Origin of the sequence: Sphingobacterium sp. UBA7855 (genome assembly GCA_002500745.1) — a bacterium.
Lineage (GTDB): Bacteria > Bacteroidota > Bacteroidia > Sphingobacteriales > Sphingobacteriaceae > Sphingobacterium.
In genome coordinates this window covers 57,672-115,342 of record DLST01000002.1, presented here as the reverse complement: position 1 = coordinate 115,342, position 57,671 = coordinate 57,672, and the positions used below count along the sequence as shown (strand labels likewise).

General features: G+C 45.1%; 46 protein-coding genes and 1 pseudogene (2 of these 47 cut by a window edge). 14 read left to right on the top strand and 33 right to left on the bottom strand.

From position 1 onward, the window contains the following. The 14 genes from B2107_RS01510 to B2107_RS01445 form a co-directional block, all read right to left on the bottom strand. A protein-coding gene (locus B2107_RS01510; RefSeq protein ID WP_293952499.1) for an OmpA family protein crosses the window boundary here: on the bottom strand, positions 1 to 712 show its 5' portion. It extends 2,075 nt beyond the left edge of the window; 712 of the gene's 2,787 nt are visible here — the first part of the coding sequence; it begins with the start codon at positions 710 to 712; its stop codon lies beyond the left edge, outside the window. Positions 713 to 715: 3 nt separating this feature from the next. Further along, positions 716 to 1,189, bottom strand: a complete 474-nt coding sequence (locus B2107_RS01505) for a DUF4280 domain-containing protein (protein ID WP_293952497.1) — start codon at positions 1,187 to 1,189, stop codon at positions 716 to 718. Positions 1,190 to 1,192: 3 nt separating this feature from the next. Continuing rightward, on the bottom strand, positions 1,193 to 2,209 hold the full coding sequence (locus B2107_RS01500) for a hypothetical protein (RefSeq protein WP_293952495.1): 1,017 nt from the start codon (positions 2,207 to 2,209) through the stop codon (positions 1,193 to 1,195). 21 nt (positions 2,210 to 2,230) lie between these two features. Next, a complete protein-coding gene (locus tag B2107_RS01495) occupies positions 2,231 to 2,407 on the bottom strand; it encodes a hypothetical protein (protein WP_293888702.1) in 177 nt (58 codons plus the stop codon). A 41-nt stretch (positions 2,408 to 2,448) separates the two neighbouring features. Continuing rightward, positions 2,449 to 3,783, bottom strand: a complete 1,335-nt coding sequence (locus B2107_RS01490) for a T6SS phospholipase effector Tle1-like catalytic domain-containing protein (RefSeq protein WP_293952493.1) — start codon at positions 3,781 to 3,783, stop codon at positions 2,449 to 2,451. Between the two features lie 5 nt (positions 3,784 to 3,788). After that, a complete protein-coding gene (locus B2107_RS01485) occupies positions 3,789 to 4,751 on the bottom strand; it encodes a DUF2931 family protein (RefSeq protein WP_293952491.1) in 963 nt (320 codons plus the stop codon). A gap of 87 nt (positions 4,752 to 4,838) precedes the next feature. Then, complete coding sequence (locus B2107_RS01480) at positions 4,839 to 6,710, bottom strand: type VI secretion system Vgr family protein (protein ID WP_293952489.1); 1,872 nt, start codon at positions 6,708 to 6,710, stop codon at positions 4,839 to 4,841. An 85-nt stretch (positions 6,711 to 6,795) separates the two neighbouring features. After that, a complete protein-coding gene (gene tssD, locus B2107_RS01475) occupies positions 6,796 to 7,191 on the bottom strand; it encodes a type VI secretion system tube protein TssD (protein ID WP_209579760.1) in 396 nt (131 codons plus the stop codon). An 82-nt stretch (positions 7,192 to 7,273) separates the two neighbouring features. Continuing rightward, the gene (gene tssD, locus B2107_RS01470) at positions 7,274 to 7,669 is read right to left on the bottom strand and encodes a type VI secretion system tube protein TssD (protein WP_120257239.1); all 396 of its coding nucleotides are present in this window, start codon (positions 7,667 to 7,669) and stop codon (positions 7,274 to 7,276) included. Between the two features lie 387 nt (positions 7,670 to 8,056). Further along, positions 8,057 to 9,973, bottom strand: coding sequence for a TlpA disulfide reductase family protein (locus B2107_RS01465; protein WP_293952487.1), 1,917 nt, complete (start codon positions 9,971 to 9,973; stop codon positions 8,057 to 8,059). Beyond that, the gene (locus tag B2107_RS01460; RefSeq protein ID WP_293952485.1) at positions 9,966 to 11,330 is read right to left on the bottom strand and encodes a RagB/SusD family nutrient uptake outer membrane protein; all 1,365 of its coding nucleotides are present in this window, start codon (positions 11,328 to 11,330) and stop codon (positions 9,966 to 9,968) included. The genes B2107_RS01465 and B2107_RS01460 overlap by 8 nt, the downstream gene beginning before the upstream one ends. Before the next feature lie 26 nt (positions 11,331 to 11,356). Further along, on the bottom strand, positions 11,357 to 14,602 hold the full coding sequence (locus B2107_RS01455) for a TonB-dependent receptor (protein WP_293952484.1): 3,246 nt from the start codon (positions 14,600 to 14,602) through the stop codon (positions 11,357 to 11,359). A gap of 39 nt (positions 14,603 to 14,641) precedes the next feature. Beyond that, complete coding sequence (locus tag B2107_RS01450; RefSeq protein WP_293952482.1) at positions 14,642 to 15,694, bottom strand: FecR family protein; 1,053 nt, start codon at positions 15,692 to 15,694, stop codon at positions 14,642 to 14,644. Positions 15,695 to 15,738: 44 nt separating this feature from the next. Next, a complete protein-coding gene (locus B2107_RS01445; RefSeq protein ID WP_293952480.1) occupies positions 15,739 to 16,266 on the bottom strand; it encodes an RNA polymerase sigma-70 factor in 528 nt (175 codons plus the stop codon). Between the two features lie 388 nt (positions 16,267 to 16,654). On the opposite strand from B2107_RS01445, the gene B2107_RS01440 reads away from it, so the two are divergent. The 12 genes from B2107_RS01440 (at position 16,655) to B2107_RS01385 (ending at position 37,131) form a co-directional block, all read left to right on the top strand. Then, positions 16,655 to 17,755, top strand: coding sequence for a zinc-dependent alcohol dehydrogenase (locus B2107_RS01440; protein WP_293952478.1), 1,101 nt, complete (start codon positions 16,655 to 16,657; stop codon positions 17,753 to 17,755). An 11-nt stretch (positions 17,756 to 17,766) separates the two neighbouring features. Next, on the top strand, positions 17,767 to 18,294 hold the full coding sequence (locus B2107_RS01435) for a hypothetical protein (RefSeq protein WP_293952476.1): 528 nt from the start codon (positions 17,767 to 17,769) through the stop codon (positions 18,292 to 18,294). A gap of 145 nt (positions 18,295 to 18,439) precedes the next feature. Next, entirely contained in the window at positions 18,440 to 19,114 is a 675-nt protein-coding gene (locus B2107_RS01430; RefSeq protein WP_293952474.1) for an RNA polymerase sigma-70 factor, read from the top strand. 87 nt (positions 19,115 to 19,201) lie between these two features. Further along, the gene (locus tag B2107_RS01425) at positions 19,202 to 20,428 is read left to right on the top strand and encodes a FecR family protein (protein ID WP_293952472.1); all 1,227 of its coding nucleotides are present in this window, start codon (positions 19,202 to 19,204) and stop codon (positions 20,426 to 20,428) included. Between the two features lie 249 nt (positions 20,429 to 20,677). Continuing rightward, complete coding sequence (locus B2107_RS01420; protein WP_293952470.1) at positions 20,678 to 24,211, top strand: SusC/RagA family TonB-linked outer membrane protein; 3,534 nt, start codon at positions 20,678 to 20,680, stop codon at positions 24,209 to 24,211. An 11-nt stretch (positions 24,212 to 24,222) separates the two neighbouring features. Further along, on the top strand, positions 24,223 to 25,602 hold the full coding sequence (locus B2107_RS01415; RefSeq protein ID WP_293952468.1) for a RagB/SusD family nutrient uptake outer membrane protein: 1,380 nt from the start codon (positions 24,223 to 24,225) through the stop codon (positions 25,600 to 25,602). Between the two features lie 127 nt (positions 25,603 to 25,729). Continuing rightward, the gene (locus tag B2107_RS01410) at positions 25,730 to 26,674 is read left to right on the top strand and encodes an ABC transporter ATP-binding protein (protein WP_293952466.1); all 945 of its coding nucleotides are present in this window, start codon (positions 25,730 to 25,732) and stop codon (positions 26,672 to 26,674) included. A 12-nt stretch (positions 26,675 to 26,686) separates the two neighbouring features. Beyond that, positions 26,687 to 28,984: a Gldg family protein gene (locus B2107_RS01405; protein WP_293952464.1), complete on the top strand. Its 2,298-nt coding sequence runs from the start codon at positions 26,687 to 26,689 to the stop codon at positions 28,982 to 28,984. A 2-nt stretch (positions 28,985 to 28,986) separates the two neighbouring features. Next, on the top strand, positions 28,987 to 30,324 hold the full coding sequence (locus B2107_RS01400; protein WP_293952462.1) for a MutS-related protein: 1,338 nt from the start codon (positions 28,987 to 28,989) through the stop codon (positions 30,322 to 30,324). After that, on the top strand, positions 30,321 to 31,664 hold the full coding sequence (locus B2107_RS01395) for a MutS-related protein (protein WP_293952460.1): 1,344 nt from the start codon (positions 30,321 to 30,323) through the stop codon (positions 31,662 to 31,664). The genes B2107_RS01400 and B2107_RS01395 overlap by 4 nt, the downstream gene beginning before the upstream one ends. 6 nt (positions 31,665 to 31,670) lie before the next feature. Further along, positions 31,671 to 34,502: a M16 family metallopeptidase gene (locus B2107_RS01390; RefSeq protein ID WP_293952459.1), complete on the top strand. Its 2,832-nt coding sequence runs from the start codon at positions 31,671 to 31,673 to the stop codon at positions 34,500 to 34,502. Between the two features lie 121 nt (positions 34,503 to 34,623). Continuing rightward, positions 34,624 to 37,131, top strand: a complete 2,508-nt coding sequence (locus tag B2107_RS01385) for an ABC transporter permease (protein ID WP_293952457.1) — start codon at positions 34,624 to 34,626, stop codon at positions 37,129 to 37,131. A 143-nt stretch (positions 37,132 to 37,274) separates the two neighbouring features. On the opposite strand, the gene B2107_RS01380 is transcribed toward B2107_RS01385, so the two are convergent. The 16 genes and pseudogenes from B2107_RS01380 to B2107_RS01305 all read right to left on the bottom strand — a co-directional run bounded on the left by B2107_RS01380 (position 37,275) and on the right by B2107_RS01305 (position 53,645). Continuing rightward, the gene (locus B2107_RS01380) at positions 37,275 to 38,141 is read right to left on the bottom strand and encodes a hypothetical protein (protein ID WP_293952455.1); all 867 of its coding nucleotides are present in this window, start codon (positions 38,139 to 38,141) and stop codon (positions 37,275 to 37,277) included. 332 nt (positions 38,142 to 38,473) lie between these two features. Beyond that, positions 38,474 to 39,304 (bottom strand): metallophosphoesterase family protein, encoded by an 831-nt coding sequence (locus tag B2107_RS01375; RefSeq protein ID WP_293952453.1) that lies wholly within the window; start codon positions 39,302 to 39,304, stop codon positions 38,474 to 38,476. After that, positions 39,304 to 40,578 (bottom strand): annotated as a pseudogene (locus B2107_RS01370) (RagB/SusD family nutrient uptake outer membrane protein). Before B2107_RS01370 ends, B2107_RS01375 begins: the two are co-directional and overlap by 1 nt. Positions 40,579 to 41,112: 534 nt before the next feature. Further along, complete coding sequence (locus B2107_RS01365) at positions 41,113 to 42,090, bottom strand: hypothetical protein (RefSeq protein ID WP_293952451.1); 978 nt, start codon at positions 42,088 to 42,090, stop codon at positions 41,113 to 41,115. Then, the gene (locus B2107_RS01360; RefSeq protein ID WP_293952449.1) at positions 42,062 to 44,404 is read right to left on the bottom strand and encodes a SusC/RagA family TonB-linked outer membrane protein; all 2,343 of its coding nucleotides are present in this window, start codon (positions 44,402 to 44,404) and stop codon (positions 42,062 to 42,064) included. Before B2107_RS01360 ends, B2107_RS01365 begins: the two co-directional genes overlap by 29 nt. Before the next feature lie 79 nt (positions 44,405 to 44,483). Continuing rightward, positions 44,484 to 45,524 (bottom strand): FecR family protein, encoded by a 1,041-nt coding sequence (locus B2107_RS01355; RefSeq protein WP_293952447.1) that lies wholly within the window; start codon positions 45,522 to 45,524, stop codon positions 44,484 to 44,486. Between the two features lie 106 nt (positions 45,525 to 45,630). Then, entirely contained in the window at positions 45,631 to 46,230 is a 600-nt protein-coding gene (locus tag B2107_RS01350; RefSeq protein WP_293952445.1) for an RNA polymerase sigma factor, read from the bottom strand. A 187-nt stretch (positions 46,231 to 46,417) separates the two neighbouring features. After that, positions 46,418 to 46,591 carry a hypothetical protein gene (locus B2107_RS01345; protein WP_209575173.1) on the bottom strand — a complete coding sequence of 58 codons (174 nt, stop codon included), beginning with the start codon at positions 46,589 to 46,591 and terminating at the stop codon, positions 46,418 to 46,420. Beyond that, entirely contained in the window at positions 46,578 to 46,844 is a 267-nt protein-coding gene (locus B2107_RS01340; RefSeq protein ID WP_293952442.1) for a hypothetical protein, read from the bottom strand. The genes B2107_RS01345 and B2107_RS01340 overlap by 14 nt, the downstream gene beginning before the upstream one ends. Positions 46,845 to 47,074: 230 nt before the next feature. Beyond that, positions 47,075 to 47,479 (bottom strand): DUF5675 family protein, encoded by a 405-nt coding sequence (locus tag B2107_RS01335; protein WP_293952440.1) that lies wholly within the window; start codon positions 47,477 to 47,479, stop codon positions 47,075 to 47,077. Then, the gene (locus tag B2107_RS01330) at positions 47,476 to 48,009 is read right to left on the bottom strand and encodes a DUF6266 family protein (RefSeq protein ID WP_293952439.1); all 534 of its coding nucleotides are present in this window, start codon (positions 48,007 to 48,009) and stop codon (positions 47,476 to 47,478) included. The genes B2107_RS01335 and B2107_RS01330 overlap by 4 nt, the downstream gene beginning before the upstream one ends. 49 nt (positions 48,010 to 48,058) lie before the next feature. Beyond that, the gene (locus B2107_RS01325) at positions 48,059 to 48,703 is read right to left on the bottom strand and encodes a DUF6266 family protein (protein WP_293952437.1); all 645 of its coding nucleotides are present in this window, start codon (positions 48,701 to 48,703) and stop codon (positions 48,059 to 48,061) included. A 135-nt stretch (positions 48,704 to 48,838) separates the two neighbouring features. Then, complete coding sequence (locus B2107_RS01320; RefSeq protein WP_293952435.1) at positions 48,839 to 49,348, bottom strand: DinB family protein; 510 nt, start codon at positions 49,346 to 49,348, stop codon at positions 48,839 to 48,841. A gap of 155 nt (positions 49,349 to 49,503) precedes the next feature. Next, positions 49,504 to 51,093 (bottom strand): MFS transporter, encoded by a 1,590-nt coding sequence (locus B2107_RS01315; RefSeq protein WP_293952433.1) that lies wholly within the window; start codon positions 51,091 to 51,093, stop codon positions 49,504 to 49,506. Beyond that, positions 51,093 to 52,142, bottom strand: coding sequence for an HlyD family secretion protein (locus B2107_RS01310; protein WP_293952432.1), 1,050 nt, complete (start codon positions 52,140 to 52,142; stop codon positions 51,093 to 51,095). Before B2107_RS01310 ends, B2107_RS01315 begins: the two co-directional genes overlap by 1 nt. Positions 52,143 to 52,151: 9 nt before the next feature. Further along, positions 52,152 to 53,645: a TolC family protein gene (locus tag B2107_RS01305; RefSeq protein WP_293952430.1), complete on the bottom strand. Its 1,494-nt coding sequence runs from the start codon at positions 53,643 to 53,645 to the stop codon at positions 52,152 to 52,154. A gap of 92 nt (positions 53,646 to 53,737) precedes the next feature. On the opposite strand from B2107_RS01305, the gene B2107_RS01300 reads away from it, so the two are divergent. After that, entirely contained in the window at positions 53,738 to 54,523 is a 786-nt protein-coding gene (locus B2107_RS01300; RefSeq protein ID WP_293952428.1) for an AraC family transcriptional regulator, read from the top strand. Between the two features lie 281 nt (positions 54,524 to 54,804). Here the strand turns inward: B2107_RS01300 and B2107_RS01295 are convergent, their stop codons facing one another. Together B2107_RS01295 and B2107_RS01290 are read right to left on the bottom strand one after the other, a co-directional pair. Next, on the bottom strand, positions 54,805 to 55,119 hold the full coding sequence (locus B2107_RS01295; RefSeq protein WP_293952426.1) for a MerR family transcriptional regulator: 315 nt from the start codon (positions 55,117 to 55,119) through the stop codon (positions 54,805 to 54,807). Between the two features lie 46 nt (positions 55,120 to 55,165). After that, positions 55,166 to 55,861 carry a LytR/AlgR family response regulator transcription factor gene (locus B2107_RS01290; protein WP_293952848.1) on the bottom strand — a complete coding sequence of 232 codons (696 nt, stop codon included), beginning with the start codon at positions 55,859 to 55,861 and terminating at the stop codon, positions 55,166 to 55,168. 653 nt (positions 55,862 to 56,514) lie between these two features. Here B2107_RS01290 and B2107_RS01285 point away from each other — a divergent pair. Then, complete coding sequence (locus B2107_RS01285; RefSeq protein WP_293952424.1) at positions 56,515 to 57,060, top strand: hypothetical protein; 546 nt, start codon at positions 56,515 to 56,517, stop codon at positions 57,058 to 57,060. On the opposite strand, the gene B2107_RS01280 is transcribed toward B2107_RS01285, so the two are convergent. Continuing rightward, positions 57,014 to 57,671, bottom strand: the 3' end of a protein-coding gene (locus tag B2107_RS01280; RefSeq protein ID WP_293952422.1) for a TonB-dependent receptor plug domain-containing protein. It continues 1,769 nt past the right edge of the window; 658 of the gene's 2,427 nt are visible here — the last part of the coding sequence; the start codon falls outside the window, past its right edge; the stop codon is at positions 57,014 to 57,016. The genes B2107_RS01285 and B2107_RS01280 overlap by 47 nt on opposite strands.

Here is a 57,671-nt window from a genome sequence, read left to right as displayed (position 1 = left end):
TTAATCCCGTGTCGGCAATATAAGCTTTAGTCACAGGATGCACTACCCTAACGTAGAACTCCTCTACTGCTGCTTTATCCTTCATAGTCCTTCCCCACGAATAGGTATTTGGGATTTTAAGGTTAATTTCACCGTTAATTACCTGGCAGTAATAAATCTTACGGGTCACCTCATCATCCTTTGGAAGAAGACCAAATGCCGATCGCAAGCGTCTAAAAACACGAACCTCGACATTGTTATAGCCATTAAGCCCCTCCGTAAAAAGACGCAGCCATACCAGTTCACCGTATGAGAAATGATAGGTTTTGCGTACATCCTCTCCGCCTTCAAGCTTTGTCCAACGGCTATCCACAATACGTGCCGGAGTTTCTCCGCGCAAACTTAATCCAGCCTTCCCATCAAAGTTTCCAGTCCAGGATGCTTCCACATAGAAGGTATAAGGTCCACATAGTTTTCGGGAAATTCGAAAACCATACCTATAATTCCATCCCAGAGTCTTTTGATAGGCTATCTTTCCTTCTTTATTTTGTACAGCCCATCTCAAGTCCTTTTTCTTATCCGCTTCAGTCGTATCTGGATACCACTCCCCGACCTGAAACCATACATATTCCCCTGGACCAATCACGAGTAAGGAATTCGGGACAGATCCTCTTTTCCCATTGTAAACAGGTCCCTCGCCCGACCACTTTATTTTCTTAACACCCTTTGCCATAATCTATCGTGTTGAGACATCAATACCGTCAAAAGCTTCTTTCTCATCGATCATATTTGCCATCGGATTTAGCTGGCTTTGCACTTCCCTTGAACTATTGTTCCGGTTTCTTTGCGATGGCTCTGCCTGCTGACCGTGGTGAATAATCCGGATACAGTCTGGTCCACCTGTCGGGCAGGTAGCTTTGCTATCCTCTAACAAAACTTTTCCGCCGTTAGACAAGATCGTCTCAGGATAAAACCCAGACCAACTTTGCACTGTTGCACTACAAGGTTTATTATTCATTTTCGAACATGAGCCAAACATGTTCTTTTCAAATGTAGTTCCCGTATCTTTTGTCGTAGCAATTCGCTTTTTACTTCCTTGACTATCATTTGCAAAATCTTTATCATTAGTGAGCACCTTTAACTTATCAGGTGCAGTACCAAAGTTGCACATACATTGCGCTCCTTGGACAACTACATGTTTTTCTGCCATCTTTTAAAGATTAAATAGTTTCGCCCATACATTCTTTTGTTCGTTCGCATCCCTTAAATTAGCAGTATCTTGTTTTTTTGTCGAAGTCGTATCGATGTTATCATGTCTATCTTTCGTGACCGTATAATCGTGAACAAAATCTTCACCATCTTGGGCTAGGTAAAATATCTTCATACCTACGGTCCTCCGAGAGCCTTCCACGCTTGCATCCCAATTTCCGTCTACTCCCAATAAGGCACATGTCTGAGGATGAAAAATATAAAGCGCCTCGCTACTTCCCGTACCTTCTACGCCAAAATCTTCATTCAGTTCGAGTAGACCATGTTGCATTAGCTCAATAGCGCCAAAGTGGTTCAGCTCAGGCATAATTTTCTCAACGACCTGGTACCCCATGGCAGGCGTAGGAAGGTTTGGAAAAAATTGCAGTCGATCTTTGGATCCATTCGCGGACTGCTGATAAAAAGGCTGAAAGAAAACGTTTAGCAACCAATCTGTTCGACTCAGAGCAGAAAATATGTTATGCTCTACCAATAAAAGATTATCCATTTTCTGTAGGTATTCTTCAAAAAAATCCCCATAAAAATAATTTCGTAGTCTTTCTTTTACTTCAGGCCACCGCTGTCGAATAGTTTCTGCATTTGCAACCCCATGTAACTCGCCGGATGGAGCAACAGAAAGATGCAGCGGGTAAAACACTTTGCCAGCTTCGAACGCCAGTTTGTCGGCTATAAGATCTGGTACAATTTCATTGATATAAACATCACTCGTTCGATCTAAAGCGAATACGAAATTACCTTCACTTCCATTGTTAAGCCGCCTAACGCTGCATGTATATTTTAATTCTGTTTCATTGCCCTCTCTTCCGAAAGTTAACCTCACTCCATAATTTAATGTGAGCCCTATCCGCCAGTTTAAAGACGATAATATCGTTGTCGATAGCGGTTTATTCGTGTTAACCTTAGGCGTGTTGGTAGCGGTCTGCCCTTCCTGAAAAAAAATACTTCCGTTCTTATTAAACATACACTTTAAAAAACATCACATTTAAACTTCTTTATTTCCTCTTCCATGTACCACTTTATTACTCGCTAATATCAAATTTCCTTCACGCGCTTCCGCATTGAGCTTATCAGCAAGCTTCTGTACCTTCCCAGTAACCTGTAAGTTATATTTTGCTTGCACATTTATTTTAATATTCGTTGCTTGTTTTAAAATTGCCATATTACCTCCTCTACCGGATTTCAAAAAATGATATAACGTTTCTATTTTAACTCCACCCGTTGCCAGTTGTTATTTGGATCCATTCCGATACCCTCTCTACGCGCCGATCGATGAAAATAACCATAACGTAGCGCTTTTAGTTCATTCAAATTAGCACTTGTTAACTGTTTGCCACCGTACGGATAAGCTGCGCCGTTAAAGACATAAGCACTCAATTTGGACTTTGTGCTCTGCAGTACCGCATGTCCGCTGATCGAATATTTAGCCTCCATTTTGCCGCGGTCCAACGCGGCATTGTTGTCTTTACCAAACTGTCCCATAAAATGTAGCGGTATAAAGCTATATTCTTTGTGAACCATACGTTTCTCACCCCGCAATGCCCAGTACCAGCCATCGGTAATAGTCAATTCACCGGGCTTATACCAACCGTCGGAAATCAATCGATCGCGCAGCCGCTCCAATGTACCTTTTAACATGGCCGTCTCAATTTCCTGTTTAATTTCTGGCCCACTCAGGTAGCTTCCCCCGATATCGGAGTGCACACCGGGCAGATCCTTTTCAATCCCTTTCGGCGTACGCGTAAGCGAGAAGTTCTCCCGCATCTCATCGCGGGCCGTAAAATGCACCACATGATGTGCCTTTCCGAGTGTATTGAGATTGAGTTCGGCGATATCGTTAGAAAAACGCGGTATCGGAAGTTCAGAATACGAAGCAACGGTATCAAAGATGCCGAGGAAATTAACAACTACAAGAGCAGGATTTAAGTTAATACCTTTAAGCTTCAACGCATAGCCAAGGTGCCCTCCTGCGGGCATTTCCTCGCGGGCAGGCATATTATCACCGTCGTAATAAGCCGTTATGCCCTCGGCCTCTACCTTTCGGCCCTTATAGGCTGCCTTGCCGATCTCGTAGACAAAATTGCGGGCTGCCGCCGCACCGCGGCTAAAGCCGTACACATTAAAAATAATCTGCCGAAGCACTTTACCCGCATTTGCCTCAAACTCTCTTTTGATGATATCAGCAGATTGTTCACATCCTTTACGCACCTTAAAACGGATACCCGTAAAACCCGAACCAAACGCATAGCCCATAGTCGAATCCTTTTGGCGGTCGGTGGTTCCTATTCCCTCAATGTAAAGCCTATTGGCATTGGTACAATTCTCCCAAAGCCGCGCTACATTGGACCAGTCATTCTGGTAGCTGGATTCATCGTCTGACTTTCCATATTTGGCAAAGGAACTATGCCCCGTCCGGCGCGCATCCGTATTGTTTTTGTTATTTTTCGTGCCATCAAAAAATATATCAATCGTCACGCTGTATTGCTTAGGCGTATTCCTTGGCGGTGGATTATATTCCTTAAATTCAACGTTTGCCATACGATCTAATTATCGACCCGGACCAATGCCGGCTCGTAGCCCACAATTTTTATCTTTTTGGAAGATGAGCGCAAATAGGTATTCAGCACATTGGCCGAAGGATCTATTTCAAAGAGCAAGTCGATCTTTTCTGTCGGCTCAAATTCCTCAAATGCTTTTTTGACAATCTCATACTTAAATTTTACGTCAGCCACCCCATACTTTTTATCCCCATCTGCCCATTTTACATATACATGCTCCGGAATGGCTTTCGGCAGATTCGTATTGGCACTATCTGTATTCAAAAGCATATCCCGCTCGCCGTTGAAGCACTGATAAAAAAAATAATCTTTAGGGCCTAATTCAATGCCCTCTACAGCAAATTTCCATGCATATTTTTTATTATATTCCATATACAGCTGTGGCTTTGGCCAACCCTGGCCTTCCAAAGTGGCATACAGTTCATCACCATATAATTTTTGAGGTTTATAGGCTGCGTCGCGATATTCCTTCCTGAAGAAGTGTTCGAAATCCTCATGTGCCGTTTCCTGTGTTATGGTGGTGTCATGTGCCTGAAACATGGCCAACAATACCTGCCGCTGCCCGTCCGCCCAAAGAGCCAGTCTCCCTTCTGGAGCAAGGCCAACAATCAAAGTTTTAAAATCATCTTTTTTTTGTGTGCGGACGTCTATCGCTCCTTCTTCCCAGATAGTGGTAAGCTGCTGCTTATCCAGCTTCCATTTTCCAGTATAGAATTTTTCCTCCTGAATAGCATACCATGTCATCTGCAGTTCGTCCGGAAGCGCTACAGGCTCATCCGGCGATCCCATCCCCTTAGACTGTACGCTCCAGCCTTGCTGTATAATTCCATAGATCGGACCAAAACGGTAGGTATAATCTTCACTAATCAAAGCCCCATCATATATTTCCACCGGGTATTCTTTGGGCGCAACAAGTGCCCCACTCCATATGTATTTTTTTTCGCTCATTTTTGATTCCTGACAACTCGAAATAATACTCATCAGCATGAACAGGAGTAAAAAGATCTTATCTATGTCGTTCCTTTTACGCATGTGCTAAAAAAGTTTAGATTTCTCGACACTGTTTATCTCAATTGTTTTTCCGCTCTGCAAGGTCATGTTTTCCTTATTGCTAAAGATCGTCATTTCCGATGCCAGCTCGTTTGATGTTTCGGATTGTCGATTAAAATCTTTGCTGGCAATTTCTGTGCGATTGTCCGAATCTTCACTAATATCTCCGGTAGCGGCGAGCGAATAATTATTGCCTGCGGTAGTCGCGATATCTTTAGACACAGAAACGGTCTGGTTGTTGCCAACAGACGTGCTTTGATCTTTACCTACCTGTACATCCATATTTTCAGTGACGTTAATCTGCATATTTTTACAGTTCAACGTCATATTTTCCAGTGCGGTGATCGTTACATTGCTACCCTGGCTATCGATATGAACAATATTTCCTTTGATATCCGTTATCTTAATACCTTGTGTAGACTGGCTATCGTCAAACTCAATCAGATGACCCGACCGCGTAGTGATGCTCTTAAGGTGGTTCTGAATCTGCGGTGTACTATCGGCCGTGCTCTGGTTGTATAAGCTCCCCATTACCACGGGCCGCGCTACGCTGCCCTCTTCAAAAGCCACGATGACGTGATCACCAATTTCGGGTATCGAAAGGAACCCCCTATTGACACCCCGGTCACCCGTACCTGCATTTGGGGTGATGATGCGCAACCATTCTGTTTCGTCATTATTAGCACACTGCCACTTGAAACGCACCCGTATCCTTCCCTGACCACTGGGGTCGTTGTTGTCCACGACATCTGCCATCTGCATATCTGGCTGCGGCCGTATATATTCGCGCACCGGTATACGTTCTGTACTCGCTAAAATGCCATTAAACCGATTGGTATAGCGGCCCACATCATCAAAGTGGTGTTCCACTTCGGTAATCAGGAATTTACCGAGGGTATCGGTTACAAAGCTCAGGTCCTGACGCAGGCTTGTCTCAATTTCTATCTGCGCCCCAAGACGGATAGCCGGTGAATCACTGTCGCACGACACCTGGAGCAGCTGCCCTACATTGGCCTCTTCCTGATGTTGCACGATACGCTGCAGTTCACCCTGTGTATCCACACGGATGTCCAGGGGTTGACTAAACACTTTACTAAAGGTTTCGGAAGCCCGCTGCATGGCAAAAACCTGATCCGGATGACCATCCGATTTGACGTTGCTCGTACTTTCCAACAACTGGTCATGCTGCGGCAAATAGCTAAAGCGTCGGTGGTTTACAGGGCGGATCTGTATACCATAATCAAGCCGGCTCACCTCTCGTCCATAGGTCACCTTTCCAGTGGGTAAGTCCGATGGTTTCCCAAAATGAAGGCGCTCACCATCGTAGTAAAACCATTCGAGGTACTCTGCAGATAGGCGGTTGAGAAATTCAAAATCGCTTTCACGGTACTGGATCAGGTAATCAATCGGTTCAGATCGACTCGGGTTAACTTGCATATGTAGATCGTTCTGTACGACATCCTGGGTTGCCAGCTTGACAATATCGCCGAGCGATTTTCCATAATAAGACCCCAGGTCTTTGCCACGATCGATCAATATGGTAGGACTGTAGCCTTTAATTTGCAACACCCCTTGGTAACCATGGTTTTGCGTCAAGGAGACCTCGGTAATGATGCCCGAAAAATTTTGCATGTTTCCCTGCGCGTAGCCAAAAGAAATCGCCAGTGTACGCCCTACATAAGCGCGGCTATCCTGTAAATTAATCAACCCCGGAATACCGAGTTTACCGTGCTCTATTCGGAGTTCAAACTCGTGGTGGGCATTAAAACGCTGACGAATATTGAACGAAAGGAAATGCGACACTTCCTTTCCGTCAATATGCATCTCAATCAATAATTTTGGCTTATCAAAATACATAAATTAGCTGTTCATAGAGTTTACAAAAAAGACGGTCTTTCCTGCGATAGACCGTCTTTCCAAATTTCATGGTCTATTTCAGCTTTTAAGCCTTAGGCCAATCATTTTCCAGTGATGCATTTTGCATTTCCAGCACCCGCGATGACAATACCAGGGATAGTGTCATGGGTTTATCGTTGGTGACCGAAATTCCTTCATTGTATTGGATGATATAGGCGTCCTGAAATTTGAGTTCTTTCATAGTCGCATCTTCCTCACTCTTTTTAAACGTGATCTTGCCGTTTACAGTTTTATACTGATTGTTTACCATCGCTTCAATGACCGAGGTATCTTCGGTCGATTCGACCTCAACCGTAATTGTACCGCCATATACAGACGATGACGGACGCCCTTTAGAGTCCACATCACGGTGCAGGGAAAACCTGCACTGGATCACATCGTATTCCTTACTTCCTAATGTTAATCTTGTTTTAAATGACATAATCGTAATTTTTAATGGTTTAAAATTTAATTTTACTTACCTAAGCGTGCCTTATCAATACACCTACGGATGTTTGTAAGGGTTACGCTTTTGGCCAGTCTTGTTCGCTTGTCGCTTCACCAATGCTGATGGAGCGCGCAGAAATCACAAATTTGTAGGTCATTGCATGCGATCCTACTATGTTGATTCCTTCCTCGTAGCGAATAATGTAACCATCTTCAAATCTGATTTCTTTCATTTTGGCATCTTCGTCTGGTTTTTTGATCAGCAATGTACCTGCAATAGGCTTATATTGGTTGTTGACCATAGCTTCGATGACGGAAGTATCTTCTGTAGATTCTACTTCGACATTGATGGTGCCACCATAAACTGAAGATGAAGGACGTCCCTTTGAATCGACGTCGCGGGTGAAGGAGTAGTCAGCATTCAGCACGTCATATTCGTTGCCTGAAAACTGAAGTCTTGCTTTGAAAGCCATAACTTTTGGTTTTAAGTTTAAAATAAATATTGCGGTCTCTCCATGACCGTATGTATCTAATTTACATCAAACTAAATACCAATTGAAGGATTTTTGAATTAATAAATTGTTAAATGCCGCAAAATAATACCGTCAACAGTATTTTAAAAGCAAAAAAAACGTATAAATACTGAAATTATTTTTTATACAAAAAACACACTAAGTGTAACAAAAGCAATACACAGTGAATAATGTACTTTCAAATCTTACACCCAAATAGATCGCTAAAAAATAACCGCCAAAAGTTCCTATCGTTTTGGCGCTTTATACATTCCGTGCATCATGATCTTTACGCGTTTATAAGTTATGTGAGCAGTCTAGTAATTCGCTTGCTTCAACTTCATCTATTTATTCCTCCAATTCTTTGAGGTATTCGATCATGGCATCGAGGCTCTGCAGTAGCTTCTCTCCTTCAAATCCCACCTTTCGAAAGCGGATGTCCCCCTTTTTGTCCAGGATCAATGTTGTCGGAATGGATGTGATATCCAGCTTGCTACTGAGCTTTTTATCCTGATTGTAATAAAATGGAAAGTCAAATTCAGGATTGGCCTTTGCCCATTTGTAGGCATCGTCCCAGCTGTTTCCACTGCCCGAATTGAGTACAACGAACTTCACCTGCGGATCATCCGCATATTTTTTGTATACCTGATGCAAATAGGGAAATGAGGCGATGCAGGGCTTGCACCAGGTTGCCCAAAAATCAATGATGACAATCTTGTCCTTCAGTTCCGTTTTGAGCAACGGTTTCTTGTCCATATCGACAATGCTGATATCCTCTGGAAATGGCGTACTGCCGATGATTTTCTGAAACTCCTGGTAATATTCCTGTTTCCATTGTTTGTCAAGCTTGCTAAAATAAGCCTGCCGTGCGGCAGCATTGTCCGTTCCGTTTTTAATGATCGCTTTGTCGAGAAGTTCACGCGTCGTCGCATCAAAAGGAGCATAACGATAGGCTGCCTCCAATGCGGGTATTGCACTGTTTGGATCATTCCACTGCTGATACTGCATGGCCACTGCGCGGAGCAATGCTGCCGATTGGAGTGTAGGGATACTTTTAGTAAACCAGTCACGGGCCGCTTCGGGCTGGTTTAACTGCGCAAGGATAAGTCCCTGATTGGCCATAATTTCTGCTTTTACGGCAGCAATCTTATCCGCCCTGGCCGGATCATGGGCCACTAGATAGCCCGTTTCGGGGAAATAGCGTATTAAACTTACCGGATAGGCCGCAACACTGTCGAGTAGATATAGATTGAGTTTGGATGCCTCCTGCAGCATCAGCTTATGATCTAAGAGCAGCTGCACATACTGATTGTATGCACGCCATTTATAGGGATCTTGCTCCCATCGGGTGATCAGGGGCAGGTATTTCTTGGCCTGTACGCTGTCACCATGCCGCACATAGTAGGTAAAAAGATAGTCGTAAGCGCTGCCATAGGCCGCCTCATTATCGGCGGTTTTAAGGCCAAGAAGCTGCCCGATCTTGGCAACCACTGCCGTGGAATCCTGCTCGCGAAACAATTTATTGAGCCGATAGGCTATGCCGATCTTCTTGTTGGGAAACTCGTCGATCACCACCTGGCGGATCGAATCTACTTTTTGGTTCTGCCCGAGTATCAGATAGCCCATCGTCACCTTGTTGAGGTTTCCTTCAACAAGTGGATTGCTTCTAAATTTTTGCTCCACCACTGCCAAGCCTTTTTTTAACAGCTGTGCCTGTTGGTCGGCACTAGCGTTTTTCATCTGTAGCACAATCAGGCGGAGCTGTGCCTCATAATTGTCGGGATATAAGCTCAGCTCCTTCTTGAGGTAATATTCCTGTGTAGCAAGGATATGATCCGATGTCTTATCTTGGACCGGTACGCTATACGATTTACCCAGGTAATTACCAGAAATCAACCGACCATCCTTGTAAATATAGATCTCATATTGACTGCTATCGCTTGCCCGCTGTACAAATTTCTTTTCTCTGTCGGCGATGGAAAAACAGGAAAAGTTGGCGTAGGCAGGCAGTTTAAAACGCACCCGCCAGATTCCACCCTCTTGTTGCATGGGCATGCGGCTCGGAAATTCGTAAAAATTTGAATAGTTGAAATCCACGAAATAGGGCCCTTCCGTCTGGGAAGCAGCAGATTTACTTGGATCAAAGCTGATGGTCACGGTATCACCGGCCGTTGCTTTGTGCGGCAAAATACTCACTTGTGCCTGCAACAGCAGGTTTACTTCTAGCAGACACAGCAGCAATGCGTATTTGAATAGCTTAATCATTCTGTTGGAGGTTAGCATTGGTGATTAAAATAGTACTGGCGATCGGTATTTTGGTATCGCTTTCGCTAAAGTCTGTTTTGACCTTTGAAAGTACAGGCAGGGCCCTGTTTGTGCGCACCAGATCAAACCAACGGTGGCCCCATTCCCCGAGCAGTTCTAGCTGCCGCTCCTTTTCGAGCGCCAGGGCAATGCCCGCCTTGTCCATCGTTTGTGGCAGCGCAGCGAGGCCGGCACGTTCACGGATCTGATTGATATCCTCTAGTGCCGCCTGCAACTTATTCTGGTTGAGCCGCGCTTCGGCACGGATCAAGTACTGCTCGGCAAGGCGCAGCACGGTATTGTATTCGGTCACAGGTGCACCTGTGCGCACCTTATACTTATACGGCATATAAAGCGTCTTATTACTTACGACATAAGGCTTTAACCACATCGCTTTGCGTAAATCTTTATCTTCATAGGCCGCTACCGTGGCATCATACACCTGATAGTAACTCCGCCCTGTAGCTACTGCCGGAACGATGCTGAAACCTTCCCAGGTGTTGACCCCGGCAGTGGAAAGATTTACCGTCTGCAGTTGCCAGATCGCTTCTTTGCTTGTTTTCAAAAAAACTGTATTGAGATCCCGCGACAGTTCGTACCGGTTATCCGCAATGACTTTGTCGGCCATCGCTTCGGCATTGGCCCAGTCGCCATGATACAGATAGACCCTGGCCAATAGCGCATCAACTGCTTTTCTATTGGGGCGGGTACGCTCATTGCCCTGATAGGCATCCGCAATATCGACAGCAGCTTTCTGCAGATCGTCGACCATAAACGCATAGAGCTCTTCCCTGGAGGCCGGACCTTTTCGGTTGTTGGCTTCCAGATCCTTGGTATCAGTGATCAAGGGCACTTTATTGAAGAGGTTACTCAGGTAAAAGTAATTGAATACCCGCGTAAAACGGGCCTCGGCCGATAGCTGTGCCTTGACCGTACTGCTGAGCGCCGAGGCTTCAACGCCCTCGATGATCTTATTGCTGTGATTGATATAGCTATAAGGTTGCGACCAGAGCCGATCAAGGTAAGAAGTCGCCGGACTCAGTTTATTGTATTTGTACTCGTCGTAGCTTGTAAAAGCTGAGTTGTAATCGTCGGCCAGACTGGACAGTACAATGCTCATCAGTCCACTGGCGAACTGGTTATTGTAATTGTTCATACTGGTATAGAGTCCGCCCACGGTTGCTGTGGCCGTCTTTTCGTCACTGAAAGCCGACGCTGCTGCCACTTCCGTCTTGGGTGGGTCCACGGCCAGAAATTTATTGCAGGAGATGTTAAGCAGTGGTGTCGCAAAAAGGCTGTAGATGATATATTTGTTCATGGTATAAGTCTTTAGTGTTATGATCATTAAAAAGTGAGCTGAACCGCAAAGGTATAGGTACGCATGGATGGTGTGGCGCTGTTCCGCACCGAACCAAAGGGATTGACATCCGAAACATAAGTGCGATCAAAACCAGGCATCTCGGGATCCATACCTCTGAAGCTTGTCCAGGTAAAGAGGTTCTGCGCATTGAACTGTACCACAGCGCGGCTCATATTGATCTTCTTTGCCCATTTGGAGATATCGTAACTGAGCGATACATTTTTTAAGCGGATGAACGACGCATCGTCCCATACTGCCGATGAATAGCGGTAGTAATTTCGGTAAGCCAGGTTAGCTTCGTTGGCGCTGTTGGCGGTAGCGCGTGGCACATCCGTCACATCTCCGGGCTGCTGCCAACGGTTTAACACATATTCATCCAGGTTGCCCAATCCGCCAATGTTCGTTGCCTGTGGGCCATATCCAATGGATGGTCCCTCCTGTTTGACAAACTGAAATAAGAATCCAAGGCTCACATTGCCATAACTTAGATTGTTGCCGATACCACCATAGTACTTGGGCAGCAGAGAGCCCAAGGTTACATAATCATTGAAATCACTGATTTTCCCATCACCATCCACATCCCGGAATTGGGCAACCCCGGTTTGCGAATCCACTCCCGTAAACTGAAATCCGCGGACGATACGTGTGGACTCGCCAATGATGTATCGCCTCGCATCACTGCTACTCTCCAGCCCGGGATATTCCAGCAGCGTATTGGAAGGGAAAGTGATATTGAAATTGGTTTTCCAGCTGAACTTTTCCTTCTGGATATTCACACTGCTCAGCTCTAACTCCAAGCCTTTATTTTCAATCAGTGCGGGGGTATTACCAAAATACGAATTATAGCCCGTCTGCGGTGCGAGCACGATATTGATCAGCTGATTATCCGATCTATTGTTGTAATAATTGGCCGTTAGGAAAATACGGTCCCTGAAAAAACCCAGGTCGAGCCCCAGTTCTTTCTTTTTAATTTCTTCCCATCCAAAATTGGGATTAAACACCCGTGTCGGATAAAGCCCCGTGATGCCTTGGTAGGCAAAGCCTGTGCCCCAGGTATCCAGGTACTGGTAATCGCCGATCTGGTCGTTGCCCGTCACTCCCCAACTCGCACGAAGCTTCCCGAAGCTCACGATAGACTGATCCTGGAGAAATTCTTCGCTGCTGAACACCCAGGCTGCACCGATCGACCCAAAATTACCGTACTTATTGTTGGGCCCAAAGCGGGAAGAGCCATCCCTTCGGTAGCTGAAATTTAACAGATATTTGTCGGCATAGGCATAATTGATCCGGCCAAATGCAGACTGGTAACGGTAATCTGCATACTGATTGTTGCGGTTCACAAGGATACCTGCAGCGCCGATATTGTTTAGCTGCGAATCACTCGGATAACTGCTGCCATCGAAGTACTTCCCTTCGCTGACCCTTTGCTGCCAGGTCCCCCCCAAAAGCAGTTTAAAATCATGTTTACCAAAGGTTTTGCTGTAATTTATTTGTGGCTCAACGATATAGGACTGATAATCCGAATTCCCGTAAGAGGCCATGGAACCCGTGCTCGTCAATGGATTAAATCCCGCATTGGGCAGCAAGCGCGTCTGGTCCATGCTTTTGAGGTTGTAGCCCACATTGACTTTTGCGACCAGCTCAGGTAATATCGCATATTCGGCAGAAAAGTTGGCCAGTAGGGATTTTGATTTCGAAACACTCGAGCGCTCCATATAGGCGGCGGGATTCTGTAAACTCTGTTGGAACCAATAATAGCCGCCCTTTTCATCATATAAAGGATAGTTGGGCGCCAGGTTATAAAACTGTGCTATATCTGTCGGTACGGTATTGTTACGGTCCAGGTTGAGGTTGAAACTACTGTTGAGCTTAAATCGCTGATCTTTGGACTGCGTAGACAAGTTCAACAGCGCACCACCACGCTGATAATTCTTATTGCCGGGAAAGGGATCCCCCTGACGATTGAAATTGCCACTGGCCAGGTATTGGGTATTTTCGTTACCTCCGGAAAATGACAGCTGATAGGTCGAGAAAGGAGAAGATGCACCATAAAACTCCTTTTGCCAGTCGTTGTAGGCGGACTGATCCCAAGTGAGCAGATCCGGTGCATTATCTGCTGTCGCTGTCCAGTTATCGTTTTTAAAGCCTTCCTTCCGGATGTCCAAATATTGCGCCGTATTGAGCATCTTCAAGTTGCGAATGGCCTTACCGGAGCCCACATTGGCATTAAAGTCTATTTTAAGTCCGCTCTTATTTCCCCACTTCGTTGTGATCAGGATCACTCCATTCCCACCCCGGGAGCCATAGATGGCTGTCGCATCGGCATCTTTAAGCACATCGATGCGTTCAATATCCTTGGGATTGATCAGACTGAGCGGGCTTTGGTTCCCATTGGCCGCTGTAAACTGATTCATGCTTTCGTCCGAAAATGGAATACCGTCGATAATGTAAAGCGGACTGCTGCCATTAGTCAAAGAGTTGACGCCACGCAGCTGCACCTGAAAGGAGCTGCCCGGCAAGCCCGAATTGGAAGCAATATTGAGTCCGGCAACGCGCCCCTGCAAAGCCGCCAAGGGGTCTAGTACCGGTTGTGTTTCGATCTCCCGGCTAGTGACGCTAGATACCGAACCCGTATTTTTGCGTATCGAAGACGTCCCGTAACCGATAACCACCACCTCATCCAGGTTGCCTGGATCTAGCTCAAGGCTTATTTCCATGAGGGCCTTGTCGGCCACCTTCACTTCCTTGCTGCGGTAGCCCACATAACTCAAAAGTAGTATATCATCCTGCTGCAGGCCATTTAAACTAAAACGACCGTTAGCATCGGTCATAGTACTAGCTACCTTATTTTTAACGCGTACACTAACCCCTTCAAGCGCTGCACCGGATCCATTGCTGACCCGACCGGAAATGGTCATCTGGACCGCCTTTGCAGCCCCCTTCCCCTGGAGCACGATGGTATTTTTGACAATTTGGTAGCGTATGCCTTTAGCTGAGAACGCCTGCCTGAGGAGTTCAGGAATATTGACGTTATTTAAATTGACATCTACTGGTAGATCCGGATTGATCTCATTGGGATCATACACAAAGCGATAATCACTGCGTTGCTCGATGGATTTGACGAGCTGTTTAAATCGGACATGGTCAATTGACTTGTCTGCCTGCTGGGTCAAAGCATAACCATTCACATGCATCAGCATCAATAGCAGGGTTTTTACGGACTTTTTCATAAGGTATTTAGATTGAAAATTCGTTTGTTACGATTTTAGTTAGGGAATAAGCAAGAGTTCGTTTTTCTCAATGGTATAATTGATACCGGCGAAGCGTAAAATCTTCAGCACTTCTTCAAAGGATTCTTTTTTGCTGATTTTTCCACTAAGGACTTTATTTTTATAAGCAGGCGACAGGCTATAGGTGAAATTGTACCAACGCGCCAGATCCGCTAAAATCTCAGGCAACGGTGTCTGGTCAAATTCAAAGTACCCGTCTTTCCAGTTGGCTATATCGGGCTGGCTGTTTTCCGCCAGCCGCTGGAAGGCTCCATTCAGCACATTCAGCTGGATCCGCTGTCCGGGCAGCAGAATCTCGTCCAGGCCAGCATTGCTGACCCGTATTTTCCCTTCGTCAAGCTGGGTCGTTAAAAGCGCGTTGTCCTTTGGATACAACTTCACGTTGAAAGCTGTCCCCAGTGCTTCGATACGGGTGTTCCCCACGTGCACAATAAAAGGTTTCGCTTTATTTTTGGCCACCTTAAAATAAGCCTCACCTTCCAGAAATACCGAACGTTTATGTTCATTATACCCCGGTTCAATTTTGAGCTTGCTGTCGGCATTTAACCACACCAGCGTACCATCCGGAAGTTCCATTTTAAATTCCTGTCCCCTTTTGGTTTGAAGCGCCACGTTGCTATCCTTATGCCGATCGAGCCACTCGGGGCTAAACGGCTTTTCCTTACTCAGGCTCACCACCTCATTTCCGATCAACAGATCGGCCTGAAATTGACCAATACTAAAGGGCAATGGCTTCGGAGCTTGCTGCCGCGGGGAAAAGAAGTATATCGCCGCACCGGCCATCAAAAAGAACACCATACTGGCCGCAACCTTTAAATAGGCTTTTTTATGGCGTTTAGCCCGCCATTCGGGACCAAAAATATGCTGTTGGAAAAACTGGTCTTCGGCAGCCAGACCCAGTTCGGGAATGTCTTTTGCATTATTTTGCCGGCTGAGCTGATTGTACCAACTTTCGACAAGTGCCATTTCCTCAGCGCTGCACGTGCCCTGCTGGTACTTTTGCAGTACTTGTTTTGATATGCGTTGTTTCATAGGTGCTATCCTGTTTACCGTTTAGAAGACAGGATAGTGCGCGTTTAGTGGTAGAAAAAAATGAAAATAGTTCGTATTTTTTTTCTCAAAACCGTCAACGCATTGTAAATCTGCTTTTTGACTGTCTGCTCAGAGATCTCAAGTTCTGCGGCGATCTCCCGATAACTCCGCTGCTCGAATCGACTTTTTTTGAAGATCAAAGCCATTTTGCGGGGCAGCTTTTCAATCGCTTGATCAATTTGCTCCGCTAATTCTTTTTCCCGCAACAGATCGTCGGGCATCACTTCAAATGTTGGGGCTGCGTGCTCGAGGTAAGCCTCATATTTCCGACCCACATCCTGGCTGGCAATGCGGTTAATGACCAGGTTACGGGCCGAGCGATAAAGATAAGCCTGATACGAGTGTACGATTTCCAGACGCTCCATGTGATCCCAGAGATTCGTAAAAATTTCCTGCACAATATCACGGGCCTCGTCTTGGTCGTCCAACATTCGGAAAACATGCACATACAGCTTGCCCCAATTTTCCTCATAAAGTTGGGTAAACAATTGTCTGACATGCGTTACGTTCATCCTGATGGCTTAGTTGATGTTGATTACTCAAAATTAGCTTTTATTTTTAGCAATGTCAATTGATGATGGATTTCTAATAAAACCTGTAAAATAATGCAATTTCAACATTGCTTTATTGGAGCGGTGCCCGCTGCGCCACCATTTAACCGTACAATCGGTCATTAAATGGGTTAGCATCTCTTGTTAATAGGTAAGAGATGTTGTAAATACGCTGGCTACGTATAAGTCCCCTATCCGTAAAATATTGAAACGAATGTGACAGCACATTCCTTCCCTTATTAAGTGTCTTTGGACGGGCGCTGTTTTTACGATCATTAATCAATTGAATATTATGCTTGCAATGAATTATCGAGGGCCCTATCGCGTACGTGCCGATAAAAATGCCCCCATGCCAGAGATCCTCCATCCGCAGGATGCCATCGTACGGGTATTGCGCTCCTGTATCTGCGGATCTGACTTGCATCTTTACCATGGTCTTGTACCAGACACCCGGGTGGGTTCTACCTTTGGACACGAGTTTATCGGTGAAGTGGTTGAGGTAGGCGCTGGAATAGAAAATTTACACGTTGGCGACCGCGTGATGGTGCCTTTCAATATTGCCTGTGGCAAATGTGCCTTCTGCCGGCAGGAGTTGTATGGCAACTGCCATGAGTCCAACCCCGAGGCTACTGCCGTGGGCGGCATCTTTGGTTATTCCCACACTGCGGGTGGCTATGCTGGTGGCCAGGCCGAATATGTCCGCGTACCCTATGCCGATGTTGGCCCGGTCGTCATTCCCGACTGGATGGATGCCGACGATGCGGTTTTGCTTACGGATGTGGTCCCTACAGGTTATCAGGCGGCAGAAATGGCGGGAATTCAACCTGGAGATACCGTGGTGGTCTTTGGTGCCGGTCCAATTGGTATTATGGCTGCCAAGTGCTCCTGGCTGTTCGGAGCAGCACGCGTGATTATAATCGACCATGTGGATTATCGGCTCGAATTTGCCGAACGCTACGCCCAGTGTGAGGCAGTCAATTTCCGCTCCATCGGCGATCCCGTCGTTTTTATCAAGACGGTCACCGATTCACTGGGCGCAGATGTGTGCATCGATGCGGTGGGCTGTGAGGCGGCAGGTAACACCGTAAATAGTCTTCTGGGTAGATACCTGATGCTCCAAGGCGGATCGACCACGGCATTGCACTGGGCGATTAATAGTGTTAAAAAAGGTGGTATCGTGTCTATTGTGGGTGTTTATGGCCCAACAAATAGTTTGGTGCCTATTGGCAATGTGTTAAATAAAGGAATCACCATACGGGCCAATCAAGCTTCGGTGAAGCGGCTGCTACCCAAACTGATCCAACATGTAAAAAATGGCGTTATCAAGCCCAAAGAACTCATTACACATCGGGTTCCGCTCGAAGAAGTGGGCGACGCATATCACCTCTTCTCTTCCAAATTGGATCATTGTATCAAAACTGTGTTAATTCCACCATCGGCTTCGATTTAAGATATTTTACTATGATAACAGATCAAACTACACCCGAAGAGTTTATCAACGATAGACAATCGGAATACGGGCATATCAAGGGCTGGGGAATCGATTTTGATCCCAAAAACGACCCCACCTATCCTATAAAAAAACGAAATAACGAAGAACATCAGGGCTATTCCTGGCAGCGCCCCCCACTGCAGGAAGAAACGGTTGAGATACTGCATTCTGTTGAACGCCCCAACCTAACAGCAGTTTATGGAACTGGCAATCCACCCAAAGGGCTGAGTGGCGCCATTAGACGCTTTGCCTTTACGTATAGCGAATCCAGCTACGGCCGCTGGCTCCCGCTGGTGCTGGCAGACCGTGTCGATATGCTGGAAGGTGTTATTGAAGACATCTCGAAAGGCCATCTTCCCAATATCGCCAAAGAACTTGGACTAGGTGCCGAATGGAAGTATAATAAAAAAGCTTTCATAGGGAAAACTGTTGTCGCTGGGCTATTGATTGGATTAGTAGCTTTTCAGCTTTGTTCGAAAAGGGAAAATAAAAGATAAACTAATTATACCAAATCCATTCTGTTGCTATTGATAAGCAACAGAATGGATCTTGGGTATCTCGAGGTCGTCTCCCCAATGACCCCGCCTAGAAAGTTGAATTTTCGCAAAAAATTCACACTTATTTTATTAAAAAGTTATATTTGTGTTATTAATTGATGAAGTTTGGCAAAAAAGCTGGGCCGGATTTCTGTTATTCACCTTAGAAAAACGTACTACACACAACATGCAGGACAACGATTACGCCATACTATCCGATGGAATCTTGGTTGATCTGATTCGCCAGGATGACGAGAAAGCTTTCTCCGTCATTTACCAGCGATATAGTATGCCTTTGTATGTCCATGCCAATAGATTTATCCGTGACCGCGAGGAGACAAAAGATATCCTACAAAAAGTATTTGTCAAAATCTGGTCCATACGTAACAGGTTGCCGACAGACGTCAAGCTTTCGGCCTATCTCTATCAAATCGTTAAAAATGAATTGATCAACCATATTTCGCATAGCAAAGTCGTGGATAAATACCTAGAAAGCATGTCTTCTTATGCATCTACTTACGTAGCAGACACGGATTATGTGATACGCGAGAAACAATTGCAGGAAATCATCGAGCGAGAGATCCAAAATCTTCCTGAAAAAATGCGCGAAGTATTTCAATTAAGCCGTAAGCAGTATCTCAGCCACAGGGAAATTGCCGAAAAACTAGGCATCAGCGAAAAAACAGTAAAGAATCAACTATCCAATGCGCTCCATTTGTTGCGCCAAAAGTTGCCCTTGCTCTTGTTTATCCTTGCTTTTTTTCCGGACCAATCTCAGTAGTCCTATTTCTTTTAAAAAAAAATCATTTTGATCTGGGACCTGTTGCCGAGTTAACTGTTATACTCCAAAACAACAACACCATCATACGTGAGAGAACCGTTAAAAGTAGATCGTGATCTACTCAAAAGATATGCATCAGATCAATGTTCGGATAGCGAAAAAGCCTTTGTGGATGATTGGTATATCAGCCATGCAAAACAGCTTCCTGATTTTGATCTAACAGCCCAAGAATTGCAGGCGGATCTTTCTGATGTCTGGAACAGCATCGACACCGACATCCATTTACCGCATCGGTCCAGCTCCAATTGGAAGAAATGGTTTGCAGCAGCTGCATCTATTGCTGTGATTGGCTTTTCTTCCTACTATTTCCTTAGACATGATTCTGCCCCCTCATCCCAGGATAGAAGCAGTAGAACAGGTACCACAAAAGTTGTAACAAGTTCTGCTGTTAATGAAAAGGTTCTCCCCATTCCGCCAGCAAGCAGTGGCGCTTCTTTGATTTTGTCGAACGGTGAACAAATCGACCTGAACAAAATCAATGGTTCTTACAATCGAAAAGACCACGAAATTCTCATCGACTGGAGCGATAACGAACAACTTGTTTACCAGAACGATGATTCCAAAAATAACAGCCAAGCCATACTAAACAATACACTTTTGGTACCAAAGGGCAATACTTACAAAATTCGGCTCGGCGATGGTACCCAAGTCACACTCAACGCGGATAGTAAATTAACTTTTCCGATACGGTTTACAGGTGCCAAACGCGAAGTGACACTGGAGGGCGAAGCGTACTTCGAAGTGAGCAAACGGCAAATTAGTGCGGGCGATAAAATGATCAAGCAGGAATTTATTGTCCACGCCGGACAAAATGCCATTCAGGTTTTAGGCACAAAGTTCAATGTCAAAGCTTATCGCGAAGACAAACAGCAAAGTTTTACCCTGGAAGAAGGAGCTATTGCCTTAAACAACCCTACCAATCCAGCCCCTATCCTATTAAAACCCGGTCAAAAAATCATACAAACAGGCAACGAATTTACACTGCTAGAAGTCGACCTCACGAAAGATCTTTCTTGGAAAAACGGCGATTTTTACTTTGATTCGGCTACGTTACAAGAGATCATGGCCCAGATATCAAGATGGTACAATATCGACGTAGCGTACCTTGGCCCGATCAACAACCAACGGTATATCAGCAGTATATCGCGCAAGAAAACTTTACAGGAAGTACTTGAAATATTAGAAACTACCACCGGTATAAAATTTGAAATCCGCACGGTAGACAAAGAAAGGAGGTTGATGGTAATACCCTAACGAAAGAAAAACCACGATTTCAAAATAAATCTAGAGGCGTTGCACCGCCCCTAGAACTGATTTTTGAATTCACGCCTAGCATTATTACGAAATTATGAACTGCATGACATGTCTCCTTGTCAAGAGGGACATCCATGTCCAAAAATCAACAAACAAATGTATCAATATTTTTTTGCTAATGAAAAGTATCAGGTAAATCAACCGACCCACAGACCGCCTATCTTTTCCAACTTTATAATCAAATTGCTTATGCGATTTCAATTATTTTGCCTGTTGTTTTTGGTTTTGTTTTTACAAACAGCCACGGCCCTGCATGGCCAAAACAAAATCAACCTAAATGTCAAACGTGCCAGCCTTGAGCAGATCCTGCAACAGGTACGTACACAGACTGGGTACGATTATGTGATCCGTCCCGAACACAACAAATCGTTCTCAGCACTCACAATCAACTTAAGTGACCTTGAACTTACCGAGTTGCTTGCGCTCTGCTTTCAAGGGCAGTCGCTGGGCTTTATTGTTCGCAACAATACCATTATTGTCACCGATCAGCAGCAGCAACGCACCATTAATGGAATCGTTACCGATACGCAACAAAGGCCACTTGCCGGAGCAACTGTACGGATCAAAGGTACCAATAACCAAACGCGAACAAATGGAAAAGGAATATTTGTATTATCCAATGTTGCCAGCGATGCCATACTCGAAATTAGCTACTTGGGTTATGAAGTACGGCAGATAGACCTCAGCGGTACGCCTGCAAGCAACCTGGGACCGCTATTTGTGCTCAAACAACAGATTGCTGCGCTCGATGAAGTAACTGTTATGGCAAATACAGGGTATCAAAAGCTCGACCCCAGCAAAGCCACAGGCTCTCTGGTGGTTATTGATGACAAAAAAATACAGGAAAGTCCTGCGCTGAGCCTGATCGAACGATTGGAAGGGCAAATTCCGGGCGTTCAATTCGACACGCGCACCAACAGCATCCTCGTACGCTCGCCAAATACCTTTTCCAGTACGTCCAGTACGCCGCTGATCGTTATCGACGGATTTCCGGCGATGGAACAACAATTGAGCAGCAATCCGACAGGATCAGGCAGCCGCCTTTCGGCCACCAGTACAAGCGCCGGTATACTCAACAATTTCAATCCAGACGATATCGCCAGCATTACCGTGCTGAAAGATGCCGCCGCAGCCTCTATCTGGGGATCAAGAGCTGCTAATGGTGTAATTGTCATCGAAACAAAGGCGGGGAAAATGGGGAAAAATAGCATCAACTTCTCTTCTACACTCGGAACCTCTGCTCCACCAAACCTGCATAATTTACGGAACATGAGTGCGGCTGAGTATATCGACTTTGAGCAGGAGCTCTTTGATCATAATTTTTATTACGATCCTGCCTCTGGCTGGCGCGCACCAAATCGCTCCGACGCCATCATGACGATGTTCCGCGCCAAACGCGGCGAAATCAGCACCGACGAAGAAAGTAGCATCCTTAGTCAGCTCGGACAAATGGACAACCGTCAGCAGATCCGCGATCAGCTGTTACAGGCCGCGCAAAGCCAACAGTATAACCTATCGTTTAATGGTGCTGTGCAGGGAGCGCGCTATTATGCTTCAGCCGTGTATTCAAAGGATAGACCGATCTACCGGGAGAACAACGCCAATAACATGTCCTTGACTTTCAATATCGAAAACAATTATTTTAACAACAAGCTAAAAGTATCGTTAGGACTCAACCACATCATTCAAAAGAGTAAGGTGAACAATGCAGCAATTCTTGCCATCAGTCCGGGTACTTTTGGACTCACTCCCTACAATATGTTATTGGACGACAACGGAAATAGCATCAGCCGCTATTTTGCTTTTACTCCGCAGGTTGCCCAACAGCGTTTTGAGAGCCAAGGGTACTTACCATGGTCTTATAACCACCTGGATGAACTGAATCTCAGCAGCGACAGATACGACAATAACTTGACACGCTTCACCGGTCAATTGACTTACCATCCCTTGAGCTGGCTGAATGCATCGCTATCAGGATCCTATCAAAAAGGCCTCCGTAATATGGAAAGCCTCCGCGATGGCGACAGCTATGAAATGCGCAACCTGATCAATAACGGTACCACACTCAGCAGCACAGGCAAACTGACCTATGGGGTTCCTTTGGGCGGCAAATACGTCACTTCTAACAGCAAAACAGACGATTACTCCCTACGCTTCCAATTGGATGGAACCAAAAAATTTAACGGTATCCACCAGATAGACCTATTTGCCGGTAGCGAGATCCGCCAGAGCCAGATGATGGGCTACCTACAGACACGTTATGGTTTTGATAAAGATACCTATCAGTCTACTGTCATCAATCCGACGGTGCCTTACAAAGATATCTACGGTGCCAATAAGACATTAAATATACAGGATGCCCCCATCAATATCGACCGGATACGCTACCTGAGCTACTACGCCAACGCAGGATATACACTGCTTGAAAAGTACTTCTTAACCAGTAGCCTACGTTTTGACGATGCAACTATTATCGGTATCGACCGTTCGAAACGCGCTAAACCTTTTTGGTCTACCGGCCTGCGCTGGGACCTACACCGAGAAAACTTTATGCGTGCGCTGCCCTGGATAAATGCACTTAGCTGGCGTGGAAGCATTGGTACAGGAGGATCTGTACCGCGTGACGGTACCTCATACACCTTGTATTCGGCTTCCATCACCGATTTTTATACCCAGCTTCCAACAGGATCTATCAGCATTCCGGCCAATCAGCTGCTGGGCTGGGAAACCACACGGACGTTTAATACCGGACTGGATTTCACTGCCCTAAAAAGCCGTTTGACGGTTAACCTTGATTATTACATAAAAAGATCTTACGGTATTGTTGCTTCCGTACCATACAATGCAACCTACGGATGGTCAAGCCTGGCCTTCAACACCGCCAATATGAAAAGTCAGGGTATTGACCTGAGCATTCAGGGGCAGATCGTTCAGGGGCCAAACTGGAGGTGGAACAGTGCTTTCAACCTGGCTTATAGCAGCAACGAAGTGACCGACGACCGCTTTCCAAACACGTTGAAAACCCCAGGTGAGACCTCCACACCGATTGAAGGCTACCCTATTGATCAAATCTTTGCTTACCATTGGGCGGGGCTCGACAACAAAGGCCGCTCCCAAATTCGTGACGGCCAGGGCAAGGTATTCGATTCAGACGCGTCTACCGATGATTTTAAACCGACTGACCTACGGTATATGGGACGCATGAATGCGCCTTACTTTGGTGGCTGGACAAACACCCTTTCGTACAAGAACTTTAGTTTTACAGCGCGCATGACAATGAAATTTGGTCACAAGGTGCGTTGGAAAGAAGTTAATTCCACTCAATATCCAAACAATACAGCAGGTTTTGATGGCTATCTGGCCAACAGCAAGGCTTTGGTAGACCGCTGGCGTAAGCCCGGAGATGAGGCCCATACCGATATCCCTGGCGTCATCAATACCAGCCTCAATAGCATACAACGGTTTGAATACGCCGACATTAATGTCATCGATGCCAGTCACGTCCGCCTCCAAATGCTAGCACTAAACTATAGCTTTCCGGCTAGCCTGTTAGGCAACAACAAGGCCATCAAATCGTTGAGCATAGGCGCCACGGCGACCAATCTGGGCCTTTTGTGGAAGAAGACAGACCGCGATATCGATCCAGATTATATGTTTGATGGTAGCTATGCCAGTATGCCGCCCGTCACGAGCTATGTATTTCGTATCAATATGGGATTTTAAGAATTATGAACATGAAACACAAGATTATCACCTTCGGCTTTGCCGCCATATTTGTTTCCAGCCTGGTATCCTGCCGTAAATTCGTGGAGATAGACCTGGTCGGCAAACGTGAACTTAAATACACACAGGACTATCAAAACCTACTGAATAACAGCACATCGGTAGAGCGATCGTATTACTGGCCGGTCCTGGCCAGCGACGATAGCTATGGATCGGACGAGGCTTATCTGAATACGCTTTCTCTGACAGACGCCAATGCCTATAGCTGGAAAAGCGACATTGTTGGCGACAACAATGAAGATCCGGACTGGGCAGACCAGTACAAACAAATTTACCTGTTCAATCAAGTTGCAACAGAGATTATGGACAGTCAGGGCGGAACAGACGCCCAAAAGAGAAATATTTTGGGCCAGGCTAAGGTACATCGCGCGCTCAATTATTTTAACCTGGTCAACAGCTACGCGAAGCAGTACGATGCCTCAACAGCCCATACTGATCTTGGCATTCCGCTATTGACAAGTCCCGATCTATATGCCAAGCTAGACCGTAAACCCGTGGAAACAGTGTATAGGCAGATTATTGAGGATCTCACTTCGGCCATTCCTGACCTTCCCGAGCAGGCGAACTTTAATATGCTCGCCTCGCGCTCGGCCGCGGAAGCGATACTGGCACGCGTTTATCTACAGATGCGCGACTATGGCAAAGCACTGCACTATGCAGAGCTTGTACTGGCCAAGCCAGCGTATAAACTGATCGATCTCAAACAGTACAAAGCTACACCAAATAGCTATCCGAATATCCTGAATGATACGGAAGAGATTTTTATAAAAAGCTTGCGTAATTCATTCCCCACCCTGTCCTTAAATCCCGAGTTACTGGCGCTGTTTGAACCTGGCGACCTTCGTGCTACCCTCTTTACGGTCGACGGTAGCGTATTTACCTGGAGCTCTTTCAAGGGCAAAGCGTACAATAAACACCGCATTATCTCGGCCAACGGCAAAGTGACCAATGGCCCAACGCTTCCGGAGCTGATGCTTATTAAAGCAGAGGCGCTAGCCCGCGACAATGACCGTTTTGTAGAAGCGGTAGCTGTATTAAACACGCTTCGAAGCAAGCGCTTTGAAGACGGCGCATACAAGCCACTGCAGGCGATGGATCAACAGGCTCTCCTCAAGATCGTCATCAACGAGCGGCGAAAAGAACTGATGGGAAAGGGTTTACGCTGGTTTGACCAGAAGCGCCTTGCCGCCGAACCCGGGTTTATTACTACACAGACCCGTACGTACAAAGGTGAGTCATTTACCCTGACCCCCAACAGCAATCGGTATGTCCTGCCTATTGCATCCAAATACATTGTTTTAAATCCTGAAATTATTCAGAATCCAAGGTAACAACAGCATTCAATATGATCCCCACTGCTAGCGGACGTACCATGTACTTCCGCAGGCAACAGACACGGTGTGCATAACAACACAAACACCGTGTCGGGGGATTACTCATACCAAAATCAACGATAACATGAGCACAGCAAACGACACTCCTATTGTTCAGGTGGTAGATCTTTCCCATCGATATAACGTTCAATGGGCTATTCGTGACATTAATTTTGAAGTTCAAAAAAATGGCATCTACGGCCTATTAGGAGCCAATGGCGCGGGAAAATCTACCACCATGAATATTATGTGCGGCGTAGTAAATCAGTCGCACGGTGAAGTTTTTATCCGCGGCATCAGCATGGCACAGCATCCGGTAGAAGCAAAGAAACATATTGGTTTTCTACCACAACAGCCACCGTTGCTTCCCGAGTTGACCGTAGAGGAATATCTCATCCACACGGCAAATTTACGTCTAATGGCACCCGAAAAAATCCCAGCTGCCATCGAACGTGTGCTGTCTAAATGCAGCATTGCCCATTTTCGCCATCGGCTGCTCAAAAACCTGTCTGGCGGCTACCAGCAGCGGGTAGGAATAGCCCAGGCGATCATTCATGAGCCTGATTTCGTGGTGCTAGATGAACCGACCAATGGTCTTGACCCCAACCAGATCCTCGACATCCGGCACCTCATCCGAGAGATCGCAACAGAACGCACCGTTGTGCTATCCACACATATCCTGCAAGAGGTACAGGCGTTGTGCGATCATATCTGGATGATCCACGAGGGCCGCATGATATTCTCCGGTTCACTTGAAGAATTTGACAACCAGGTTGCACCCAATAATGTTGTTGTCAGCCTAATATCTCCGCCATCCATGGAGGAATTTCAGCAGCTCCCGGGCTTTGTTGACATGGAGCCTTTAGGCAACATTAAGTTTCGAATACGATCCACGAACACGCAGGAACTCGTCGAAGCCTTGGTTGAAAAAAGCGTCCAGGAAAAATGGAATCTGATCGAGATCTATTCCGAAAAAAGTTCGCTCGAAACCGTATTTGCCGAAATGACTCGAAAAAGAAGAAAAGTATAATTCAATCCAACCATGAAAACAACATTAAAAATAGCAAAAACAGAACTGCAGGTACTCTTTTACTCACCTGTTGCCTGGCTTGTGCTGATGATCTTTACCTTTCAGATAGGCTACTTATTTTCTGCCTCCTATGCCGGGATGGTGCAGTTGCAGTCCATGAAAATCGACCTTATCAATACCACTGAAAGCCTATTTTCATCGGCCTGGGGTGGTATATATCCCAAAGTACAGTCTTATCTCTACCTCTACATGCCCTTATTGACCATGAGCATCATGAGCCGCGAATACAGCAGTGGTTCCATCAAATTACTGTACTCCTCACCCATTACCAACAGCCAGATTATTCTGGGTAAATATATTGCACTGCTGCTTTTTGGTCTTGTCCTCACTTTGTCGGTATCCATCCTCGTTATTTTTACCATGGGTACAGTAGTGCATGCAGACATCGGCCCAATGCTGACAGGCTTGCTCGGACTTTTTCTATTGCTGTCGGCCTATGCTGCTGTCGGCCTTTTTATGTCTTCATTGACCAGCTATAATATTGTGGCCGCTATCGGAACACTCTGTGTATTTGCCATGATGAACTTTGCACGTGGCCTTTGGCAGGACATTCCCTTTGTGCGCGAAATTACCTACTGGCTGGCCATCAACGGCCGTGCCGACACCTTTATCGCAGGTTTGATCACAACAGAAGACATCCTTTACTTTATACTTGTTAACGTCCTTTTTGTCAGCTACTCTATCTTCCGTCTTCAGGCTATCCGAAAGAAACAGTCGACTGGTAAAAACCTACTGAAATTTGGCGGCATCACCCTGGCGGTGTTCTTCATCGGATATCTGACCACGCTCCCCTTTATCAAGCTATACTACGACAGCACCTACCGAAAAAGCAATACGCTACGCCCCAGTAGCCAAGCGATCATGGACAAACTAACCGGTGGATTTAAGATCACGACCTACGTCAATATGCTTGATGGCAATAGTTTTATCGGCTTACCCTCGTCGTATAAAACCGATGTAAGCTCGTTTGAGAAATACATCCGTTTCAAGCCCGAAATAGAAATGGAATACGTGTATTACTACCATCAGACTGAAAATCCCATTCTCGACCGACAGTTTCCAAAGCTCAATGCCGATCAGCGCCTGGACACCCTGCGGAAATTCAACAAATGGAATTTTGACATCCTGCCCTATGAAGCCATCAAAAAACGGGTAGACCTCTCTTCGGAAAACTATCGTTTTGTCCGCGTACTGGAACGTGATAACGGGCGTAAGACCTTTTTACGTGTTTATGATGACATGCAACGTGTACCGATGGAATCAGAAATCAGCGCAGCCATCAAACGTTTGGTGATGGATGAACTACCTGTGGTCGGCTTCGTATCGGGTCATGGCGAGCGCAACAGCAACTCTACCCAAGATCGTGGTTACAAAACCATTACCCAGGAAAAGGCATTCCGTTATTCGATGATCAATCAAGGATTTGATTTTAAAGAGCTTGACCTGTCGAAGCCGGTTCCGGAAAATATCAACATCTTGATTATAGCCGAACCGCGGCAGGCCTATAACGAACAGGAGTTATCCAACCTGCATGCTTATATTGCCAGCGGCCGCAATATGATGCTTGCCGGAGAGCCGGGGCAGGAGGCTATTTTTAACCGCATCGCCGCACCATTGGGCATTAGCTTGGAACCTGGTGTGCTGGTCAAAAAGCAAGAAGCCTTGCAGCCAGACCTGCTGACACTCAAACCAACCCAGGCCGGCGAAGACTTTTCCTATTACCTCAAACCGATGGCCCGCCGCGAAGAGGTTGTGACCCTGTTAGGTACCGCTGGTATCGTGATATCGCCGCAATCGCCATTCCAATCCAAGGTACTTTTTGCTTCGGATACGACCGGTACGTGGAATGAGCTTGAAAACCTCAATTTCATTGATAGCAGACCCGTTCTCAATATTGCCGCAGGTGAGCGCGAAGGAAGCCGTCCCACGGTAGTGGCGCTCTCCCGAAAAGTCGGTAAAAAAGAACAGAAGATACTCGTTACAGGAGACGCCGACTGGATTAGCAACAGTGAGCTTTTCATCAAAAGAAATCAGGTCAATGCATCCAACTTTTCTCTCGTCAGCGCAGCTTTCTCCTGGCTTAGTGATGGCGAAGTACCTGTAGATATGCGTCTGCCCGATTCAATTGATAAAAGCCTACGGATCGGCGAAAGCAGCTGGACCTATTTTGAATTGCTGATCAAATACATCATACCACTGAGTATGCTGAGCGTCGGTCTTATTATCTGGATCAGAAGAAGGGGGCGTTAATTATGGGATTATTAATAGACAAACAAACCCGGGACGATCTATCGATTTTTACAGCCAGAGGTTCCGCATCCATCTTTGGCCTCTATAACAAAACGGCTACCTCCGGCGGAGCCGAACTGCTGGAAGAATGGTTTCACTATCCGCTTTCAGATGCGCAGGCCATTGGCAGACGTACGGCTACCATTCAGCATTTTATGGATGAGCCCATGCCATTTCCCTTCCAGTCCAGCTGGTTTGACCAGGCTTTATTTTATCTGGACATGGCCGATGAACGTAGCCGCCTGCGGACAGGAAGTATGACTGTGAAAGAACGCTTTCAGCAATTTGTCGGTGGCGATACTGATTACAAAAAAGTGGTTGCCGGCATCATTGCCTGTAGTAAAATTATGCACGCATGGAAAGCGCTTATCCATTCCAGCGCAGGCCCCGAAGGTAGCTACCAGGAAGAATTAAAGCAATGGGCGCTCAAATTTGAGAACAGTGGATTAGAGCAGATTCCTTTGCTTCAAGAAAAAGAGCCGCTCAAGCGTGAGACCGTTATCCAGTACGACAATATCCTCCGCTTTGAGGAAAAAGATCTTTTGTTAGCTATCCTACGTGATATTTATACCTTCGATGTTTACCTCAGTGTCGCGCAGGTTGCCAATGAGCAGCATTTCGTCCTTCCAACAGTCGACAGCAGTATGGATCAACGCCTCATCTACGAAGGTGTTTTTCATCCACTGGTCAGGAATGCCAAAGGCAACGACCACTACATGGATCGTTTAAACAATATCACCTTCCTGACGGGAGCCAATATGGCAGGTAAGTCGACCTTTATGAAGTCTTTGGGTATTGCACTTTACTTGGCACATGTAGGCTTCCCGGTGCCCGCAAAACGTTTATTATTCAGTCCCCGGGACGGGATTTTTACCTCGATCAATCTGCCCGACAATATTGCAATGGGCTATAGCCATTTTTTTGCCGAAGTCTTACGGATTAAAAAGGTCGCGCAGCAGCTTGCCGAAGGTCGCAGGCTCTTCGTCATTTTCGATGAGATGTTTCGGGGCACCAATGTTAAGGATGCTTTCGAGGGCACCGTTGAAGTGGTCTCAAGGCTATACCATCACCCCAGATGTCAGTTTGTGCTATCCACCCATATTCTCGAAGCCGGAGAGCAGCTGATGCAATCGTATCCCGATATCAAATTTGTTTTTCTACCCACAAACATGGTACAAGGCAAACCGCATTACAGCTACGCGCTGCAACAGGGAATTTCGGCAGATAGGCATGGCATGATCATCATCGAAAACGAAGGCATCATTGATTTATTAACTTCTCAAAAACAAAAGGGCGCATGAGTTTCATTATTGATAAACAAACACTTCAGGATCTCAATATTTCCGGAAAATATAACCGCGATTCCATCTTTTCACTTTATAACAAGACCGAGACTTTTGGCGGCGAGTTGCTGCTCGAAAAACTTTTCCTGCAGCCTTTTACCGACCCTGCGGCCATTGATAGACAGGCAGCGCTCATTTCATTTTTCAGAAGTTCGCAGCAGACATTCCAGATCAACCCCGATGATCTCGATATTGTGCAAAATTTTACCAATAGTTATTCCGATCAGCACTTTGCCCTGGCCCTTGCCCATGCGGGACGCCGCAAACTGCTGGCCGCGCTGGGTTTAAAAGAAGAAAAGAAATACCTGGAATCCGGCATTCGGGCTACCCTTCGGATCATGCTGCATTTAGCCAGTTACCTATCCGAACTTCAACAGCAAGACAAAACAGACCTGCTTCGGGGAAGCATCTTTGATCAAGCTTGGCTGCGGGAGGAATACACCCAACTCGCGCAACTCCAGCATAAAATCGAATCTTATGCCGACAGCATCCCGCTTGGTCTAGCGGCAAGCTGCGATTATCAATTGCGGCACAAGTGGTCTAAAGAGATTCAGCAGAGCCTTTCAGCCATCTATCACATCGATCTTTACCAATCTATTGCGTCTGTGGCCAACGACAGAGGTTTTGTCAGGGCAGAAGTTGTTGCAGCAGAACAACAACATATTCTGCTTGAAAATGTTTACCATCCTACTATTCCCAACGCCGTGGGCAATGACCTCACGTTTGATGGAGAGCGGAATCTTCTTTTTCTGACCGGGGCAAATATGGCTGGAAAATCCACCTACATGAAAAGCTTTGGCATCGCCATCTATCTTGCCCATATAGGCCTTCCGGTACCCGCCAACCGCATGGTATTTTCTGTAAAAGATGGCTTATATAGCTCCATAAACGTGTCGGACGACATCGATATGGGCCACAGTCACTATTACGCAGAAGTGCTCCGCGTCAAAAAGGTGGCCGAGTATGTCAACCAAGGTAAAAATATGGTGGTTATTTTTGATGAACTCTTCAAAGGTACCAATGTCAAGGATGCCTTTGAAGCCACCCTTACCGTCACACGCGCATTCCAGCAACACCACAATTGTCAGTATCTGATCTCTACCCACATTGTTGAAGTAGGCCAGCAGCTGCAGCAAGAAGATCTTTCCGTTCAGTTTATCTATATGCCTACCGAAATGCGCGGCCAAGTGCCTTATTACTCTTATCGCTCAGCGCAAGGAATCAGCAGTGACAAACATGGTATGGTACTGATCCAAAAAGAAAAAGTACTTGAATTATTAGAACACAACAGCAAATAGTTAAACATGCGAAACACCACCCTATTTTTCACACTTCTAGCCCTATCCATTGGGACAGCGGCACCAATAATGAGCGCTGCCCAAAAGGCAAAGCCAGTAAATTCCATCAGTCTCCATCAGCCTATCCCCCTCGACCCCGCTATTAAGGTGGGAAAACTGGCCAACGGATTTCAATATTTTATTCTGCGGAACAACGAACCCAAAGAACGCGTGCTATTTTACCTGGCCAACAAGGTCGGCTCGCTACAGGAAACCGACAAGCAGCAAGGGTTAGCCCACTTTTTGGAACATATGAACTTTAATGGGACAACTCATTTTCCGAAGAATGCCCTTGTAGACTACTTACAAAAATCAGGAATACGCTTTGGTGCTGACCTCAATGCTTATACAGGCTTCGAAGAGACCGTATATCAATTGCCTTTACCGACCACAGATCCGGTACTTTTGCGCCAGGGCATCCTGATCATGCGCGACTGGGCAAGTGGTGCTTTACTTGAAGATGACGAAATTGATCAGGAGCGCGGTGTCATTCTTGAGGAGAAACGGCAGCGCGGTGGTCTTTCGCACCGCCTACAGGAAAAAACATTTCCTATATTGACCAATCAATCGCGTTATGCATTCCGGATGCCAATCGGAACCGATGAAGTGCTCAACAACTTCAAGCACCAAGAGATCCGGCAGTTTCATAAAGAATGGTACCGTCCCGAACTACAGGCGCTAATCGTGGTGGGCGATATCGACGTCAATGCCATCGAAAAAGAGATTGTCGCTCAATTTTCCGGATTAAAAAATCCAAAGAACGCCCCGCGATCCAAAAGCTATCCAATTGCGCTAACCGGCAAGAACCAATTTTTAGCCTTTACCGATCCCGAAGTCACACAAAGCTCCCTGCAGATTTTATATAAACAAGAAGCACGGAAAACGAGGCAGTTAAGCGACTACAAAAACGCATTGGCTAAAGATTTCTTTATTCAGCTCTGTAATATGCGTCTTGCCGAACAAACGCGGAAATCGACGACCCCCTATCTGGCAGCATCGCTGAGCAACAGTGCACTTGTGGGCAATATCGAAACCAACGGCATCCAGATTACACCGAAGCCCGATAGTCTGCAATCCAGTATCAACGCCGTATATTATACACTGGCCCAGATTGCCAAACACGGTTTTAGCAACGATGAACTCGATCGTTTGAAGTCCGACTACCGCAGCATGCTGATACAGAGCCTCAAAGAGTACGACAAGACAGACTCCAAATCCTTTATGGATCAGATTCTGGCCTACTACCTCAAAGGAGATCCCGCTCCATCTTTCCAATTTCTGCAGCCTATCCTGCTCAATGCACTGGAGGAAATCCGTATGAGCGATATTCTGCAGTATGGTAAAGAATTCGAAGGTCATCAGAATCGCGACATGGTGTTGGTTTATAATGATGATGTTAAGGTAGTGCCCAACGAATCTACATTGAATGACTGGATCATCAACGCATCAAAACAAGCGGTAAGTACCTATCAAGAAGAACAACTTGCAGAACAGCTGTTACCCACTTTACCACAGCCCGGACATATCGTCAGCGTACAGGATGATCAGAAAGTCGGTACGCAGACCCTTTTGCTCAGCAATGGCGCCAAGGTTATCCTCAAGCCTACCACTTTAAAAAACGATGAGATCCTATTGACCTCTTATAGTCCTGGCGGATATTCTCAGTATGCACTTAAGGATTTTCAGTCTGCAACCAACGCTGTCGCTATTGTGACCAACAGCGGACTAGGTCCTTTTAATTCACTTCAGCTCTCGCGTTACCTCAACGGCAAGCATGCCACGGCCAGCCCCTTTATCAATGAAATTGGCGAAGGCATTAAAGCACAAGCTAACCGTGAAGATCTACAGACCGCATTTGAGCTCGTATACGGTTATTTCACCGTACCGCGTTTAGATCGGGAAATCAATAAGACCAATCTTGAGAAAACAAAGTTGTCTCTTAAAAACAGGCAGCAGCAGGCAAGCACCTTCTTTAGCGACTCTATTGCCGCAGTTTTGTACAACAACGATCCACGTAAGACGGCACCTACCATAAAAAAAATCGAGGAGATTGATTTGGACCGCTCTTTTGCAATCTATAAAGACCGATTTGCGGATGCGTCAGATTTCACCTTTGTAATCGTCGGCAATTTTGACCGTGCTTTTATAGATCCCTATATCAAGCAATATTTAGCCACCTTGCCCAACATCCACCGCAAAGAGTCCTTTGTAGACAACGGCGCTTATCCGCCAAAAGTGGGTATCCAACGCTCGATACATAAGGGAAAAGAAGAGAAGTCCACGGTGGCAATGGCCTATCTGGGTACTTACGACGATTATAGCGAATACAACAATCTGTTGATGGACGCCCTGTCAAGCAGCCTAACCATCAAACTGACCGAACGACTACGGGAGAAAGAAGGCGGTATTTATTCCATCAGCGTATCTCCTTCCCTGGCGAAGAATCCAAGAAAGCGGTTTGGCATGAATATATCTTTCACCACGGCCCCCGGACAAGTGGATAAACTTGTGGCTGCGGCTCTCGAAGAGATTGAACTGATCCGTAGAAACGGGCCATCGCAGGAAGATATTGATAAATACATTGCCGAAAAACTGCTGAGTAGCAGTCAACAGGTGCAGTACAATGGATTTTGGCTGTCATACCTATTGAGCAGTGCCGTTGATCAGCTGGATGCGGCACGTATTTTTAATGAAAGCGAGCAGATAAAGTCGATTACCCCCGCAAAGGTGCAGGCACTTGCGCAGAAGTACCTCGAACCAAGCCATCTGTTTCAGTTTACACTTTATCCAGAGCAATAATTCGCTGTTGTTTGTTTCATTATATCAGTCATCTTAAGGTGACACAGAGCCGTTTGGGAAATCTCAAGCGGCTTTATTATACCATGGGGGTTAACTTAACCCTTCGTGGTGCGTATGAGTGATGAGATTGGTAATCGAACTGTCCGTTTTCGAACAAATACCGTTCGCGTCCGAACAAGAAGCTGATTCAGGAAGAAATTTAACAGTTGATTTAGAGCGTTTTACATTATTGGCAAATAAATTGGACGGCATAACTGCACAACGTTTTATTATGCTTTTGAATTATTTTAAAATAGCTTTTCGCCACCTTTCAAAGAATAGTGGTTTTACCGCAATTAATAGTATTGGGCTAGCTTCTGGAATGACCGCCGCCATTTTGATCATGTTATGGGTGCGGAGCGAATTTAACTTTGACCGATTTTATGCCGATAACGATCGGATCTATGCAGTAGGCATGAAAGACGTGTGGGCAGGTGAAAGTGTGGAGCATTTTTATACCCCAAAACCAATGGCTCGGGCTTTAAAAACTGACTTTCCAGAAATACAGACCATTACACGCGTGGATAAGGGTACCGGATTTCTGTTAACCCGTCAGGATATAAAGCTTGCAAAAGAACCCGGTGTCTTCGTAGATAGTACCTTCCTAAACCTATTTGATTATAAAGTGATTGCGGGCAATCCACAGGAGGCATTAAAAAACCCCAATCAGATTGTCTTGACAAAATCTTTGGCGGATAGATTATTTGGGCATTCAAACCCTATCAATCAAACGATCCGATTGGACAGCACCCAAGTGTCAACGGTGTCTGCAATTATCGAAGACATTCCAGATCATTCGTTTATGAAAGGAAGCACCTATCTGGTGCCTTGGACATTAATGGAAAAAATAGGCTATTCGGATGATTATTGGGGTAATAATTCCATACAGACGTACATCAAGTTACATCAAAACGTCAATATCGATCAATTCCAAAAGAATATCCAATATTATTTAAGAAAGCACACAGACACCAAAGTTGCCAATTTTATTCAATCCGTTGGTGACCAGTGGTTGTATAGCAAATTTACAGCGCAAGGAAAGCCGACTTCACCACGCATTATCATGGTTCGCTCTTTCATTGCTATTGCCTGTTTGATCCTTCTTATTGCCAGCATTAATTTCATGAATCTGAGCACGGCGCAGAGTGAAAAAAGGGCGAAGGAAGTGGGTGTCCGAAAAGTTGTGGGGGCAAGTAAAAAACTGCTGATCGGACAGTTCCTTACCGAATCAATGGTGATTTCCTTTATTTCGGGCTTATTATCGTTATTGATCACGCTAATCACACTTCCCTATTTTAATGAATTGGTTTCGAGAGAACTTGTTATTCCGTTTGACGATCTTCTTTTCTGGGCCGTTTTTGCAGGTTTTATTTTCGTTTCCGGAATTCTTTCAGGAAGCTATCCCGCATTTTATTTGTCTTCTTTCCTCCCAACAAAAGTACTCAAAGGTAAATACCTCCATATTCAACAGACATTCAACCCGCGTAAAGTCCTAGTTGTTTCGCAATTCTGTATTGCAATCATACTGATCGTCACAACGTTATCTATTCAGCGCCAAATCAAACACGCTCAAAATAGGGAAACCGGATATAACAAAGATAGGTTGGTGAGTATCGTCGATCAGGGAGACATCCGCAAAAATAGCTTACTGATAAAAAATGAATTGCTGTCGTCCGGTATTGCCAAGCAGGTTTCAAGGACATCCGCACCACTGACGAGAACAATGAGTTTCAACTACATGGAATGGGATGGTAAGCCAAAAGACAACAACACTATTTTTGCCCGAATGGGAGCTGATGAAAATTTGGTCAAGACCGCCGAGCTCGAACTCGTTGCAGGGAGGGATTTTGACCTAACTCAATTTCCAACGGACTCTGGGGCAATGATTATTAACGAATCGGCGGCTAAAGTATTTAATTTCGACGATCCGATCGGCAAAACGGTTGTTGATGGCAGAAAATGGCATATTGTAGGCGTCGTGAAAGATTTTATTCAAGAATCGCCTTTCAGCGCCATTTCTCCACTCGTCATTCAGGGCGCTTTCTCAGGCACTCAGGTCACCAACATACGCCTACACGATCATGTAAGCACTTCCGAAGCACTTACGGCTATGGAGAAGATCTTTAAAGCTTATAATCCCGACTATCCCTTTGAATACTCTTTTGTAGACCGTAATTATGCAGAAAAATTCAAAGACTTTCAACAGTTGGCCACACTTTCGAGCCTTTTCGCACTGTTGACCATTTTTATTTCCTGTCTCGGTTTATTTGGACTTACCGCCTATATGGCAGAGAACAGAACGAAAGAGATCGGCATCCATAAAGTACTGGGGGCCTCAATTTTTAAGATCATGCGGATGCTGTCGCAGGATTTTGTACTGCTGGTCGTTCTATCCTGCTTGGTTGCGTTTCCGATCGCCTATTATATTGCCGATCACCTCCTCAGCGAATACACGTATCGCATTGCTATCACTTGGGATATCTTTGTTGCTGCAGGATTGGGCGCGCTCATCATAGCATTGCTCACCATGAGTTATCACGCGATCAAAGCAGCCCTTATCAATCCGGTTGTGAGTTTGAGAGATGAGTGAAATAACAGTGAAAAAGGATATTCCGCTGCAATACGGATTGCCTAAAAGTTACCGTTTGAGCTGCCGGCTATCTCGACTTTTTAGCTAACGATGAAGGAATCATGCTTTTAAACAACCTGTATAATCTACCCGCGTTCAAATTGCTATTTCTGTTCTGCGGGCTCGGCATGCACCCAATAGCTAAAAGCCTCATCTTCATCGTTTTTAAGGTGCAATAATGCAATATTTGACTTGGGGGTTTTCCAGATTTTGAGCACCTCATCTTTTGCCACATCGGCCTTAAAAAGTTGCTTAAACTGTTCACTCAACAGCTCTTTATCGCCTTCAAAATTGGCATTTCCATATAATTTTGTCATATATGCAGACAACGCATCCCTTTCTTTCTTTCCCAGATTAATTATGTTTTGTCTATAATCAATCGAATCAAAAGCAACCCTCAGTCCTGAATAAACCGTATTTCCTGATTTTCTATTCAGAATGCGAAATTGATATCCTAGAGTACCATTTGTTGTATAGCCTGTATTTTGATTGATATTGTCTATTCTGTTCCAGTCAACATTCAAAAAATCTGCATTCGCATTTATCTTGATATAAGTAGAATCCCTTACAACCCTCTTGTTGTCTTTATAACCTGACAGATAAGTTTTATAGGTACCGGGCAAATAAAAGTAGTGTCCCCATGCTGATTTCAAAGAAAGCGAACCTGTGCCCTTCGCTAAAAGATTGACTCGATTGGGAGTACCCTCTACTTCCCAGAAAAGGGAATCAAGTTCACTATACTTAATTGGAAGGGCAATCCATTCTTTTAGCTCATCAATGGTGCTGTCTTTCATGTTAAAGACCACCATATTAAATATATTGGCTGTTTTAACATCCGTTTCGAGGCGCAGTGGCATCATTGTTAACGATTCTTTGGGAATTTCTTCGTCCGTATCCAATTCATTGTATTTATCGGAACAGCTGGCCATGAGCAGAAGGAAAAAAGCAAGTAAACTTAAATATTTGAACATTGTAAACGAGTTAAAAAGATAAATTATGTGGTTATAAAACGCGAATATACAAAATATTTAATTAATTAAATAAAAAGTATAACAATTTTCTATTTCCATTAATTATCCACTACACATCGTTCAAACACACTTTTCGAAGCATAAACACGTTTATGCAGGTTTGCTATTTGTAACTAAAGCGCACCTTTCGAACGCGCTTTAGTCTTCTAAAATAGAGCTTTTCATTTTCGCTGCCTGTCAGTCCCTCGCCCGATCAATCGGTCGTCACAAAACTAACCAGTGTACTATGGTTATAAGTCTACTCATTAAGTAATTGCGACCGTGCAGCAATCTTACTTGACATACTTCCAGCTAAAATCTCTTCCTTTAACATGTACTTCGAGATGTCCCGGTGCTGTATCCTCAAAAGCACCCTGCCACCAATTTCCCGACACGGCCCCTGCAGTAATAAACTGAACACCTTTCACTTTAATCTCTTCATACAAATGCATATGCCCCTGCAGCACTAACTTTAGGTTATGCTCTTTGAAAAGGTCGAACACCTGTTTTTGGTTTAAAAAAGTATCCGCAGCCGTATAACGCCCCTCCAGCACTGGATAATAAATCGATAAAAATGGGATATGCGAAATAATTACCAAAGGTTGGTCTTTGGCTGTGGTTTTCACAAGATTCTGCAGCCATTCCAGCTGCTTGTCACCAATAACATAGTGGTTATCTCTGGTTTCCACACTATTGAGGACAATAAACCTCCATCCCTTATGGTCAAAGCTAAAATAAGTCTGGCCAAAAGTCTTTTCGAAGAGTTCAAAATCGTTGCTGCCGTTACGCATATCGCGCGGCAAGCGGTCGTGGTTGCCGATAGCCATTCGGTACGGCTTTTTTGCGCGGTCAAAAAGCCCTTTCAATGACTTAAGGCGCTTTTCGCCAGCCGGGAGATCAGCCGCTTTTAAATTGTCAATATCGACATTGTCGCCACCACTGAGCAGCAACTCCACCGCTGGCGGAAGTGATTTTAACCTATGCTCCACCTGACCAAGGGTCGAATCACAATAAACGTGCATGTCGGTTAGAAACGCAAACTTAAATTCCTGTGCACACACTGTCTCCAGTCTAGCAAACACAATAAAAAGAAAAGATAAAATAGCTGTTGTTAAATGATTCATTACCATCCAAATATTTGTTTAAGATTATTATTTAAAAGTACTTCCCCTTGTGGTATGGGACGATAGTAGAATTTTGGCGATTCAAAAATTCCTGTATTTTCGATTGTTTCGACGGTACCACTATTTCCATCCGAAAGAAATACCCCCACATCCTGCCCAAAGCGTCCTACGCGATAATACTGCAATTCGCGACCTAGGCTGTTTTTCTCCTTCACTGCCGGAATGGATGATGAGGAAGCCAGCAATACGATATCCGGAACACCATCTCCCGTCATGTCATGCTGCCCCAATCCGGAGAAGTAAATGCCCTCACGCTTGTTCTTCAACAATTCGCCTACATTCCAGCGCATCAGATCGGTAAAACGGAAACCCTCGAACGCAAGTTCGACTCGACGCTCTCTCCGGATCTCTAACACTAGATTACGCTGATTACTTTCGACATTGGAGTAACGCGCCGCCATAACGGGATCGATACCTACGCCTACAACCATATCCGGCATACCCGCACGTCTACGCAACAAATTAATACTACGATCAAGATCAGATTGCGTCAGCTGTCACAGCTCAGCCTTTGCTTCAGCAAAATTCAATAAGACTTCGGCATAGCGATATAGCGGAATGTCCAAGTTGTTGCGTGCTTCCAAACTAAGCGTATTTTGAAATCCCTTGATCTGGTGGTAGCCCGAGAAGTTTTTGGCCAGCTGCTGCACATACAGTCCCGCCCCCTGCGCATAGGTATGCGAATAGATCAATTGCCATCCCGGATAAGCATACGTTTGTGCCAGGCGTGGATCGCGGTTTTCGAACTCTTTGACAAAAGAATTTTTCTCATATCCGGGCTGCGCCGTGTAAAATGTACCATCTTTCATCAGGTAGGCCTGCACAAGATCACGCAAAGGATAGTACTCATAATTACCAAACATACCCGGCCATGAATCCGCATTGAGTACATTGTTGGCATAAAAGCGTCCAAGTACGATCTCTTTGTTGTTTTCAAGATTTTCACTAAAAAATAAAGTGCCGTAGTCCTGATTGGGCTTACCGGTATTGTATATACTGAAACCGCCCTCGCGCATCTGCTGATCACTCAACGCCTGTGCTTTGTTCAAAAATTCAGTCGCCGTGGTTTTCAATTCCAGTTCGTTGTGGTATTTCCGGTACGTTCCTTCATACAGGGCAAAGCGGCCATATTCCTGCAGCACCACCCACTTGTTGACCGTCCCCAATTTGATCCGGGGCTGTACGTTTTGTGCGGCAAACTCAAAATCTTCCATGATTTTCTGCACCACCGTTGCTCGTGGGTCGCGCTTGGCAAAAAGATAATCCGTATCTCCAACCTCCAGTGCTTTATCCACCCAGGGCACATCTGAGAAGCGCTGTACTTTCTCGGCATAGAAGCGGGCCCGGAAATAACGGCCAAGCCCTTCATAATGCGCTTTCTCACTGTCACTGATCTTCGCCTTGCCCATATGCTGTAGAAAGAAATTTATTTTGCGGAGCTGTTCCCAGTCCCAACCACCCGAGATTGTCGCTGCAGAGGCGTTACCCCCCATGAGGGTTTTGATCTCCGTATTACCTGTCGTACTCGCATTGTCGGTCGTCGCATCGGCCTGGTAAATACCCAATGCTGAAAAATTATACAAACCGTTGATATACAACTCCAGGTCGGTCGCTGTATTGAAGAAATTTTCGTTATTGATCGCAGTCTCTGGAACACGATCCAAGTAGTTGTCGTTACAGCTTCCAAGCACAGAAAGACCTGAACATACAACGGCTAATTTTATATATTTATTTATCATGATAAGCAATTAAAAGGTGACTTGAATACCTGCAGAAAAACTTCGCTGGAAGGGATAAGTAAGCCCATTACCTACACGATCCGAACCTGCAGTTGGATTAGTATACGTATTTTCGTTCAGTGTCTCCGGATCAAAATAGCGCTTCACAGCAGACCATTCGATGATATTTTCACCACTTAGATAAACGCGTAGGTTACTGATCTTGGCGCGTGAAGTAATAGATTTGGGTAAGGTATACCCTATCGTCAGGTTTTTCAGACGTAGATAGGCCGCATTCAGCAAATAATTGGTCTGTGGAATGGCCAATCCTTGGGCCTGGTCAATCCGGGTACCCAAGTTACGGTCGGCAAGCCAGGATTGTAAGATCGGGTAAGCCGCATTGAGATTTTGATCGGCCAGTCCCAAATTCAAATAGGCTTGCGAATGTTTCGCACGGTCGATATCCGAATCACTTCCCGGACGGTAGAAATCAAGCAAGTGCCCATAAAAGTTACCATAAGGCTGTTGGTATGTCCCCCAATATAGGTAATCCAGCGGATAGTAATCGCGTTTGCCAATTCCCTGGAAAAATGCCCGCAGGTCAAAACCCTTCCAGTCGGCAGAAAGATCAACACCAAATTGGTAACGCGGCGTGGAGTTACCAATGATCTTGAGGTCTTTGGTATCGCCAAGAGTATATCCCTTTTCAATCTTACCGTTACCATCCTGATCCACATAAGTAGGCCATCCTGGTACGATAGACAAGGCTCCCCAAGGAATAATCGAAGTCTGGTCCAACTTGGCAATCTGCGCCTCATCTTTAAAAAGCCCGTTGCTTTCAAGCCCCCAGATCTCCCCCATTTGCATGCCCTCATAATACTGGAGAATACTTTTATTAGGGTTATCAAAACGTGTAATTTTGGACTGTGAATCCGACAGCAACAGCTTAGCATTGAAGCGCAAGGGCGCATTGGCCAATTCAAAGCGATCCTGAAAATTGACAGTCAATTCCCAGCCGTTGGTTTAGATCCGCTGCATTCTCGCGAGGCTCACTTGCCCCCAAAATGTTAGGCAGGTCTTTGCCTAGTGTTAGCATACCTAAGGTACGTCTGGAATAATAGTCAAAACTAGCCGAAAGCTTATTTTTCAAAACGGCGACATCCAGACCGACATTGGCGGTATTGACCTTCTCCCAGGTATAATTTGGCGACACCAACGAAGGAACCTGTATATAGATACCGCGTTCACTGCCAAACAAGTAATCCGTATCCTTTTTTTCCATCGAAGGGAGGTAGCCATAGTTCGAGACAGACTGGTTGCCCAACTGACCGTACGAGGCTCTGATTTTTAACAAATCAAGCCCTGATACAGCGGACATAAAGTTTTCACGATCAATGCGCCAAGCTGCAGAACCTGAAGGGAAAAAACCAAAACGATTGCTTTTCGGGAAGCGGGAAGAACCGTCATAACGACCATTCAATTCGACAATATATTTGTCGTCATACGTGTAGTTCAACCGATAAAATGCACCACGTAAGGCATACGTATCAATAGCTTCACCCATTTTCATTGTTCCTGTTGCAAACTGAATGGTTGGAAAGGATTCTGAAATAAGTCCGGCACGCTCAGCAGTGATCACTTCATACCGATAATCCTCCTGGTTAAAACCCAGTACCGCATTGACCTGATGTTTATTAAAAGATTGCAAGTATGTACCATAGATATTATAAACATTATAATAGGAAAAACCCGCTTCACGATAAGCCCCTGTTGTCCCCTCTTTACGGACATCGTCCGGACCATAACCGATTGCGTACTGCTTGGTGTACCAATTGCGGTTTAACGAATTACGCTGAAAAGTGTAGTCGGCATTGACTTTAAATTTATTGCCAAAAAAGCGAAGCTCAGTATTAAAGGTAGATTGTACATCCAGACGTTTACGATCACTTTTACCGCCATCCACCATTTGTGCGGCAATAATACCTGCCGAAGAATTGGCCCATGTTCCATCCGGGTTCTTATCAAAAGAAGTTGGAAAAATATTATAGATATCGGGCAAACTTATCTGAGAAGGCGCAAGCCTACGTATACTTCCGATCACTGTATTGTTACCAAATGAAATAAAATCAGAAAGCCTATAGTTTACTTTGGAACGCAGGTTATAGCGGTCAAAATAATCCTCTGCTAGCTTAACAGGCGAATTTTGTCGGTTGTAGCTTCCACTGATATAGTATTGTACTTTTTCATTTGAACCCGAGATTGACAAGTCGTGTGTATTTGTTGCATTCCAGTCGGACAAGAAATAGCGTGTCCAATCCCTATTACCCATATATTCCCAGAGCTTGGAATCTGAGGGGTTGATACGCACACCGGCAATGGAAGGGTTGTCAGATCGCTCTTTTGCATATTGGTAAAACTGGTCCGAATAGTTGACATTATCCCAGGGTGTATTATCGGTTGAAGTTTCCAATAGTCTCGAAAACACATAAGGATCCGTTATTTTATCGGGCATTACTGTCGGGGTATTCCATGTAAAGTTATTTGAATAGTTCACTTTCACATCGCCTTTCCCTGTTTTTGTCGTGATGATCAGAACCCCAAAGGAGGCACGGGCCCCGTAGATCGCCGCAGCCGACGCATCTTTGATCACCGTAAATGATTCAATATCCTGTGGCGCAATCCGGATTAATTCGGCCGCCGAAATAGGAACATTATCTACTAAAATTAATGGATCGCCTCCATTGATCGATGTAATTCCACGGATATTGATTTTAGGTTCCGCTCCTGGTGCTCCGGAGTTGAACTGTATATTCAAGTTGGGTGAAATCCCCTGAAGCCCTTGCGCAGCATTGGAAATAGGGCGGCTTTCGAGCACATCGCCACTAATCTGATCTACAGCACCCGAGAGGTTGGTCTTTTTCTGAGTACCATACCCGACAACGACCACCTCGTCCATTTGATTTGAAGCTGCGTCTGTGAGTTGAAAGACCACGCTCGATCTTTTACCGGAGGTAACAATATACTGGCACTCCTCTTTTGGCAGTAGTCCTGTATAAGTCACCAAAATACAATAGTTGCTATCCACCGGCAAATTATTGAACACGGCTTTCCCCTGCTGATCAGCCTGACCGGATCGTTTCAGGTTGCTATTCTTGTTTTTTATGGTCACCGTTGCATTGGCCAAACCTTTTGACTTCGCATCCTGCACCATGACAACAAGTTCCCCGCTTTGTTGGGCAAAACCCTTTTGGCCAAAAGCAATTGCTAGTAGCAGTAATAAAGCCCCCTTGGCTGGCCTTTTACCTGTTGAAAATTGTTGCATAGTTTTCATTAATAATTGAGCATAGTTTTCCCAGGCCTCCCTAAAAAGAGAGGCTCAATAATGTTTTTTTTTTGGATTTTTATTGACTGTTTTTTAAGATCGTATAGGTATTTGTTTCGGTATTAAACTTGAGTTCGAGCTCATTTGCGATACAGATCGTTTGCAGAATCTGCGCGACCTCATTTTCTGTTGTATATGTACCATAGAATGATAGTCCTGACACATCGTCCGGAGAAAAGAGAATCGTTGTACGGTAGAAAGACGCCAAGGCAGGAAGCACTTCCGCCAAAGGCTTGTGGTGAAATTCCAATATCGTTGGTACGATCTCTTCTACTGGTTTTTCCGGTTTCAAAACAGGTTCTTTTTTGGGTTGTACAACTTTTTCCGCCCAAATTTGCCCTGGATTCAAATAGGCAAGAAGCTTCTCTTCCCCATTTTCGCCACGCTCCTTAATGGAAACTCTTCCTGTGATCAGGCGCACACTAGGCTTCCTGTTTTTGGCCTCCTGCACAACCCAAAAAGAAGTTCCTAAAGCCGTTGTCAGGATATTGCCCGATAGAACTGTAAATGGGCGCGATTTGTCGTGTGACACCTCAAAAAAAGCCTTTCCTTGTAATTGAATCGCGCGCTGCTTTGCTGGAAAGGGTTGCATCAAGGAGATTGAAGAATTTGCCAAAAGACGGACTTTACTGCCATCTTCCAATACAATCGTGCTATCCTGTACAGCTGCATAGGTTATCATTTTGGACTTATCGACCATTTTTTCGACTTTGACGAACTGCCTATTTTGGGCATCCCCGCTACTATTCCGGTCGAGTAGATACCATCCAAATGAAAAACAAAAAAGAACAACTGCGGCAACCTTACCCCATAACAGCCAAGGTGGATATGCGATTTTAGTAGGTGTTTCGGTGGCTAGCAAACGGAGGTCTATCTTTTCTTTCATCCGCGTTTGAACTCCTTCAATATCGAAGCGGTCCCCTTCATTATCGAAGCGATAACTTTCATTTACATCAAGCTCCCGCAGCCATCGTGTCAAATGTGCACGTTCTGCATCCGTCAGCTTTGCTGTTGAATACCTTTCGATCAATTTTTCCAGTTCTCTTTTTTTATCCTGCATACACCTTATAGTTGCAGTAATGGGATGATCGTACCATCCCAGATAGGTTAAGTTTGTATAAAGTTTAGTTTAAGAAAAAATGATGGCGGCAGCGATAGGACATAAGCTAAAAGAACAGAAAAAAAGATAAGGACAGAAATACACTGGGATTTAGCTGTTGCTGCTGCATGTGCTGGCGCACAAGATTCAACGCTTTACTTAATTGGTTTTTTACAGTTTGAAGCGATATGCCAAGTTGTTCCGCAATTTCATGATTACTGAGACTACGTTGGTATTTCAAATTAAAAACAACGCGCATACGGTCGGGCATTTCAACGACCGACTGTTCGATCGCCACGAGCACATCCGTATAGTTTTCCTCATAACGATCTATGGGGAATAGGTCATGTAAACCATCTTGCAACAGGATACTATATTGCTCGATATGTTTTTCATACAACCCCTTTTTCCTGAAATGCTGAAATAGTTTGTGGTACAAGGCAGAAATGAGGTAAGCCCGCAGTCCACTGTGGATATTGATTGTGTGTCGTCTTTGCCAGAGGTCTACAAAGAGATCCTGAACGAGATCCATGGCAACGTCCAGGTCGCCGACCTTCTTGATAGCAATTTGAAGCAGGTGACTCCAATGATGTTCATAAATTTCATCAAAAGCACTGTAATCTGCATTTACCAGGCGTGCCAATAGCACGGCGTCTATCGTTTTCACAAGCATACTCTGTAGATCAATAATTCTTCGTTGGCTGTAAAGATCATGCTTTAATACAACTACAGTATTAAGGACAGGTAAAGAATATATTAACAACAAAGCATACAACACTTTATACAATTACTTTTGTCGCATTTAGCTAAAGCGCACCTTTCGAATGCGCTTTAGTCTTCCAAGATAGAGCTTTTTATTTTCGCTGCCTGTCAGTCCATCGGCCGATCAATCGGCTCGTCACAAAACTAACCAGTGTACCCACCGCAGCCGTCAATGCCGTCTGCAGCACATCGCCCAGTGAAATACTGGCCCAGATGGAACACAGTGTACCTCCGAGCGCTGAGATGCGCATATCATTCCACCTCATCCGCTCCACTCCTTTCTTTGGGTAACATGGCCTGTTTGGCTTCGTCAGCCGGAGGCCTTGGCACATCCTGAAATGTGCCGCTCCATTTATTCCGTCCATCATCCGCATCCTTATCCTCCTCCATGACGGTCTTCACAATACCCAGACCTAACGCAATATATTTTAATATATTACCAGCCTTTCCGGGCCATTTAACAGGCGCCGCAAGAACCACCTGCAGCACCTGTCCTATTTTGTTTAAGATTTTTTTCATACTTACAGCTTTTTAAAATCATTCCCTTCTTTCTGCGAGCAGTACAGGAGGACAATTCGATAAATCATCAGGTATAGGAATAGAAAATATAGCATTCTGACTGCCTATCGCTGACGCAATATGACGATAGCATAAATCACTGTCCGAGCACAGCGAGTTTGATTTGTGCCGTCATACTGCTAAGAAGATGGCACAAAGGAATGCAGCGCAAATTCATGTCCTCCAAATTGCTACCGAATATTCAAATACACTTCATCCCCCATATCCCAAAGGCTATACACCAAGGCTTTAAGCTTTGCTAAAGCTTTACCGCTGTAATCCCCTCGGCCCTCACCGGTTAAAGTCGTCACTGGCGCAATGCAGCCCTGCAATTCTTTCGATGCATTGTTGGCTGCATGGATCAGAATGGCCTCCCGGCCGAGCACTATTGGAATACCAATCTGTTCCCCATGCTTGGGGTAGCGCCGCTTTTCGAGTTTGTACTGGCCTATGGGGATGCAGCTGATTCGCGGAATATTGTTTCTGTCGGGCAGCTCAATGGTATGGCAGATTACTTCGCCCTGATAGGTAATGGTGCCATTGGTTCCCTGTGCGCCATAGGTACGTTGGAGCAACAGGATATGTTTCTTTTTCATTTCGTGGAGTACCCTAAATAACGTGACCGTGCATACTTTTTACCTTTTCTGTCGCAGAGGAGCAAGTAAACGTGAAAACTGTCGGCTTCAAAGCCTTCCGGGAGGTGCAAGATGGCCTGCCCATCGTACCGTCTCCAGACCTTTTCGTTTATAAAAGCATAGCCCTTTTCAACCTGATAAGCACAAAGGATAATCTGGTCGTCCAATGGATATAAGTTACCACTAGGGACTGTATGTGTGACTATTATGCGATCTTTTTCGCGTGTTAGTATAGGCATATTGGCCGGCGAGATGGAACCGTCGCTCAAAAGAACCAGTGCTGGGTCTACCACAGGCCTTTCGGCCTCGTACCTGATTGCTATACGCAACGTGTGACTCATGGCCTGCCCAAATGGAAGCGACCTTTTGCGCTTGGCCTGTTCAGCAAAGCCTTTTTTGATCAATCCATTGAGCGGAGCCAAAAAGGCACGCGCAATTTTAAATGTTTCCCGAACGCGCAGCTGCGCAGGAGTCGGCGCTTTTTTTACCATAATAAAAAGAGATAAAAAGGCTGAGCCAGATCGACTCAGCCCATTAACATTAGATCAGCTGTAGCTCGCCCAGATACACGCTTTTAGACACCTTCGTTTTTGAACGGTTGGATAAAAATAGCCAGGTGTGCACCGCACCCGTAGTGAGGTGGTCAGGCACCATAAAGGATACCACGCCCGTCTCCCGCGTACTTGGCTTGGTGGAAGAGATAAACTCATCCTTTTCGGGATGGTAAGCCAGCACGTAGACTAAATCATCCCCAAAAGTTTCGAAAACGTCGCTACCGCCCGTTGACCAGCTGTAGGTCAATTCGCCCGAATCGTACGAGACGGCTACTGTACCACCACCGTACAGTCCACCGTCTGCAATGCTGATGTTGCCATAGTCGAGCGCATAGTTTGGATAAACGCCCGTAATGGCTTTGTTTACATTAAATTGAAATGCCGCATTGATCGGCGTCAATTTTTCGGTGTTTTTAAGACCGAAACCAATTTTTAAAAAGAAGTTGATGGGCAGTAGGAAACGCATCAGCGTTTTGAATTTTTCCTGCTGCATCAGCTGTGCTTCCGATGCGGGCTTTGATCTTTTTTTATAAAGCCCTTTAATGTAGTTGATACTCTTCCAGCTACTTCCGATTACTGAGCCGGCTTTACCCTTAAAGCCTCCGTTTGCTCCATGTACAATAGTTCCCATGTGTTGTCATCAATCCTTTTTTTTATACCGGTATTTCTGATTGACATGACAAACATAAAACACTTTAAATCAACAACAAATAGCATTATAATGAATGACCGACCACTGACCTATGGGCTTCGTATTGTTGACTGATTATAGACCGATCATCATTTGCTTTTGGTGATGTATCGGATGGTAGGACATCAGGTAAAACATCTCTCTGATGGTCAGTTGCCCCAGTAGCGGATGAGGTAAGGTAAGGGAGTCGAGTTCATCTTCTGTATAGTTTTCAAACACTTCATTGATCGCTTTCAATGTGCTGTCTATTTCCGCTATAATACCTGCTTTCCTATCTATCGATAACTCCCTCTGCGGCACAAATTGTGCTGGTGCTTTTAGGCTTGTTTTCGTGTAATTTTCTAACACAGTATGATAACTCCATGTAGGACGATTGATGTTTCCAAATTTTTCACGAATGAATGTTTTGGAATTTAAGATTTTAGGGAATGGTTTTATCGTGAGTAATATATGCTCCAACTGCTGTCCAGCTGTCCATTTTCCACTTTTTGAATACCCAAATTCTGACTCGTTTAAACCATCAATATATTGAACCACTTCCTGATGATTTTTGATAAATTCGTTCATCAAATCCTGTTTTTTCATTTTTTTTCCGTTTATATGCAAACGACCTTTATCACAAAAAACAAAGTACAATGCCAAGCCACATTGATTTTGTTAAGGGTTTGCTAGGGTTATTTTAAATTCTGATTGCAAATTGTCCCATAAGAAGATTTAAATATATTCAATAAAAATGATTTTCAGTAAGGCACATTTCCTTTTGTTAACCGCAACGCAACACGCTGTATTTGGGGTAAGAATACTAAGATAACGATGACGATCAGCACGCCTGCTAGCATCCAGTCGTAATAATCGCGGGTAGCACGGACCAATATTTGATGCCCTACCAATTGATTAAGATAGCCTGTGGATACTGCTTTTGCGGTATACATATCGCTGCCGGCATGCAGATATTGGTTCTGAATATCGAGCATCGTTAGCGGCAATTGCGGGTTGGTTTCTGTCAGTGCCTCCCGCACCCTCTCCCGCACCCCGGATTTTGCAATTAATTGCAGCTCGTTGTTTAATGCCAGGCTTAGGGTAAAACCTGTAAACCTGGCCAATATCCCAACAAGCGAGGCATTGATCGCAATTTTCGGCGGTGCTGATGATGTGGTAAAGGAAACAATCGGAACAAATAGCACGCCTGTGGCAACACCATATAGCAATAGCGGAAGCAGAAAATCGACCGTCTCTCCCTGTACCGACACAAATAAGATCATATAGGCATAATAAATCGCCATGATTATAAAGCCAAAAACAATCAGATGGATCAGATTATACCCCATCAGGACAAATCGGGAAGTAACAAACATACTCAGCGTGGTACCCACTATGACAGCTGTCCATATCGGAATGGTGCTCAATGGATCATTGCCTAAAATCACCTCCACGTAACCATAAGCAAGCCCGGTGCTTCCTTTGAATAGGTAGAATGTAATTAGTAGGAATACTCCCAACACGAAATTCTTGGCCTTAAAGATCTGTAAATTGATCAAGGGTCTTTTGAGTTTCGATGCTCTGATTATAAAGAGCGAAAGAATAACCAAATCACCTAAACTGAGCATCCAAATGCGTGGACTGTCCAACCATCCCAATTGCCGTCCATAAACCAGGATGTATCCCAATAGCAGAATGAATGATACGTAAAACAGATAGCCGATCCAATCCACCTGATAGAGCGGAATCTTTTTGCTAAACCGGGCTTTACTGTTCATGGTTAACAACACCGCCCCTGCCAGGATCAGGAGCAGAACAATAAACCCGTAGAATAGCCAGTTAAAATCAAAGAAATAGAGTATCACACTGTTGTAGATGGCATAGAACGGCACAGCAATCTGTATACAGCCGTAAAGAAGACTGTAAGCAATCACCCGGGCGCGCACCGCATGCAATCTCGGAAAAATAAGCTGCAACACAATCCCCGACATCAATGCGCAGGTGATACCCTGCAAAAACTGGCAAATAACAAATACCGTCCAATCTTTAAGATGAAAACAGACCACGGAACATAATGCATTCATGGCCAGGGCAATCAGCAAGTATTTTCTCGGCGCAAAATATTTGACTATCCGGAAGTCGAGTGCCAGGAATGCTACGGTAGAACCATAGATAACGACCATGCCATATTGTACATCGGTAGGCTGTATGCCGTAAAATCCCATTGCGGCAACGGGACTGCCGTAGAAAGCGAAACTAAATAAGCAGGTCATCAGAATGGCAAATATGACAGATCGCGCCCCCCATTCCGACACCCAGGATCTGAAAATCGGTATTTTATGTGCTTGCATCATTCCGCTTTTAAAACATAGACATTGGCATTCATTCCGGCAGAGAGTTTTCCTAACTTTTCAGCCGTATCGGTTAATTTAATCCGAACAGGAATACGTTGCGTAATTTTCACAAAATTGCCGGTCGCGTTATCCGGTGGCAGTAGCGAGTAGCGTGAACCCGTTGTTGGCGACAGCGACTCGATGGTCCCGTTGAAGCGCTCATTGGGAAAAGCATCAACCTCAATCGCTACCGCTTGCCCGATGGTGAATTTACCGACCTGTGTTTCCTTAAAATTGGCCATCACCCACTTTTCTTCGGCTTTGTTTACCAAAAAAGCCAAGGTTTGCCCGGGCTGTATCAGTTGCCCCTCCTGAATTGTCTTTTTACCGATCTGCCCGTCATAAGGTGCCGTTATCACTGTATACCGGATGTCCAGTTCCTGCCTTTGCAGCAGTGTTTCCTTCATTTTTATCTCTGCAGCTATCGCCTGTTGCTGTGCGCTAAAATCAGTTAATTTGGATTCGGCTACCTGCAACGATGCGTTAGCCTGATCGTAATCCGATTGTGCAATGGATAGCGCGGTACTGACATTGTCAAATTTTTGCTGTGTTGTCGATTCATCTGCCAGTAGATTTTTATAGCGTCCAAATTCTCTTTGCTGCTGCTGCAATCTGGCTTTCGCTCCCGCCAATTGCGCTTTGATCACTGCAATACTTTTGCGTTGTGTTTCTTCGTTTGCGGCCAATATGGGTAATTTGGCCTGTGCACTCCGCAGTTCTGCCAATGCAGCATCTTTTTTCAGTCCATACTCGTCCAGTTCAATGACGACAAGGGTGTCCCCTTTTTTAACCAGCTGATTGTCTTTGTAATGGATTTTGCTGATGTATCCGCCCACTTTGGCGTTTATGGGTGAGAGATAAGCATCTACCTGGGCATCGTTGGTCTGCTCATAGCGATACCCTTTCAAAAAATAGGCAGCTCCCCAAATCAAGATGCCTACGAATAAAGCAATGCCCAATCCCTGGGTCAGGCGGATCACAATTTGATCTGTTTTATTTTTGTTCATGATAGTTGATTAAAGAATTCCTACAATGGCCAATAGTCTGATATGGCTTAATTTTACGTTTGTCTGTGCGGTTGTGCGGTTAAATTTTGCTTCCAATAGCGCATTTTCAGCCTCCATCAGGTCGGTCAGCAATGATTCCTGATTTAAATAACTGCTTCTGATCACACGGACGGTTTCCCTGGTTTTAAGGATATTCTGTTCGGCCGTTTTGACCCGCTCCAAAGCCTGCTGCCGCTGTAAATACGCTTCTTTTACCTGCAGATAGATCTCATCTTTTTGAAGGTTCGCTTTTTCCTGCGCCTCATTACGGAGCACCTGGGCATGCGCGATTGTATGTTTACTCTTGAACAGGTTGTCAATAGCGTACTGCACTTTGATACCAGTCTGACCAAATCCCCACAGATCATTTGAATACGGATAAAAGGAAATCTGTGGATAGGTGTAATTATAGTGAGCGTACAACGAAACTTGGGGCAATACCATCGCTTTCATCTGCCTGACGTTCAGTTCGCTCGATTTGATGTCACTATGGGCTATTTTGTATGCCGGGGATTGGTTTAAAGCCAGGTCTACATACGCGGTGTAGCGATCATCTTCGAAACCATCTACTGCAGCACTGTCTGTATAGTTAATTGCCAGTGCCGCGTCGTTTGCACGCCCCATCAGTATGTTGAGCCTTTGTTTGGCGATTTCAATCTTTTTTGTCACATCGGAAAGGTTCAGTTGCAACTCGGTCAATTTTACCGAGGTTCGCAGCACATCACTCTTTAGCACAGTACCGTTGGTATGCAGACTTTCTATTAACCGCATTTGCTTTTGCTCCGCTTCGATCTCTGCGTCAAGAAAATCGTGGAAATGCAAAAACTTGTAGAGATCGAAATAAGCGACAGCGACATCATACTTTACGCGATGCTTTTGCTGCTCTGCTTCATACTGTTTTCGTGTCGTCTCTTCCTTTTTCAGGGCGATGTTCCTTTTGTCCTTCCCGCCATTGTACAGATTGACGTTCAGGTTGTAGCCGACGCCATAGCCGTAGCCTTTTACCGGCACATCCTGTGGCGCAGCGAACAATCCATTATCATAGATCAGAAATTTGGAATTGAGCTTTACATCGGCACCAACCGATAGTTCGGGCAGCAGGCGGTCTTTGGCTTCCAATATTTCTAATTTACTTTGCTGAAGATAAAGGTCGGATAGTTTGAGCTGCCGGTTATTTTTCTCGGCCACGGTCCACATTTCTTCCAAACTTAAGGGTTCGGTTTTTTCTGTCTGCTGCGCGCAAATAGCGGGCGCGACCAACAGCAATAGCATAGCCAATGCTTTCCTTTTTTTTAACCACCGCTTGAGCATCTTGTTGCATGCATCAAAAGCAAACGTTAGATCGCATAGGGGCATCAGCGGACTGGTATAGGCACAAGCCAGCCAATACCGATACATTTTGTCTGTCTCTTCCGATGGATGCGGCAAGATTTTTTTATCCGGTTTTATTATTTTTTGTTGCATGTTGATTTTATGAAGATTAACACCGCAAAATTATCCAACACCACAGATCCTATTTTTATATAATTAGCCTAATATTTACTAAATTTGGCCACATGGATAGCCTTCGCCAATTAATCAATCGTGTGGATCAACAGCCCGATTCCATTCTCGTCGTGCGACAGCAGACCGAACAGCGCCTGCCTGCTCACCAGCACGACAAGGCGCAGCTGCTGATGGTGTATGGGGGTATTGCGTATCTGCAGACCGACGAAAAGGACTTTTATATTCCTTCCAATCACTACATCTGGATTCCAGCTCACTACCCGCACAATTTGATGTTTAATACGCAGGATCTGTACATTATCAATATTTACTTTCCTGCACAAGAATCAAGTGATTTTTATGATGAACTGGGTATTTATCCCGTAAGCAGGCTGCTGGCAGAGATGCTCTTGTTTAGCGAAAAATGGCAGGGTGATTATTGCGTTGGTTCATGGGAATTTGAGTTTTTGACCACGCTTAAAGGCGTATTATCGAAAGAAAGCCTTAAAAAATTCTCCATCCAGCTGCCGACAACAGATGATCAACGGCTCAATGCCATCACTGAAAACATTAGAAATCGGTTGAATGAAGATCTGAGCCTCGATACCATTGCGCAGTGGTCGGGCATGAGTGTGCGCAGCCTGACCCGATTATTTCAGACCAAGCTGCACATTACTTTTGTTCAATACTTAAAAATGCTGCGGATTATTCGTGCCATGGAATTGATCAAAGATACCGATCTGAACATGACGCAGATTGCCTATGCTATTGGCTATTCCAATATCGCTGCATTTAGCAACAATTTTCAGCAACTCACCAATATGAGACCGACAGAATTTAAGCTAAAAAGGAGCTAATTCTCCTATTGATTCCTTATTAAGCTATTGGTTCCTTATTAACCTATTCACTCGCTACCAACTCCCAGCATTCATCGAAATTTTATAGGGTCCGCCTCGGGTCTTGCTCGAATTTAGTACGAGGGGAACCCGATGCCAGTACGAGGAGAATTGCTGTAAAGGCAGGAGTTGGTTGGGAAAAGGTAGGGAGAAAGTGGCCAATTGCCTAAAAATGCCGCCCCGGGCAGGGCGGCGCTCAAAATGACCACATTTCAATAGGTAAAAATGTAGGGAATACCGTACTACAGGCCGCGGTAGTGTTTGCGCAGCCGCTCCACATCCACATCGCGGTAGTAGCGTTTGTTGTGCACGCGCTTGGCGATACAGATATGTCCATCGCGCTGCAGCCGATAGAGCGTTTCGGTAGAGATACCGACATGCGATTTGACGTATTCGGCATCCCGCAGCAGCATATTTTCCTGTTCCAGCTGCTCGCGCAGTTCGAGGTATGCCGCAAGCTGACGTTTGACGGCCATAAGTTCCAGCAAGATTAATTTTTGGGCATAGGCTTGCCCCGGACTTAATAGTAAGCCCCTGAGGTATTGTTTTTTGGACATTGTTATTAATTTATGGTTTATAAAAAGTGTATAACCCATACCCCCATCAGGCGTATTGGCGTAATCTTATCAGCCCCATCGTACTGACGCTAATATCGAGATCGGTACGATCAGGAAATAAAATCTTACGATTGACGACTTTTCTGGCAAAGTTGACATTCACAATAAAACCGCGGTGTACGCGCACAAAAGTACTTTTGGACAGCATCGCTTCTACCTCGTCCATGGTGATGCGGTAGTTAAAATCGTCTTCTGCCTGCCGCAGGTGAAAGGTTGCATAATTTTTACTGGACGATACCGCCAGGATGTCAATGAAGAGCACAAATCGATACATCTTTTTGAAGATAAACCACTTACCGATAGGCTCGCTCTGGACATGCATGTTGATGTGTACATTTTTCTGATGGAGCGCGCGCTCGAAAGCCACAAAGAGTTCGGGAAACCTCACCGGTTTGATGAGGTAGTCGGCCACGGCGATTTTAATGGCCTCGTAAGCATACTGCTGCGAATTGGTACATAGAATAACGGGGGGCCTTTTTGCCATCGGCAGTGTCTGGTACAGATCCATCCCCGACATCTCGGGCATCTCCACATCCAAAAGCAATACATCCGGGGGATTATCCATGATGCTGTTGAAACCATCAATCGGTTTTGTAAAACACCGCACATCACCTACCTCCTTGATTTGCCGCAATGCGCTTTCTGCGATACGGATATCGTAGGGATCGTCGTCAATAATCATTACATCGTATTTTGCCATTACCTTCGTTTATAAAAGTTAGTTTAACATTAAAATAGCGTGAACGGTCGGTCACTTCCATTCGTTGTCTTTACTTGTATTTGAACTGTTGCTAGGATCATCATATAACTGCTATTTTAAGCCAAGATAATAATTAAACATAAACAAATCAAATTATAATTATTAAACAATTTTTTACCCCTATTATTAACCAGAATTTCAACCCTCACGATTCTACCGTGGATGGCCAGCTTAATTATGCGATAACAACCTGATTAACAATAAATTTTAAATTTCTTATTTGGTCATTTAAGCCCACCTTCCGCATAGCATTATCAGCTTTTCTTTAGCGGCGAAAAATTTATCATTTAACTTATTTTAGTTCCTATCTGCTCGGCATTTCTTTGGACCACCGCGGGTCAACGCTACAAATATGTGCATTACATTTTATCTATAGAAGTAATGGGAAATAAAGTAATTTCTAGGGACGAATAGATTTATCGTGCAATAGTTCAGGCACACGCTTCCTATTCATCCCTGTATATAGTCTATTTAACCCTATTGAATACCTTTATTTCCCAAAAATTGCGATCTGATTATAAGTTTAATAAATTGCTGATCCATGTTAGACAGGCAAAAGAAAAAAACGCTTACATATGAGGAGAAGTAAACATGCGCAGCTCGACCCTTTTTTTAAGGATATCCTTCCCCATTGGCAGGATGATATCCCTGAGCTATCCTCACTCTTGGAAGCGGAAAAATTCGTTAAGGGTGAGCATCTTATAAACGACTGGGGCGATCTGTACCTGATTACCGAGGGAATTTTTGGCAAATATGAAAAGACCTGTCCGGTACGCTATGCCCTTGCCGGCGAATCGCTGATGATCCCCAATCAAAAGCACAATTATCGCTTTGTCGCGCTGAGCGATTGCCAGACGTTCCGCACCTCATTCCGTCAACTGGAAGAGATCAATGCCTACAACCCAAAAGTTTTTTACCTGTACGCCCACCTCAAGGATCGGCAGCTGCGCTATCTTGACTATCGGCACAAACTGCTGTCGCTGCATAATCAGGACAAATATGATTTTGTTTTTGATCATTATCCGAACCTCCTCGCCCACATTACGCAGAAGGAGCTCGCTCAATTTATGGGCATCAGTATGGAGCTGCTCCGGCGGATGATGCGGGATAGGGCGTATTAAGCTTCACGCCGATGGAAATATTACGTCCCGGCAGGGGTGCAAGATACTTGAGTATGGAATTTTGCGGACGTGCTTCCATATTCAATAGATTATTTCCGGAAATAAAATAGACAAATTCATATTTTTTTAGATTCACCTTGTAACCTAATTGACCAGATAGCAAGGAATAGGCTGGCATAGGTGGTTCAATATTGATATTTTTACCTAAATAACGCTGTTTCAGATACCGGTCAAAATTGGCGTTGCCGGCAAACTTCTTATAGCAAAATGCCACCGCCCATCCATACCTGCTGGTGGGAAGGTTGGGCATAAAATCTCCTTCCGCCCACTTGCGCATGCTATCGTCCGAGGTGTTTCTATTTTTGACCAGATCAGCGAACGCATTGAATTCCACATGGCCTTCTGTCGTCCATGCATAAGTATAGCTCCCCATAAGCTCCCAGCCCCTAATCTCGGTGTCTGATGCCCGCCATTCCTTCACTAAAAAGCCTCCAGACCGCGAAAGGCCAGTATGCGCCAGATAGAGATAGTTGGTAAAAAAACTGCGGTAATGCGTTGCCGAGAGTTTTAATCCGCCATAGTGTATACCACCGGACAGCTCGTAAGCATTG

What these genes read in the sequence shown, in the direction of transcription:
- B2107_RS01500 (WP_293952495.1), bottom strand. Translation starts at nt 2,209, where the DNA reads ATGTTTAATAAGAACGGAAGTATTTTTTTTCAGGAAGGGCAGACCGCT.
- B2107_RS01310 (WP_293952432.1), bottom strand. Translation starts at nt 52,142, where the DNA reads ATGAACAAAAATAAAACAGATCAAATTGTGATCCGCCTGACCCAGGGA.
- B2107_RS01320 (WP_293952435.1), bottom strand. Translation starts at nt 49,348, where the DNA reads ATGAAAAAACAGGATTTGATGAACGAATTTATCAAAAATCATCAGGAA.
- B2107_RS01330 (WP_293952439.1), bottom strand. Translation starts at nt 48,009, where the DNA reads ATGGTAAAAAAAGCGCCGACTCCTGCGCAGCTGCGCGTTCGGGAAACA.
- B2107_RS01395 (WP_293952460.1), top strand. Translation starts at nt 30,321, where the DNA reads ATGAGTTTCATTATTGATAAACAAACACTTCAGGATCTCAATATTTCC.
- B2107_RS01435 (WP_293952476.1), top strand. Translation starts at nt 17,767, where the DNA reads ATGATAACAGATCAAACTACACCCGAAGAGTTTATCAACGATAGACAA.
- B2107_RS01400 (WP_293952462.1), top strand. Translation starts at nt 28,987, where the DNA reads ATGGGATTATTAATAGACAAACAAACCCGGGACGATCTATCGATTTTT.
- B2107_RS01290 (WP_293952848.1), bottom strand. Translation starts at nt 55,861, where the DNA reads ATGATTATTGACGACGATCCCTACGATATCCGTATCGCAGAAAGCGCA.
- B2107_RS01345 (WP_209575173.1), bottom strand. Translation starts at nt 46,591, where the DNA reads ATGAGGTGGAATGATATGCGCATCTCAGCGCTCGGAGGTACACTGTGT.
- B2107_RS01440 (WP_293952478.1), top strand. Translation starts at nt 16,655, where the DNA reads ATGCCAGAGATCCTCCATCCGCAGGATGCCATCGTACGGGTATTGCGC.
- B2107_RS01315 (WP_293952433.1), bottom strand. Translation starts at nt 51,093, where the DNA reads ATGCAAGCACATAAAATACCGATTTTCAGATCCTGGGTGTCGGAATGG.
- B2107_RS01460 (WP_293952485.1), bottom strand. Translation starts at nt 11,330, where the DNA reads ATGAACAAATATATCATCTACAGCCTTTTTGCGACACCACTGCTTAAC.
- B2107_RS01485 (WP_293952491.1), bottom strand. Translation starts at nt 4,751, where the DNA reads ATGAGCGAAAAAAAATACATATGGAGTGGGGCACTTGTTGCGCCCAAA.
- B2107_RS01450 (WP_293952482.1), bottom strand. Translation starts at nt 15,694, where the DNA reads ATGAAACAACGCATATCAAAACAAGTACTGCAAAAGTACCAGCAGGGC.
- B2107_RS01335 (WP_293952440.1), bottom strand. Translation starts at nt 47,479, where the DNA reads ATGAAAAAGAAACATATCCTGTTGCTCCAACGTACCTATGGCGCACAG.
- B2107_RS01360 (WP_293952449.1), bottom strand. Translation starts at nt 44,404, where the DNA reads ATGCAACAATTTTCAACAGGTAAAAGGCCAGCCAAGGGGGCTTTATTA.
- B2107_RS01340 (WP_293952442.1), bottom strand. Translation starts at nt 46,844, where the DNA reads ATGAAAAAAATCTTAAACAAAATAGGACAGGTGCTGCAGGTGGTTCTT.
- B2107_RS01285 (WP_293952424.1), top strand. Translation starts at nt 56,515, where the DNA reads ATGAGGAGAAGTAAACATGCGCAGCTCGACCCTTTTTTTAAGGATATC.
- B2107_RS01380 (WP_293952455.1), bottom strand. Translation starts at nt 38,141, where the DNA reads ATGTTCAAATATTTAAGTTTACTTGCTTTTTTCCTTCTGCTCATGGCC.
- B2107_RS01355 (WP_293952447.1), bottom strand. Translation starts at nt 45,524, where the DNA reads ATGCAGGATAAAAAAAGAGAACTGGAAAAATTGATCGAAAGGTATTCA.
- B2107_RS01305 (WP_293952430.1), bottom strand. Translation starts at nt 53,645, where the DNA reads ATGCAACAAAAAATAATAAAACCGGATAAAAAAATCTTGCCGCATCCA.
- B2107_RS01455 (WP_293952484.1), bottom strand. Translation starts at nt 14,602, where the DNA reads ATGAAAAAGTCCGTAAAAACCCTGCTATTGATGCTGATGCATGTGAAT.
- B2107_RS01390 (WP_293952459.1), top strand. Translation starts at nt 31,671, where the DNA reads ATGCGAAACACCACCCTATTTTTCACACTTCTAGCCCTATCCATTGGG.
- tssD (WP_120257239.1), bottom strand. Translation starts at nt 7,669, where the DNA reads ATGGCTTTCAAAGCAAGACTTCAGTTTTCAGGCAACGAATATGACGTG.
- B2107_RS01385 (WP_293952457.1), top strand. Translation starts at nt 34,624, where the DNA reads ATGAGATTGGTAATCGAACTGTCCGTTTTCGAACAAATACCGTTCGCG.
- B2107_RS01300 (WP_293952428.1), top strand. Translation starts at nt 53,738, where the DNA reads ATGGATAGCCTTCGCCAATTAATCAATCGTGTGGATCAACAGCCCGAT.
- B2107_RS01295 (WP_293952426.1), bottom strand. Translation starts at nt 55,119, where the DNA reads ATGTCCAAAAAACAATACCTCAGGGGCTTACTATTAAGTCCGGGGCAA.
- B2107_RS01445 (WP_293952480.1), bottom strand. Translation starts at nt 16,266, where the DNA reads ATGAACGTAACGCATGTCAGACAATTGTTTACCCAACTTTATGAGGAA.
- B2107_RS01325 (WP_293952437.1), bottom strand. Translation starts at nt 48,703, where the DNA reads ATGGGAACTATTGTACATGGAGCAAACGGAGGCTTTAAGGGTAAAGCC.
- B2107_RS01495 (WP_293888702.1), bottom strand. Translation starts at nt 2,407, where the DNA reads ATGGCAATTTTAAAACAAGCAACGAATATTAAAATAAATGTGCAAGCA.
- B2107_RS01505 (WP_293952497.1), bottom strand. Translation starts at nt 1,189, where the DNA reads ATGGCAGAAAAACATGTAGTTGTCCAAGGAGCGCAATGTATGTGCAAC.
- B2107_RS01465 (WP_293952487.1), bottom strand. Translation starts at nt 9,973, where the DNA reads ATGATTAAGCTATTCAAATACGCATTGCTGCTGTGTCTGCTAGAAGTA.
- B2107_RS01415 (WP_293952468.1), top strand. Translation starts at nt 24,223, where the DNA reads ATGAAACACAAGATTATCACCTTCGGCTTTGCCGCCATATTTGTTTCC.
- B2107_RS01410 (WP_293952466.1), top strand. Translation starts at nt 25,730, where the DNA reads ATGAGCACAGCAAACGACACTCCTATTGTTCAGGTGGTAGATCTTTCC.
- B2107_RS01405 (WP_293952464.1), top strand. Translation starts at nt 26,687, where the DNA reads ATGAAAACAACATTAAAAATAGCAAAAACAGAACTGCAGGTACTCTTT.
- B2107_RS01490 (WP_293952493.1), bottom strand. Translation starts at nt 3,783, where the DNA reads ATGGCAAACGTTGAATTTAAGGAATATAATCCACCGCCAAGGAATACG.
- B2107_RS01375 (WP_293952453.1), bottom strand. Translation starts at nt 39,304, where the DNA reads ATGAATCATTTAACAACAGCTATTTTATCTTTTCTTTTTATTGTGTTT.
- tssD (WP_209579760.1), bottom strand. Translation starts at nt 7,191, where the DNA reads ATGTCATTTAAAACAAGATTAACATTAGGAAGTAAGGAATACGATGTG.
- B2107_RS01480 (WP_293952489.1), bottom strand. Translation starts at nt 6,710, where the DNA reads ATGTATTTTGATAAGCCAAAATTATTGATTGAGATGCATATTGACGGA.
- B2107_RS01420 (WP_293952470.1), top strand. Translation starts at nt 20,678, where the DNA reads ATGCGATTTCAATTATTTTGCCTGTTGTTTTTGGTTTTGTTTTTACAA.